41 protein-coding genes and 12 pseudogenes (1 of these 53 running past the window's edge) are annotated in these 57,671 nt (G+C 58.2%); 30 read left to right on the forward strand and 23 right to left on the reverse strand.

The genetic code is table 11. From position 1 onward, the window contains the following. From AC5V87_RS07530 to AC5V87_RS07555, 6 genes and pseudogenes are all read right to left on the reverse strand, one after another. A protein-coding gene (locus AC5V87_RS07530) for an ATP-dependent nuclease (RefSeq protein WP_495370499.1) crosses the window boundary here: on the reverse strand, positions 1-901 show its 5' portion. The gene continues 431 nt to the left of window position 1, outside the view; only the first 901 of its 1,332 coding nucleotides appear in the window; it begins with the start codon at positions 899-901; its stop codon lies off the left edge, out of view. Positions 902-939: 38 nt separating this feature from the next. Next, the gene (locus tag AC5V87_RS07535; protein WP_495370500.1) at positions 940-1,560 is read right to left on the reverse strand and encodes an ATP-dependent nuclease; all 621 of its coding nucleotides are present in this window, start codon (positions 1,558-1,560) and stop codon (positions 940-942) included. A 512-nt stretch (positions 1,561-2,072) separates the two neighbouring features. Then, a pseudogene (locus tag AC5V87_RS07540) lies at positions 2,073-2,950 on the reverse strand (AAA family ATPase); the annotation flags it as partial. Between the two features lie 943 nt (positions 2,951-3,893). Further along, positions 3,894-4,190, reverse strand: a complete 297-nt coding sequence (locus AC5V87_RS07545) for a hypothetical protein (protein ID WP_495372046.1) — start codon at positions 4,188-4,190, stop codon at positions 3,894-3,896. 124 nt (positions 4,191-4,314) lie between these two features. Next, positions 4,315-4,521 (reverse strand): annotated as a pseudogene (locus AC5V87_RS07550) (nucleotidyl transferase AbiEii/AbiGii toxin family protein); the annotation flags it as partial. After that, entirely contained in the window at positions 4,518-5,189 is a 672-nt protein-coding gene (locus tag AC5V87_RS07555) for a DUF6088 family protein (protein ID WP_495370501.1), read from the reverse strand. The gene AC5V87_RS07555 and the pseudogene AC5V87_RS07550, both read right to left, overlap by 4 nt. 342 nt (positions 5,190-5,531) lie before the next feature. Here AC5V87_RS07555 and AC5V87_RS07560 point away from each other — a divergent pair, with 342 nt between their 5' ends. Both AC5V87_RS07560 and AC5V87_RS07565 read left to right on the forward strand, forming a co-directional pair. Further along, positions 5,532-6,200: a hypothetical protein gene (locus AC5V87_RS07560; protein WP_495370502.1), complete on the forward strand. Its 669-nt coding sequence runs from the start codon at positions 5,532-5,534 to the stop codon at positions 6,198-6,200. 152 nt (positions 6,201-6,352) lie between these two features. Beyond that, a pseudogene (locus AC5V87_RS07565) lies at positions 6,353-6,508 on the forward strand (diguanylate phosphodiesterase); the annotation flags it as partial. 145 nt (positions 6,509-6,653) lie between these two features. Here the strand turns inward: AC5V87_RS07565 and AC5V87_RS07570 are convergent. Further along, complete coding sequence (locus AC5V87_RS07570) at positions 6,654-7,022, reverse strand: hypothetical protein (RefSeq protein WP_495370503.1); 369 nt, start codon at positions 7,020-7,022, stop codon at positions 6,654-6,656. On the opposite strand from AC5V87_RS07570, the gene AC5V87_RS07575 reads away from it, so the two are divergent. The 4 genes from AC5V87_RS07575 to AC5V87_RS07590 all read left to right on the forward strand — a co-directional run bounded on the left by AC5V87_RS07575 (position 7,021) and on the right by AC5V87_RS07590 (position 8,872). Then, positions 7,021-7,356, forward strand: a complete 336-nt coding sequence (locus tag AC5V87_RS07575) for a hypothetical protein (RefSeq protein ID WP_495370504.1) — start codon at positions 7,021-7,023, stop codon at positions 7,354-7,356. The genes AC5V87_RS07570 and AC5V87_RS07575 overlap by 2 nt on opposite strands. Positions 7,357-7,972: 616 nt before the next feature. Further along, positions 7,973-8,248: a type II toxin-antitoxin system RelE/ParE family toxin gene (locus AC5V87_RS07580; protein ID WP_495370505.1), complete on the forward strand. Its 276-nt coding sequence runs from the start codon at positions 7,973-7,975 to the stop codon at positions 8,246-8,248. Positions 8,249-8,329: 81 nt separating this feature from the next. Next, positions 8,330-8,638, forward strand: a complete 309-nt coding sequence (locus AC5V87_RS07585) for a HigA family addiction module antitoxin (protein ID WP_495370506.1) — start codon at positions 8,330-8,332, stop codon at positions 8,636-8,638. 78 nt (positions 8,639-8,716) lie between these two features. Continuing rightward, a complete protein-coding gene (locus AC5V87_RS07590) occupies positions 8,717-8,872 on the forward strand; it encodes a hypothetical protein (protein WP_495370507.1) in 156 nt (51 codons plus the stop codon). 281 nt (positions 8,873-9,153) lie between these two features. On the opposite strand, the pseudogene AC5V87_RS07595 reads toward AC5V87_RS07590, so the two are convergent. Then, positions 9,154-9,558: pseudogene (locus AC5V87_RS07595) on the reverse strand (integrase core domain-containing protein); the annotation flags it as partial. A 279-nt stretch (positions 9,559-9,837) separates the two neighbouring features. Then, a complete protein-coding gene (locus tag AC5V87_RS07600; protein ID WP_495370508.1) occupies positions 9,838-10,704 on the reverse strand; it encodes a protein-L-isoaspartate O-methyltransferase family protein in 867 nt (288 codons plus the stop codon). Positions 10,705-11,405: 701 nt separating this feature from the next. On the opposite strand from AC5V87_RS07600, the gene AC5V87_RS07605 reads away from it, so the two are divergent. The 4 genes and pseudogenes from AC5V87_RS07605 to AC5V87_RS07620 all read left to right on the forward strand — a co-directional run bounded on the left by AC5V87_RS07605 (position 11,406) and on the right by AC5V87_RS07620 (position 13,576). Next, positions 11,406-11,675: a hypothetical protein gene (locus AC5V87_RS07605; RefSeq protein ID WP_495370509.1), complete on the forward strand. Its 270-nt coding sequence runs from the start codon at positions 11,406-11,408 to the stop codon at positions 11,673-11,675. Positions 11,676-11,749: 74 nt separating this feature from the next. Further along, positions 11,750-12,457 carry a 2OG-Fe(II) oxygenase gene (locus AC5V87_RS07610; RefSeq protein WP_495370510.1) on the forward strand — a complete coding sequence of 236 codons (708 nt, stop codon included), beginning with the start codon at positions 11,750-11,752 and terminating at the stop codon, positions 12,455-12,457. 436 nt (positions 12,458-12,893) lie between these two features. Beyond that, a pseudogene (locus AC5V87_RS07615) lies at positions 12,894-13,322 on the forward strand (TraB/TrbI/VirB10 family type IV secretion system protein); the annotation flags it as partial. Next, entirely contained in the window at positions 13,319-13,576 is a 258-nt protein-coding gene (locus AC5V87_RS07620; RefSeq protein WP_495370511.1) for a DUF2274 domain-containing protein, read from the forward strand. The pseudogene AC5V87_RS07615 and the gene AC5V87_RS07620, both read left to right, overlap by 4 nt. Here AC5V87_RS07620 and AC5V87_RS07625 read toward each other — a convergent pair. After that, a complete protein-coding gene (locus AC5V87_RS07625; protein ID WP_495370512.1) occupies positions 13,540-14,457 on the reverse strand; it encodes a LysR family transcriptional regulator in 918 nt (305 codons plus the stop codon). The two genes, AC5V87_RS07620 and AC5V87_RS07625, sit on opposite strands and share 37 nt — an antisense overlap. Positions 14,458-14,761: 304 nt before the next feature. Here AC5V87_RS07625 and AC5V87_RS07630 point away from each other — a divergent pair. Together AC5V87_RS07630 and AC5V87_RS07635 are read left to right on the forward strand one after the other, a co-directional pair. After that, positions 14,762-15,052: pseudogene (locus AC5V87_RS07630) on the forward strand (transposase); the annotation flags it as partial. A gap of 780 nt (positions 15,053-15,832) precedes the next feature. Beyond that, complete coding sequence (locus tag AC5V87_RS07635; RefSeq protein ID WP_495370513.1) at positions 15,833-16,708, forward strand: TauD/TfdA dioxygenase family protein; 876 nt, start codon at positions 15,833-15,835, stop codon at positions 16,706-16,708. A gap of 893 nt (positions 16,709-17,601) precedes the next feature. Here AC5V87_RS07635 and AC5V87_RS07640 read toward each other — a convergent pair. Then, positions 17,602-17,883 (reverse strand): helix-turn-helix domain-containing protein, encoded by a 282-nt coding sequence (locus tag AC5V87_RS07640; protein WP_495370514.1) that lies wholly within the window; start codon positions 17,881-17,883, stop codon positions 17,602-17,604. 707 nt (positions 17,884-18,590) lie between these two features. Here AC5V87_RS07640 and AC5V87_RS07645 point away from each other — a divergent pair. The 3 genes from AC5V87_RS07645 (at position 18,591) to AC5V87_RS07655 (ending at position 19,717) form a co-directional block, all read left to right on the forward strand. After that, on the forward strand, positions 18,591-18,779 hold the full coding sequence (locus AC5V87_RS07645) for a DNA -binding domain-containing protein (protein ID WP_495371847.1): 189 nt from the start codon (positions 18,591-18,593) through the stop codon (positions 18,777-18,779). A gap of 163 nt (positions 18,780-18,942) precedes the next feature. After that, on the forward strand, positions 18,943-19,137 hold the full coding sequence (locus AC5V87_RS07650) for a transcriptional regulator domain-containing protein (RefSeq protein WP_092218206.1): 195 nt from the start codon (positions 18,943-18,945) through the stop codon (positions 19,135-19,137). 46 nt (positions 19,138-19,183) lie between these two features. Then, positions 19,184-19,717, forward strand: coding sequence for a DUF2285 domain-containing protein (locus tag AC5V87_RS07655; protein WP_495370515.1), 534 nt, complete (start codon positions 19,184-19,186; stop codon positions 19,715-19,717). 243 nt (positions 19,718-19,960) lie between these two features. Here AC5V87_RS07655 and AC5V87_RS07660 read toward each other — a convergent pair whose 3' ends face one another. Both AC5V87_RS07660 and AC5V87_RS07665 read right to left on the reverse strand, forming a co-directional pair. Continuing rightward, positions 19,961-20,869, reverse strand: a complete 909-nt coding sequence (locus AC5V87_RS07660; RefSeq protein WP_495370516.1) for a LysR family transcriptional regulator — start codon at positions 20,867-20,869, stop codon at positions 19,961-19,963. Positions 20,870-21,030: 161 nt separating this feature from the next. Continuing rightward, positions 21,031-21,312, reverse strand: a complete 282-nt coding sequence (locus tag AC5V87_RS07665; protein ID WP_035730210.1) for a helix-turn-helix domain-containing protein — start codon at positions 21,310-21,312, stop codon at positions 21,031-21,033. Between the two features lie 4,435 nt (positions 21,313-25,747). Here AC5V87_RS07665 and AC5V87_RS07670 point away from each other — a divergent pair. The 6 genes and pseudogenes from AC5V87_RS07670 to AC5V87_RS07695 form a co-directional block, all read left to right on the forward strand. Further along, a complete protein-coding gene (locus tag AC5V87_RS07670; protein ID WP_495370517.1) occupies positions 25,748-32,218 on the forward strand; it encodes an amino acid adenylation domain-containing protein in 6,471 nt (2,156 codons plus the stop codon). Beyond that, positions 32,215-33,648: an MATE family efflux transporter gene (locus AC5V87_RS07675; protein ID WP_495370518.1), complete on the forward strand. Its 1,434-nt coding sequence runs from the start codon at positions 32,215-32,217 to the stop codon at positions 33,646-33,648. Before AC5V87_RS07670 ends, AC5V87_RS07675 begins: the two co-directional genes overlap by 4 nt. Positions 33,649-35,335: 1,687 nt before the next feature. Beyond that, positions 35,336-35,650 carry a hypothetical protein gene (locus AC5V87_RS07680; RefSeq protein ID WP_495370519.1) on the forward strand — a complete coding sequence of 105 codons (315 nt, stop codon included), beginning with the start codon at positions 35,336-35,338 and terminating at the stop codon, positions 35,648-35,650. A gap of 18 nt (positions 35,651-35,668) precedes the next feature. Continuing rightward, a complete protein-coding gene (locus AC5V87_RS07685; RefSeq protein ID WP_495370520.1) occupies positions 35,669-36,124 on the forward strand; it encodes a hypothetical protein in 456 nt (151 codons plus the stop codon). Between the two features lie 1,596 nt (positions 36,125-37,720). After that, positions 37,721-38,734 carry a radical SAM protein gene (locus AC5V87_RS07690; RefSeq protein WP_495370521.1) on the forward strand — a complete coding sequence of 338 codons (1,014 nt, stop codon included), beginning with the start codon at positions 37,721-37,723 and terminating at the stop codon, positions 38,732-38,734. Between the two features lie 78 nt (positions 38,735-38,812). Continuing rightward, a pseudogene (locus tag AC5V87_RS07695) lies at positions 38,813-39,043 on the forward strand (IS3 family transposase); the annotation flags it as partial. A 305-nt stretch (positions 39,044-39,348) separates the two neighbouring features. Here the strand turns inward: AC5V87_RS07695 and AC5V87_RS07700 are convergent. After that, positions 39,349-39,609 carry a hypothetical protein gene (locus tag AC5V87_RS07700; protein ID WP_495370522.1) on the reverse strand — a complete coding sequence of 87 codons (261 nt, stop codon included), beginning with the start codon at positions 39,607-39,609 and terminating at the stop codon, positions 39,349-39,351. A 406-nt stretch (positions 39,610-40,015) separates the two neighbouring features. Continuing rightward, the gene (locus AC5V87_RS07705; protein WP_495370523.1) at positions 40,016-40,228 is read right to left on the reverse strand and encodes a hypothetical protein; all 213 of its coding nucleotides are present in this window, start codon (positions 40,226-40,228) and stop codon (positions 40,016-40,018) included. 897 nt (positions 40,229-41,125) lie between these two features. Between AC5V87_RS07705 and ectB the strand changes: the two genes are divergently transcribed. The 5 genes and pseudogenes from ectB to AC5V87_RS07730 form a co-directional block, all read left to right on the forward strand. Then, a complete protein-coding gene (gene ectB, locus AC5V87_RS07710; RefSeq protein ID WP_495370524.1) occupies positions 41,126-42,370 on the forward strand; it encodes a diaminobutyrate--2-oxoglutarate transaminase in 1,245 nt (414 codons plus the stop codon). 4 nt (positions 42,371-42,374) lie between these two features. After that, positions 42,375-43,211, forward strand: coding sequence for a 2OG-Fe(II)-dependent halogenase WelO5 family protein (locus tag AC5V87_RS07715; RefSeq protein WP_495370525.1), 837 nt, complete (start codon positions 42,375-42,377; stop codon positions 43,209-43,211). A 102-nt stretch (positions 43,212-43,313) separates the two neighbouring features. Next, positions 43,314-43,730 (forward strand): SET domain-containing protein-lysine N-methyltransferase, encoded by a 417-nt coding sequence (locus AC5V87_RS07720; protein ID WP_495370526.1) that lies wholly within the window; start codon positions 43,314-43,316, stop codon positions 43,728-43,730. 926 nt (positions 43,731-44,656) lie between these two features. Further along, positions 44,657-45,766: pseudogene (locus tag AC5V87_RS07725) on the forward strand (IS630 family transposase). A 142-nt stretch (positions 45,767-45,908) separates the two neighbouring features. Continuing rightward, positions 45,909-46,683 (forward strand): annotated as a pseudogene (locus tag AC5V87_RS07730) (transposase family protein); the annotation flags it as partial. 1,197 nt (positions 46,684-47,880) lie between these two features. Here AC5V87_RS07730 and AC5V87_RS07735 read toward each other — a convergent pair. The 3 genes and pseudogenes from AC5V87_RS07735 to AC5V87_RS07745 all read right to left on the reverse strand — a co-directional run. Then, positions 47,881-48,650, reverse strand: a pseudogene (locus AC5V87_RS07735) (IS66 family transposase); the annotation flags it as partial. A gap of 178 nt (positions 48,651-48,828) precedes the next feature. Next, positions 48,829-49,083, reverse strand: coding sequence for an IS66 family insertion sequence element accessory protein TnpB (gene tnpB / locus AC5V87_RS07740; RefSeq protein ID WP_495370527.1), 255 nt, complete (start codon positions 49,081-49,083; stop codon positions 48,829-48,831). Between the two features lie 94 nt (positions 49,084-49,177). Continuing rightward, entirely contained in the window at positions 49,178-49,444 is a 267-nt protein-coding gene (locus AC5V87_RS07745) for a hypothetical protein (protein WP_495370528.1), read from the reverse strand. A 458-nt stretch (positions 49,445-49,902) separates the two neighbouring features. Between AC5V87_RS07745 and AC5V87_RS07750 the strand changes: the two genes are divergently transcribed. Continuing rightward, positions 49,903-50,379 (forward strand): Lrp/AsnC family transcriptional regulator, encoded by a 477-nt coding sequence (locus AC5V87_RS07750; protein ID WP_071917732.1) that lies wholly within the window; start codon positions 49,903-49,905, stop codon positions 50,377-50,379. A gap of 369 nt (positions 50,380-50,748) precedes the next feature. On the opposite strand, the gene AC5V87_RS07755 is transcribed toward AC5V87_RS07750, so the two are convergent. Further along, positions 50,749-51,558, reverse strand: a complete 810-nt coding sequence (locus AC5V87_RS07755) for a polysaccharide deacetylase family protein (RefSeq protein ID WP_495370529.1) — start codon at positions 51,556-51,558, stop codon at positions 50,749-50,751. Between the two features lie 108 nt (positions 51,559-51,666). Further along, positions 51,667-52,059, reverse strand: a complete 393-nt coding sequence (locus AC5V87_RS07760) for a recombinase zinc ribbon domain-containing protein (protein WP_495371848.1) — start codon at positions 52,057-52,059, stop codon at positions 51,667-51,669. A gap of 256 nt (positions 52,060-52,315) precedes the next feature. Here AC5V87_RS07760 and AC5V87_RS07765 point away from each other — a divergent pair. Next, positions 52,316-53,075, forward strand: a pseudogene (locus tag AC5V87_RS07765) (IS5 family transposase). Here AC5V87_RS07765 and AC5V87_RS07770 read toward each other — a convergent pair. Next, a complete protein-coding gene (locus AC5V87_RS07770; protein WP_495370530.1) occupies positions 53,013-53,756 on the reverse strand; it encodes a recombinase family protein in 744 nt (247 codons plus the stop codon). The pseudogene AC5V87_RS07765 and the gene AC5V87_RS07770 sit on opposite strands and share 63 nt — an antisense overlap. An 860-nt stretch (positions 53,757-54,616) precedes the next feature. Between AC5V87_RS07770 and AC5V87_RS07775 the strand changes: the two genes are divergently transcribed. Further along, on the forward strand, positions 54,617-54,916 hold the full coding sequence (locus AC5V87_RS07775; RefSeq protein WP_495370531.1) for a hypothetical protein: 300 nt from the start codon (positions 54,617-54,619) through the stop codon (positions 54,914-54,916). Positions 54,917-54,999: 83 nt separating this feature from the next. Further along, the gene (locus AC5V87_RS07780) at positions 55,000-55,377 is read left to right on the forward strand and encodes a hypothetical protein (protein WP_495372047.1); all 378 of its coding nucleotides are present in this window, start codon (positions 55,000-55,002) and stop codon (positions 55,375-55,377) included. Here the strand turns inward: AC5V87_RS07780 and AC5V87_RS07785 are convergent. Further along, positions 55,363-55,763, reverse strand: a pseudogene (locus AC5V87_RS07785) (recombinase family protein); the annotation flags it as partial. The gene AC5V87_RS07780 and the pseudogene AC5V87_RS07785 sit on opposite strands and share 15 nt — an antisense overlap. Before the next feature lie 106 nt (positions 55,764-55,869). Then, positions 55,870-56,892 (reverse strand): reverse transcriptase domain-containing protein, encoded by a 1,023-nt coding sequence (locus AC5V87_RS07790; protein WP_495370532.1) that lies wholly within the window; start codon positions 56,890-56,892, stop codon positions 55,870-55,872. Positions 56,893-57,671: the final 779 nt, after the last annotated feature.

Here is a 57,671-nt window from a genome sequence, read left to right on the forward strand (position 1 = left end):
GATTGTCGAATGCCGCAAGGTTCGCGGCTGGACCTGCGGGATCGGGTTGGGCGAAGATTGCCTGTGGCGGGACCCCGATTTCTAAGAGCTGGGTACACGCAGTCTTGATGCGTCCCCAGCCGCCCCCGTCTCGTCCCCAGTCAAGGTCCAACAGGGTGGCGTAGGGAATGTTGAGATCGGTCAGAAGTCGCCAAAGGTGGTTCACGTGGCGCCCGCCTAGGGGAACGACCGCGACGAACGAGCGGTCGATATCCAGGCCCATCGTTTCAGCCAGTCGCGGTAGCACGACCTCCTCTGATGCGCCTTCGCCCAGCAACACAAAGCGAGCGAAATAGAGCTCCGGATACGTCCGGACAGCCTCGCGCACGAACTTCGACGCATCCTCCTGGTTGGGCGGTAGACTGATTGCGCGGACGTGCGCCGTTCGGTCGGCTGGATTAAGCCTGAAGTGCCGAACTTGGGATGGGTCTACCCGAGCAAGGATGCTTGCCGAATGGCTAGAAATGATGGCTTGCGCTCGGGGGCCGGCTGTCAGTTCCTCGATCTGGCGAACGATGCGCGACAAGTAGAAGGGCGCTAGGTTATTTTCGGGCTCCTCGACCGCAATGAGCGTAAGTGCCGGCAGTGGAACGCCTCCGGGCTGGAATCCTGGCCGCGCTGGGTTTGCGGCAATGTCGGCTTCGACGTCCAGGGTGGCGGCCGTCATCGCGAGATGGAAGAGCGATCGCTGCCCATCGCTTAGATCGTCGAGTGCGCGTTCACGGCGAGCTTCGTCGGGCCGGAACACCACCTCGACCTTGCGGATGAACTCTTGGAAGCGCAGATCGATCGGACGAAACAGCGGTGTTGTGTCGGTGCCTGCGGTATGCACTTGCTGCCATCGCCGCGCGACGGCGCCCACGACGATATCGACCGCAGGCTCAGCCGCGAAAGCACCGTTTAGGGTGGCGCCTGCATCAGCGAATGTCTGTCTAACGCTTGCGACCAGTTGATCGCACGCCACAGTCGACCGCGCAGGAAAGCCGATACCTGGGATGCACCATCCCGCGACGCCGGCACATAGATCATTTGGATGCGTGCGCGATCGAGCGGCTTCATCTCGATGCAGTCAGCTTCCGCAAATGCGCCGAATGCACGAACGGCCCAATATTTCTGTTCGATGCTCCCTTCAAGCGAGCCGTCGTCGGTCCAAGTCGCTTCGAGGCGCAGACGACATTTCAGTCGACCGGCCTCGTCGGCGGCCATCTGCTGGAAGAATTCTGGAATGGCGCCGACGTTGGGCCCGCCTGCCTCCAACTCGGGAAAAGCCAGGATCGCCTCTAGTGTCAGTGTACGCTGCGCCGGTGCCGCCAGCTCGGCGGCCGGAATGTGGAAGTCCTGCCGGCGAAGCCGGCGTTGTTCGCCGGTTATCCCAAACAGGCGCTGAAGTGCTTGCAGAACGGCCGTCTTGCCCGCACCGTTCACGCCCACGAAGGCGGTGAGTCCGGGGATGAGGTCGATCGTCGATGCCGCAGGTCCGAAGCATCGGAAATTGGTCAAGTAAAGTTTTTCGATGTGCATCTTGCGCCACCCCCAAAGTTGCGCTCGTTAGCTCGGTGCGCTTCCGAACCACAGTTTGGGATACGATCCGCCGGTTTATTTTGGCTTTCCACTCGATTTGCGCGGGAGAGAGATTTCTCTTTCGCATTGTCTGCTTAAGAAAGGCGTACTCCTTCTCGCCAAAAAGATAGCCCATTCGATAGGCGTGCTCGATGAGATCATTGTTCGCGTTCGCGGTGAGGTCCTTCGCGATGCGCTTCAGGCCATCGAACAGATTGCCAGTATCGATCTGGATGAAGCGGTTGATGCAGACATTACCTACGTAGGTCTCGTTACCGTTCACGCGGTTGCGGATGTAGCAATGTTCCTTGATGTTTTGTCCGCAGGGGCACTGATCGAACTCCTCGCTGATCTCAACCGCGACCAGCGACCACTCGGTGCGCGCGATGTCGAAGCGTCGAGACACCGAGAGGGGAAGGATGTGAGCCTTCAATCTCTCGAAATTGTGTCCGTCCATCGCGATGGCCTCCGCCTTACATCTGGACACGCAGGCGTCGCGCGCGTTCACGGAATGCGGTTTCGCCCCCTTCGAGAATCTCGCAGACCAGACGGCGGATATCTGGGTTTTCGAGACCACCGCTCTGATAGGTGATCTCCGGCAATTGGCCCGGTCGATGCGGACCGCAGGTTGCCACGATGACCTGATCGGCGTCGGTGTTGACGACCAGGTTGGCGTTATGGGTGACCATGATGATCTGCCTCCGCTGTTTGGCGCGTCGAAGCGCTCGACCAGCTCATCGAAGATCGACTTCGGATCGAGGTTCTCTTCGGGCTGATCGATTATTAGAGGCCGGTCATCGTCGCGGTCGATCGCAAGGTAAAGCAGCAGCAGAACGATGCCGCGGGTGCCCGGCGAGAGCTGCTCGATGTCGACGCCCTCATACTGGACGCCGTAACTCACGGTGATGTGGTCGGTCCCATAGAGCCAGCTCGAGATGCGGCCCGCCCATTCGCGGAAAGCCGCTGCGTTGCTGCGCTCGACAGGCGCGTGCTCGACCAAATCATGCTCATGGGCATCGCGGAAACGTGCCATCGCTTCGGCGACGGCGGCGCTCGATCCTTTTTCCCATGCCGCCTGAAGGCTGCCTTTTGCTGCTGCCAGGAGTGCGCCCCGGCCCTTGAACGGCCCCGTCTTGCGTAGGTCCAGAAGCTCTTCTCCGGATTGTGCCCATGCGCGGACATCGACGACCCGCCGGATGGAGAAGGAGAGCTTTCCGAGCGCTCCTTCCTCCGTCCCGAGGTGGGCCTTGAGCGGCGCGTAGAGATCGGAGAGCTCGCGTTCCTCGTCGATGATGCCGTCGAAGACGGACGCGTAACTCTCGCGCCGCGACTGCATGAGTTGCTTGATCCGGTCGTCGGCCTTCTCCGCGAGATCGATGTCGCGATCAAGCTTGGCCAGCGCTGCCTCGTCGCGAGAGATCTTTTCGGACAGGCGGGCAAATGCCTTCGCATTTTCCGCGTCGATCCCGATCAGGGCGCGGAGGCGGGCCACTTCCTTGTTCAGCAGGCTGAGAGTGAGCTCGGCATGAGGCCGTCCGTCCGGAAGCAGCGAGGCCTGCACCGGCGGGGCTTCGGAAACGATCCTTGGTTCTCCCGCCGCCGGCGCCGACAACGTCTTTATGCGTGCGTCGACGGCCTTGATCGCCGTCGACAGAATCCCATCAATGTCTCCGGCGAACTCCAGTAGAAACGCCTTCCACTGGTCGGCGGTCAGTCCCGCCTCCGGATGAGCTTGCTGCAGTTGGCGAAGGCGTGCCGGCGCCTTCGTCTTGCGGGTGTCGTCGGCCTCATCCTTGAGCGCCAGAAGTGCTTGGCGTCTGCGCTGTGCCTGTTCGACCTGAAACCGAACCGACTCAGCGGCCGTGGCGACTTCATCAAGCAGCTTGGCTCGTTCTGCTCCGCCCTTGCCGATCAGGCCGCTGCGATCGCGCTTGTCCTTGGCGATCAATGCGGCCTTCTCGGCCCGCTGCTTCTGCAGCGTGGGCAACCCGGCCTTGCGCTCACGTTCGAGGTTCAGTTCTGAGGCAGCTTCGGCGAGGGCTTCCTCATGGCTTTGGCGCAGGGCGCGTCCACGCGCTGCGCGGAGATCCTGCAACTCGCGGAATTCCGTCGTTCCCATCCGGTCCTCGTCCGGATGCGCCTGGTAGATCACACGCTCGACTTCGGCGAGAAGTTCATCGGGGACGCCCTCGGCCGAGCAAAGCCTGTCTACGAACTGCTGGGAGAGGTACTGAACACGGGGCGAGTCCCAAAAATCCTCCAACTCGACATGTCGTAGTTCGTTCGAGGTCGGATCACCATCCTCCCATGTCAAGTGTGCCGAGGATTCGTTCAGATGGTCTGGCCCGACGAATGAACGAACGTTCGCTCAGATGGGGCGAGAGAGCGTACCCGCCGGCGGCGATGATGTCGGCCAGTGCGGTCTTTCCGGAGCCACGCGCGCCGATGATACCGACAAGCCCGGCATTGAGCGGCACGTTGTTCGTGACGAGCCAGGCCGCATCCGTCACCTCGACGTTGGTGATGACTTGCGAGGGGAGTGCGCCGCGTGGCGGCATGGCGCCGATGAAGACGCGAGTCTCCGGCTCCAAGCATGTCTTGCGCCTGCGCTGGTTCGATCCCTCCGCGGAGCTCGTCGTCGGACGGGAAAGGTGCGCCCGGCAGGTCGTCGCGGAACACGGTGATGTCGATATCTTCCGAGAACCGTTGGATAAGATCGAAGGCCTTCGAGAGCGAAGTGCCTCCCTTAAAGAGCAGACGCTCCGCGATGCCCGCCCTGTTGTAGAGGGCATCGAGGGTCCAGCAGACCCAGAAGTCCTTTTCGACGTTCTCCGGCGCGCATGAAAGACGTTGTCCGGTCTGCTGGAATAGTCCTCGCCGGTCGTCAGCGCTCGCTCGGATGATCTGCGGCAGGTCGCTCATGATCGCCTCTCTCGTGTGAGAGCCGGCGACAGCGGATCCGGCGCCGTCGCGTCGGACTTCAGGATATCCTTTACCAGGGGAACGAGCCAGGCGGGCAGATCGCCTAGGTGGTCTTGCAGATCCTTGCGCATGCGGTGCCCGTCCTCGCCGTCGTTTAGGATCGACTTGAGACGCTTTGCGATCTTGTCGCCGTCCGAGGGCAGAACGTCGCGCAACCAGATCAGAGCCTGCACTAACTGCGCCGCCGGGCGGCCGGCCCACACAAGCCGGCTGGGCGCGACCTTCTTGAAGTCGATGACCATTTTGTCGAGATGTATCGGCTTCCCGCGCGCGTCGGTCCACACGACCACCTTCGCCGGCACGGCATTGGTGAGGCCCAGGTTATTGGCGGCGGTTATACCGTCGACCAGCACCTTTGCGCCGTCCCGTCTCGCCACCGCCTGAATCACCGACTTGTAGTCGGGCGGAGAAATCTTGTTTGTCAGCCGGTTGGTGCGCGGAAGGTCATAGAGACCCTGATCGATGCGCCTGATGCGGTTGTCGCTCCGGAGGCGATGGAGGGCGACGTCCACGGCCGACCGAGAGCCGGTGTCCGCAAAATCGCGTGCGGTCCACACCTTGCTCGGCTGGGGGTCGTGACTCATCCGGTCGGAACGGGGATGGTTCATGGGGCGGCAGGCTCACTGAAAAAGCGACAGGACGCTTCGTTACGGCGAGACGGCGATATGAATCCGAAGCGAAGGCCAAGCTGGCCGCGTTCGACGGCATGATCTTCCTGAAAGATAGATGTGGTTGGGGTGGATAGGGCGGCGCCTGTCGGTCCGTTACGTTTCGTCCGGTCGGTCGGTCGAATCGGTTTCCCCGCAACTCACCGATCTGGTTCAAGAGTCGCTCGTCCATCCCAACAAATATTTTTCTACCAGTATCTGCATGAACATAGCTGGTTCGTGGGAGCCGCCGGGGCGTAGGATTCCACACGATTCGAACCGTCCATCCACAGGCGAACGACGATGGCATCCAACTCGGAATGGCAGGCTGCGGCGCGCCACTTGCGCGAAATTTGGGAGCACAAGGCTTGGCCCGACCAGCCGCTCGGTCCGGGTTGGACCACTGCATTCTCCGTTTGGATCGAGAAGTTCGGTTTCGGGCGCGTCGCGGACGCTATGCAGATGGTATCGGCTCCTCGTTTCTCGGAGGACGGCGAGCGCTTGCCTCCAGACATTCGGGACATTCCGAGATACGCCGCAGTAGAGCACGCCGAGGATGGGGAGCCCGGGATGAAGGGTTGCTATCTCGTCCGCGGAAGGATGCGCGTGAAATTCTACTGCTCGGAAAGCGACGACGAAGTCCTAATGCTGCTAAGGCGCGCAATGCGCGCCGGGGTTTCAGAATCGGCAATGCACCATGCGGTCGATGACAACATCACGCTCGAGAACTGCTTTGCAGCGATGGGCATCGATCGGATTGAGTTCCGGATTACCATGGGGCACCCGATCGTCGACCTGCGCCCCAAAGGACAGCAGGTCTTCGTGCGAACAGAAGATCCGGAGTGGCCGATCTGGGACGCGTACCGCCGGCGTACGACGGGTAAGGGCGCGCCGATAAGCAACCGCGGGGGCTGGTATTTTCCCAGCCGTCTGCCACCGGCGGATCCCGCGCCTAAGAAGGCGAGGCGGTGAACCCCGCGCCAGAGGACGATCAGCTCGCGCCGCGCGCTGTTCAATCTTCGTGGTCAGCGTCCTTTCCCTTAGATTTCTCGGCCGCTTTGTTTGGCGGACATGCGCGCAAGGATTCGGATGATGGTCTGAGCCGGCGTAGGCTCTTGGCGGCGTGCCGCCGGATGCCGATGCATCCGGCCTTTGGCGGGTTGACGATTGAGATCGCCAGCGATGAGGCGATCCGCGACCTCGATTTTTTGGCCGAGATCGCTCGCGAAATGAGCTTCCACAATATCGGCCTGTCGATCGACAATCTGGGCGCCGATTGGCTGCTTGAAGCGGATTGACGAGACCGGCAGTGTTGAGCCTAGCCAGATCGGCGGCCACAAGCCAAAAAGCGATCTCGGCAAGTATGCTGAAATGGGCGGCTTTGATCCGTTGCGACAGCCAAGCCAATAAGGAAATAGCTTCGGCTTATGATCTGTAGTCCGGCGTGGCATTCAGTTCCGTGCGCTCATGGCGAGGCAAAAATAGCCGTCCGGAATTTGCGGCTTGCAGTCTGAAAGCAGTGATCGCTACGCAGGCGAACCATACGCGCCGATCACTATTCCGAAGGCTGCGAGTTTTGCTGACATGGTCCGGCTCAAAGGGCGGCCGGACATCGGCGATTAAATCAACAAGAAAATCCTGGCGCCGCTCGCTCAGGCGAACGGACCATCCGACATGCCGGACTTCAACGAGTCGGCCAAGCTCGGAACCGGAAAGGAGATGGTCGAACGCCCGACCAATCTCGTCGCGATCTTCGAAAATCCTGCCCTGGATTTTTCGAAGATCCGGGCCCATGGCGACGATCTTTTGGGGATGCGTACGAATAGCGTTAAAGAAACGGAATTACGTCGGCATGGAACATCTCAGTGTCTTCGTCTTCTTCAGTCGGATCGAGTGCGACGAGCACATTTCTGCGACGGAAATAGGAGAGCATGCGATCGGCCGCAGCCTCGTCGAGCTTTGCCTCGTCCGCCAAGTGACAATCGCGGAGTATCTCGACGATCTGCTCAGCTCGCGCCAGTTCGGCTCGACGAGCGAGGCGGATTTGTCGATGACGCAGCGTCGACCGGCTTCAGTCGCGATCACGGGCGGGACCGAGGGAACGGCGGCGCTACGGCGATGGTCGTGACGATCTTATTCATCAGGAATCTCGTGGCTACGCATACGCCCGGCTCATGCGCGGGTGCGCGATCTGTCACGCCGCGGTTGTTAATTTGATGTGTCATGATTTCGGGTCCAGTTGGATGGCTTCTCACAGCCCGCGCCGGTGGCAGACTGGCAGCCGAGGGGTGAGAACCAGCCTGGATGACTGGTCGGCAGCGCTTTTAAGCCTTGCGGTTCTGGAAATGACGCGCCGCCCCGGCCATGGTAGCCAGGTGAGGCGCGCCCGCCAAGGCGCTCCCTAGTCGCCCAGAAAGCCCGCCAAGGCCTCCTTCCTCGTGCATTCGGCGACCCCACCAAGAGCCGCTATAGTCCAAGTCAGGGTTCTCACACCCACCGCCAGATTCTCCGATTTGCGGCCGATTGCCAAGCCCCCTCCGGGTGCAGCATTGGCGCCGGTTTGTCAGTTCCGGCCGGGTCCCGTCCCGGCGGAGGGGACGCCCTCCGGATCATGCCCGCCCGGCACAAAGCAATCACCGCAAGACTGGCGTTGCGGCTGGTTTAGCTGGAAACGGCAGCCGGATCGCGGAACAAATGTGTAAGCTATCCGTTGACACGGGGTCAACAGAATGCTTACATCGCACATGATCAAGACCTTCCGGAACAAAGCTCTCGCCGACTTCTGGTCGTCCGGAAAGACGTCGAAAATCGACAAGAGGATGCACAAACGCATCAACATTCGGCTCGACACGCTCAACGAGGCTGTGGAGACGTCCGAACTGAACCTGCCGGGTTATAATTTCCACAAGCTGGAAGGCAAACCCGTGCGGTACTCGATCCATGTCAACGGGCCATGGTGCATCACATTCGAATTTGAAGGAGGGGATGCAACGAACGTTGACTTCGAGCAATACCACTGAATGCCGAATAGGCGAATATTGAAGCCATCACGGCTTCGCCATAGGGGCCAAGAAGGGTCCGACACCGCTGGAGAGCGACAAATGGCCGAGCACAAAGCCTTGCGAAACCCCGACCGCTGCCCGTCTCATCCGGGCGCGGTCCTTGATGATATCCTTCAGGACATCAAGAAGACCAAGGGCGAGATCGCCGAGACGCTCGGCATCTCGCGGCAGCACCTGCACGACATCTTGTCGGAAAAGAAGCCGGTCAGCCCGAACGTGGCAGCCCGGATCGGAAAGCTGGTCGGCAACGGCCCGGCGATCTGGCTTCGCCTCCAGGCGGCCCACGATGCATGGCACGCCGAGCGCGAGGTCGACGTCAGCAAGATCAAGACGCTGGAACTGGCTTAGGTGCCGACGAGAATCCCAGACGGGCGAGCGCCCCTTCCGCGCTCGCCCGCCCGAGACGACGGCGAGGAATTCGCAAACATGCGTTTCAAGCAATACGGCGATTGGCTGGTTGAAGGGGGCGACGAGACCGGCAGCGTTGAACCCAGCCAGATCGGTGGCCACAAGCCAAAGGCGATATCGGTCGAGTATGCTGAAATCGGCGGCTTTGATCCGTTGCGACAGTCAGACCCATAAGGAGAAAGATCCCGGCTTATGATCTGTAGTCCAGCGTGGCATTCAGTTTCGCGCACTCATGGCGAGGTAAAAATAGCCATCCGGAATTTACGGCTTGCAGTCTGATAGCGCAGAGACGCATAACTGTCTCCTCGGCGCTCTGTTTCCGTCGTGTGTGCTCAACTGCCACGAAGCCAAACAGTATGCAGTTCGTAAGGAGCATTGATGTCGCCAAGCAGACCAAACGCAGGTCATCGCCGCAATAGCCTGAATTGGTGCCGACTTGACCTGCCACTGAATTTTCATCCAGCGGCAGTTAGAGTCTCGGGGTTTTGTATGCCAAGTGGCGCGGTTGAAGCAACGGACGATTTGCGGAGCTGGTCGGGGTTGCGCAGCCGATCGTCCGTTGCGGTGAGGTGGGCGGCGTAGGCCGCGGGGGTCAGGTATTTCAGGCACGGGTGGGGACGCTGGAGATTGTAGTCGGCGACCCAATTGGTGATTTTGGCGCGGGCGTCGTCAAGATCGCAGAACAGAGTCTCGTTGAGTAGCTCATCGCGCTTGAAGCTCTCGATGAAGCCGTTCTGCATGGGCTTTCCCGGTGCGATGAAGTGCCAATCGATGGCTGCGTCCTTGCACCAAGCCAGCATGGCGTTGCAGGTGAATTCGGTGCCATGGTCGGATACGATCATTCCTGGCTTTCGGCGTCGCTCAAAGCGTGGGTGAAACCGAGGCTCACGCCTAAATATCCTTCCGCGATCAAGTCCGGCGCCTTTCACAGTTGAAGCGAAAGCACGAGACAACCTATGCCCAGCCAATTGCGCGTTGCCCCCAGAAAGATTCTAGCACATCGAGCAGCTCCATTTGGAGCGTTCGCAGCTACGCATCTGAATCCAGATACTAAACCAATTGGAAGTATCTAATTAGCCCTGGGCGCAGAGCGTCCGCGGCGCCAAAATCCGCGAGGTGTTCGGATAGTGCGGCGGGTTTCAGCTCTTGACGCCTAATGCCCAATCCTTAGCAACATACCAACATCGTCCCTTCGCCCGTTGCTTCCAATAGAGGGTTGAAACGTTCTGCCATCCCTTGGAGGCAAGTGCTTTCCTCAACCGTCTTTCCTCAGACGCTCCGACAGCAGCATCGCTTCCTTCAGCGAAAACAAATGACACCTCGCGCAATGCCTCCGCTGCAAACTCCTTTCTCCGACGTCTGACTAACAATGCGACAGCATGCATCGCATGTCGTCCTACAAACCGGGCTTCCGCTTCGGGAGTTCCAAGAGGAAATAGAAGACGTCCGCCCTCTTTCAGATTGTCGATCCAGGTGACAGCTGGTCGGCTTACCGCAAAGTTGACGTAAATGAGATCAGCCAATGGAAGTGCGCAGTTCTTGCCGTCGGCATTCAAAACTTCAACGTTTCCCCAAAGTCTCAGGTTCTTGCTTGCGAATTTCGCCAATGACTTGTCGTATTCGATGGCCAACACTCGCCCCTTTTTGCCGACTAGTTCGGCAAGAATGGCGCTGAAATACCCCGTTCCCGCGCCTGCGTGGACAACTGTCGCCCCTGTTAGTGGTCCGACCCTGTGCATCAGCCACGCGTGAAGCGACGGACTACCATTGTTAACTCCGCGTTTTGGATCAAGGGAGATGACAACATCTTGGTAAAGAAGTGTGGGGTCGTTCGTCTGCAAACGCAAATGAGGAGCCCATGGAGTCACCGCGTGCCACCGACGGCCTACAAGAAAGTGTTCTCGCGGAACAGCCGAAAATGCCTTTTCTAATTTCTTGTCCCGATCTGCTCCGACCATGGCCAGTATCTGCCGGGCATACAGTTGTCTTACTTCGCGAATATTCATGCCTCTACCCTTGTGTCGCAAAAGTGGCGCACGCAAACATGCACCCGAGCCTAGATCATAATTGTAGGATAAGATCTCCCAGTTAAGCGAAATCAATTGAATTTGAGTGTCTGCTTGAGGCGGCTTCATCGGTGCTTGCCACATGTTCGCTCGCATGACGAATTACTGCGAGAAGGCGATTGTAGCGGAGCCGCCGGCGGACCGCCGCCAGTTCGCGCAGGGGTATGTACGACTGCCTCATCAACTCGCCCGCCGCGATAGCGAACTGATGTGGGACTTTGCACTTCCGCCGTTCGCTCACCTCAATGTGGTCGGCAGCGGTGCACCAGCCTCTCGCCTTGCGGCTTCCGGCGCTATGTTTTTTCTTCAAGATCCTGGAGCATGGGCGCTTCTAGAGCGCCGTCCCGGCCACGCTTGGCGTCTGACACTTCCAAGCAACCGTATTGGCCTTTCCACCTTGTAGAACGTCGCGCGGAAAATCCCGTGCTTGGTGGCAGACACCGGCCGTCGCCGCTGCCGCTCCTTTTGTTGTGTAATCTCGATGACCTGCTAGTTCTTGAATCGCGCTGACTTCATTGCGCCAGCCCGTCGCAGGTCATCGACTCTACCAACTCTTGGAGGTTCTTGCGAGGCTCAGACCATCTACAATCCTGCCTGGCCGAGATGGCCAAAACGATCGCAGGAAAGATAGGAGCTAGCAAATGGGCTCATCAGTACCAAACCTGATCCTCAAGACAGACTACGCCACACCAGCAGATGAAACAGTTTTGGAATTCCACATGGACATTCCGCTCTCTCCTGAGGAGACTGCCAGAATCCGGCGGTTTCTCGCAGGGAATGATTGGAAGGCGTTGAAAGACTATGTCGGAAATTCAAGGCCCCAACTTCGTTCTCTCATATCGGAATGGATTGATAAGACAGAGGATCGCAAGCTTGGCAAGATCGTTTCGCTGAAGGCCAGGGCGTCCTAAATTTCCATGTCCCATTGTCTCCCGCTGTCGCCACATCTTGCGGCGATGGCGGCTGCTCCGTGAGGAGTAACTCAGTGCTGCGAATTTCTGAATGCGATTTGACCATAGAACGTCGAGCTAAAATTCGAGCGGAATTCCAGACATTCGGATCTGCGAGGATAGTGGATTTTCTCACGCCTGATGCAGCCGCGGCTGCGTCGAAAGTTCTCCAGTCGTTCGATGCATGGTCGGTTGTATCTATTGCCCCGGATGGAACGCCGATCTGTCTCGACTGGAAGGAATGGGAGCGCTCTCGTCCTGACGGGCGCCAGCCGTACAGTTCCAATGCATCGTTCCAGTATTTATTCAAGAGCTATCCGCTCGTGGAACGACTGCGTGATGGTTGCGCCACTGGAGTTCTTCGCACAATTGCTGAATACCTGACTGGCACAACATTCCGACGCATTGTTGCAGAGGCGACCGGGCATGGCGAGTTTATCCATGTCGACGGGTTTGCTTCGCGCTTTGAGGCCGGACATTTTCTAACAACGCATACCGATAAGCAACCGGCTGGAACACCGGGAATTCGAAAGGTTGCCTACTCTCTCAATCTCACAACACAATGGAACAATGACTGGGGTGGACAGACTGCCTTTTGGAGCGATCATGATCCACCCATATGCCTTCCACCGACTTACAATACTCTCTTATTGTTCGCGGTGCCGCGACCACATTCCGTACTGTATGTGCCGCCCTATGCGCGCGGCGCTCGACTCGCCCTTACCGGATGGCTACATGAATGAGGTTTGTATCCATCCGACGCGGACGGATCTGCAGCCAGCCCGCGCGATAGAGACGACGAGGAATTTCATGGAAAATCCTTAGCACATCGAAGCCTGCATACGAAGATGCCCGCACTAACGTCGGATTGCCGGCTGCATAGCGCAAGGTGTGACCTGAATAGCAGATCGCATTAAGCCGAACGAGCGAGGCCTCTTGAGCGCCGGTCAATCACGGAAACTCGGCATTGCGACGCGCCGGGGCTTCGTTGTCGATCAGTCACACTCAAGCAAGCCCGCCTGTAGCGATAGCTCCGTTGCAAAGACTGTTCGCAGGATCCGCGTCATTGGCCTTCTATGCAGCAAGTATCCTTTCTCTGCTCTACGCTGGCTCCCTACGACGACTGAATACTTGTTGAACTAAGCCGTTATCGGGTGGAATGAAATTGCGTGCGCGGCCGCCAAGCTGATCGGCCAGTACGATAGTTCTGTGGCATTCGGCCAGAGCCGAATCCTCCTGGTCTGGACCCGCATCATCATGTCAAATGGTAGCTCGATCGCGCTGGAGCGCCAGCCGGGAGCCGAGACCGGTGGTTGCGCTGGCCTCCAGGACGAGGTCGACAATTATTGGGGCATGCTGTTCAAGGCCGCCGTCCTTTCGACTATGCTTAGCGTCCGAGCGAAGGCGGGCACAAGCCAGAATGAGAACAACCTTGTTCAAGTGATCCGCAGCGGCGCGTCCAACAGCATCAGCCAGACCGGGCAGCAAATCGTACAGCGCCAGCTCAACATCCAGCCGACGCTGACCATCCGGCCAGGTTTCCCGGTGCGGGTCATTGTTACGCGCGGCTTAGTCCTGGCCCCCTACGGCAATGGAGGAAGACCGTGACGAAACTCAAGCTTGGACCGCTCGAAGACGACAAGCCGGTAAAGCTCACGATCGAGCTGCCGGCGGCAGTCTTCAGAAATCTCAAAAGCTACGCCGAGATTCTGACGCGTAGCGGAAGTGCGGCGACGCCGACCGAACCTGCCAAATTGATCGCGCCGATGATCGAGCGCTTTATGGCAACCGATCGGGCCTTTGCCAAGGCACGACGAAATGCTGCTCAATTCTCGCCCGGGGCGGCGGAAAGGTCCGGATAACGTTCGCGAAGCAGGTCGAGCAGCGGACCTACTAATGGATTGCCGTTTGACTGCGGCCAATAGACGCGGAAGCTCAGCCGCGTCGGCCCCTCGGCATCATGCACCTCCCGGAAGATGACACCGGGATAAGTCGCACCAGTCGCACTTTCCAGCGCAAGGAGAATACCGAAGTCCATGCCTACCAGGGAGAGAAGCCGGTCGAGCCCCACGTCATGGCGAAGCAGCTTGCAGGGGTCGGAAGACCCTAATTTGCTGATGAGAAGCTTGAGGAGTTCCGGTCCGGGGCCACGCTGTGACATCAAAAGCGGTTCGCGCCGCAGTTCGCCCCAGTGAACTACGTCATGACTTGCCAGAGGATGTTTCGCGGGAAGGGCCGCAACAACACGTTCGCTCCAGAGCACCAATGACTTGCCGCTCCAATTCGGATTAGGATCCGCCACGACAGCGACATCGATGGTTGAACTGGCGAGGTCCGAAATCAGATGCTCGCTCGCGCCCTCGACAAACTGTCTATCGACATCGGGAAAGCGGTGCCGGTGCTCGAGGAGGGTGGCTCGGAGATTGCCGGCTGATAGGGAGGTGTGGATCCCGATGCTCAACCGGCCACTCTCGCGACGCGAGCGGGACTTGAGGCGAGCAGCCATTGCTTCAGCTTCGACTATGATGCGCCGGGCATCCTCGAGAAATTCTCGACCATCCATCGTTGGTCGCGTACCTCCGTTGGTACGCTCGAATAGTTTGCTGCCCAACGTGTGTTCGAGACTTCTTAGGCAGCGACTGAGCGTCGACTGCTTGATTCTAAGCGTCTCTGCCGCTTGACGGATGCTTCGATGCTGAGACGCAGCGATCGCCCAGCGTAGGTCTCGAAATTCCACAGCCACGTTCGAAGCCCTATGGTGAGTTGTCGGACCAAGTGATTTCTTGCCTCTTCATCAATTGTCCGTCGGCACGTCCGATTGCGGCCGGAATACGTACTTCAAAAACAAGGATAATTCAAGTTGTGGATGTAGGACATAAAAAAACAACTATGAGGTCTTTGCCTATCTATGCGCTCCGATCTCGGTCTTCGGATTTTAGGGCCAGTGGCTCAGAAGACAAATCAAACAGCACAGTGCGCTTGGTGGCTCGGAGACCCGCGCCAGAATGGTTCGTATGTCGAGTTGCGCGGTCGATCTAATTCGCGGCTTTCTGAAGCCGCGCCGGGTGGCCGAGAAGGCGCTCGCCGCAATGGTACAGAAACCCTATGTGCAGCGCGTTTCGACCCTTCGGTAGACGACCTGACGACCTAGACCAGCATCTCGAAGAACCAAGTCAGCCAGTCATGCGCGGAGATCGACAACAAGGTGAATGCTTTTCTCGCTCAGCCGATCGAAGGTAATTGGCCCTATCTATGGATCGAAGGCCACCTAAGTGAAGGTGCGCCAGAATGGCCGCATAGTATCGATCTCGGTGATCGTAGCGGTCGGTGGCTCAACTGCCACAAAGCCAAATGCATGCACTCAGTAACGGAAATCTACTTCTCCGGGCAGCACCAAAGGCAGGTCACCGCGGGGCAGCTGCATTCGTACAGTGCAGATTTCGAGAAAATCGAGGGATTAAGTCCGTTGTTAAGCTGCATCGGAAGTTGCAGCCTCCTGGTTTTGCGCTTCTCCCGCTAGTGCATGACAGTGGGTGGTTAGAGCTGATGAAACAAGTTGCGCATGAACAACTCCAAGTCGCGAAAATATGATTGTGAGCCCGTTGAAGTAGTTATGGTGATTGTATACATCTTCAGGTAGATCTCGCTTTACGTCCTATGGGCTTCGCCAGTGCATGCCGCGAACCAGTTCCAATCTTTGTCGTGCGCATGAGGCCGTGCAGGATGGAGGCACGAGGCAGTCGTTGTTCGAGGATTTTCCAAGCATGAGTTCTGAGACGACGCGAACGTCGCGCGAGCTCAAAAAGAAAGCTGGTTTCGTTTCATCGACTGGACATGGATTGCGTCTATGATCTGCACTGTTGATCAGGCTGCAAATCGATCTGCTGGCCTCATATGCGAGTGCCCTTCGATGAGAACGGCACGAGGCGTGTCGATACGCAAAGGGAGTCGGATTCTTAGATGCTGGTGGTGTGTATCGGAATTGCGGCGCGGTGACCCACGCTCACATAATTCGAGTGTGCAGCATCAAGATGGTTTTGCCGGGTTTGTCGCCAGACGCGACCACCACTGAGCCTGTTTAGACATCCACAGAAAGAGGCGTCGTCATGAGTGGGACAATGGTTGTTGAAAATGTCATTCCGCGAGCAGACATCGTCAGGCACGCAGAGCGGCTTGGTGCCGAAATCAAGAACATTGCGCTGTCGGACGATTTGCCTGACGATGTCATCTTAGCGTTCAAGCGGCTTCTGTTAGAGCATAAGGTCATCTTCTTCCGTGACCAGGGACATCTCGACGATGCACAGCAGCAGCGTTTTGTGTTCAGGCTCGGCTCGCTGATACCGAATCCCATAATGGCGGACACAATGGGCGGTTTAACGATCCGACAGGAGCTGTCTGATCTCGCCTGCGGTCATCTCAGCCAGATCAACGATGAGCGGGTCCGCACAGCCATCTCGGTGCTGCGGCTCGCGGCGGTCCCGCCTTTTGGCGGCGACATTGCTTGGTCGAGCAGGGCGGCCGCTTATCTTGATCTTCCCCATCCCTTGCGGATGCTCGCCGATAACCTCTGGGCTGTGAGCTTCGTCGCATCTGATCTCACTGCGACAGAGAGGGCCGCCGAAGCCAACAAGCGGCCTTGGTGGGGCGTATCCACTGCAACGATCTACGAAACGACACATCCGATTGTTCGTGTTCATCCCGAGACCGGCGAACGCATGCTATCGCTCGGTCGTTCTGTGAACAACTTCGTCGGCCTGCAGCGCTATCCCAGCCAAAAACTGTTTGAACGGCTGCAATCCTATCTCATTGCGCCCCGGAACACCCTGTGCTGGAACTGGAAATCAGGCGACGTCGTAATCTGGGACAATCGTGCGACGGAGCCGTACCCTGTCAGCAAATACAGCAGCCCTCATTGGATGATGGACCAGCTTGCGATTGACGCCCGCGTACCGCACGTGAAGAGGCCAAAATCAAGGGCGGCAAAGGCTGCTTGATATTGTCGGCACCTCCCGGATCACGTCAACGCCTGGAGACCCAAGACTAAGTTGCGGCCCTGCAATGTCGAGCAGAGCGGCCGGTCTTATGCGCGAGGACCGGCTAACGGGGCAACTGCCACCTGCTGGGATTCTTCCAGGCCCAACAGCATCAATCTTCAGGCATCGTCTCTGCTCGCCGGTCAAACCGGTGACGCTGCATTTTTGATGATCTGATGCATCCGTTGGCTCTCGCTCGTCGAGCAGCATCCCCTTGATCGTATCGGGATAGTCAGGTCCGGCGTGGCTCACACCCCATTCAGAGCATATTCGCCGCCATCTCGCGACGCGTCGGATAGCCTTGATTCACAGCGCCCGGCGTCGGCTGAAACTATCCCGCTCGAGATGGTGCCTGCGTCTTAGTTGTCCCATAGACAAACCTCCAGTCGAGCCTTTCCAACACCCCTCAATTGCGCCACTGCATGGGCGCCACACCCTCCCGATCTTCGTCCAGCGCAAAGGTCCCATCCTCGAGGCGAACACAATCCTCCGACCGAAAGCTCTGGAGGGCGAATCTGCTCTCATGCTCTTTGCGCAGCAGGATAGCAAAGTCCCTGCATACCTTCGGCCTCCCCGTTGCGCGCAATCACCCGAACCGTACCGTCGACCCAAACAGGCTCTTCGAAAACGTCGGGTTCAAGCGGTCGTCGGTAGGTTTACGCGAGCGGCGCAACCTCATTTCGAAGATGCTCGGCCTTATAACAGGCCGCTCCGATGGAGCGCTAAGCGGAAGGCTGCGGGGGCCACATTGGCTGGAGCGAGATCGGAAGCGACCGCTGTAGATACATGAAGCAGGTGGGCCGCTCCGGCTCGATTCCGCCCAAGCGTTAGCCGAAACATGGCTCGCTCAATAATTACGTCTTGTTTCGGCCAAGCCGTGCCGGTTTACGCCCTCTGGACATCGGCTTGGGGGGCATTGCACCTTTAGCCGGCTGTGTGAATAATTCGGACAAGTGAATACCCAAAGCCGCGGCGATGCGTTCCAGGAGATCAATAGTCGGGTTCTCTTTCTTCTGCTCGATGCGCCCCATGTATGAGCGGTCGATCCCGGCATCATAGGCCAATTGGTCTTGCGGAATGCCGCGCTCTACGCGGATCCGGCGCACATTCCAGGCCACAAGCGCACGAGCATTCATGCGCAGAGGCAGCCATTCCGATGATTATGAAACCACTGGTTATAGCCAGACTATTACGATAAGCTCGCACCAGTAGTGGCTGTCTTCCCCAATTGCTTCGAGGAATCAGCCAACGGTGAGATGCAGACGCAGCTGGCGCGTGCCCGTCTTCTCGCTGACCATCACATGCGTTCTCGTAGGGCAATAGCTTCCATTAGCGGCAGAGAAGAAATAGCGCTCAGAGGTACAGGCGACGTTTCGCGAGTGCCGCGACTATATAGGAAGAATGTTCAACTGTGGGTCGAAATAGAAACGAATATTCTCCAGTTGACCGGTTCTGGTGATTGCCTTTCACGAGTGCGACCGGGCCGATCACCACGGAGCACCATGCCTCCCGCTAGGAACAGAACAGCAAGGGCGACCAGTGACAGGGCACATCTGCAATCGCTTGCGGTATGGACTGGGATGAAAAAGGGAAAGCGCGGGACGGAGCCACCAGGTCAGTGTGAGCCGATATGCGATTGCCATCTCAGCGCCAAAAGGAGGTCGGCGTGCGACCATTGGACGGGTACCAAAACGAGGTCAGATTAGTTATCGTTGCTCTGATTTCGGTAGATTTTTCAGCTGGGTAGGAGTTTCAGGCAGTGCCAGCCGAGCCGAAGGTCGCAGAATTGGCGCCCAGCGTCGACGAGCTCACGTCATATGACAGGGAGCACGCTGTCGCCTACATGCGACTACTTGATGCGGACGCTGACAAGGCAGATTGGCGCGAGATCGCGCGAATTGTGCTTGGGCTTGACCCCGCCGTTGAACCGGATCGTGCGCGACGCACGTTCGAAAGTCATCTCACTCGGGCCAAGTGGCTAGCAGGCCACGGCTATCGCGATCTGCTACGTAGCGGTTGGCCAAAACAATGATCAGCGCGGATGTCAGGGCGCCGAGATCCCTCGCGATCGCAAAAGTTGATCACTCCATCGATTAAGTGCGTGCGCGACGCGCACACGGTAAGCAGGCAGCTGGAAACTGCCACAATCATCGGCTGCATTCCGCCGCGCCGGAAGATTGAGCGGGAAAGGTGCGATGCCGAATACTGACTGGAGATCTGAGGAAGCGTACAGCGGCCTGAAGAAGGCGGATGCTGCCGACCTGGCCTGGGAGTGGCTGCGCCGGGATCGCGACTACCAAGAGGATTATAAGCGGCTATCTCGCCGCGAACGTTCAAGCGCAGCGGCGGGCGAGTTCCGGCGCAAGTGGGGACTCTCGTTTTCCTGCTGATCCGCAAAAGACCTTCGACAAGCAAGAAGTCTTCTGGGCACCCGAGGTGCTGCCGACCGTACTGGCTGTGCGGGCGGCCAACCTTGCGCCCAAAACCTATCAGCTCGATTTCGACAATCTGCCGGGCAGCGAACTTCGCCGTGCGGCGGATGGTTGGCATGCGATCGTGCCGCTCGGGGGCACGAAGCATCGTCTCTGGCTAAGAGAGCTTCCGGCGAGCGGATATGCTGTCGTCGTTGATCTGCCGCTCGATGGCGATTTCGAGCTTCGCCTGGGAGCCGCACGTCGATTTTGGCTCGCCCTTGAGCGTCGGGCGCTCGGAATGCCTCCTCTTGCTTTGCCTGCCTTGAAGCAGCGCCGGCTGATCCTTGCGCTGCGCGCACTCGATGGATGGCAGGAAGGAAATAGCTACCGCCAAATCGCGCAGGGCCTGTTTGGAAGCCGTCGCATTGCCGAGCGCGGCTGGAAAACAGACGATTTGCGCAGCCGAACCATTCGACTTGTTAAGCTGGGGCGGCGCCTCATGCGCCTTCGCTGGCGAGCATTACTCACCAAACGCAGGGGCAGGGATGACAAGTAAAGGGTTGCGGCGCGATAACGGCCTTCCTCCGTTTGCCTGCCAATTCTTCTGCCATGGCACGATGGCGGCCAGGATAAAGTCTTTGCGCTACGATCTCTCATTGTTGGCGTGTTGATTGCTGCACCAGAGCGGCGCCATCTGCGTAGGCTTTCACGACTGTGCTCGAATAGTCTTCTTAAGTTGAGCGCCCTAGACTTGAGCATTGATCTCCTGCTGTGCCGAATTGAGGGACACCGCTAGACCTCAGGCAGCCTGCGCAGGTGCGACCTTTTTGCAGAGACGAGCCAGCCATCGACAAAAAGAACGTGCGAGCTCGGGGTGCGCGCTGCGATCTACGGCATAGGCGCGATATTGCATGCCACTTGGAGCGCGGGTGCCGGGGATGATTTGCAAAGCGCCCCCTCGCACGAGGTCACTGACGATGATTTCCGGCGCGACAAGAAGGCATTTTCCTGTCATGACCGCCGGCAAAGCAAGATAGTTGTGATCATACCGCGCGCCCGCTCGTATGTCGCTTGAAGACAGGTTCATGGCCCTGAGCCATGTCGGCAGGATGTCGGGGCGGGATGTGATGTTCAGTATAGGGGTTGAGCGGACAATCGAGAGCTCTTTACCCCCGACGAGATTTGGCGGGCCGACGCACACCAGCTCCTCTTTGTAGATCTCCCAACTGTCGGCGGGTTCGATGACGGAAAGATCGCGTGTAATCAAAATATCGAAATCATCCGAAGATGTCGGCGGCGCCAGCGAGCTGACGATGTCCACGATAACGCCACCCGCTTCAGAAGTGAAAGCCTGCAGATTTGGAATAAGAAGAGAGAAAGCAAAGGTTGATAATGACGTGCGGACCACAATCCGATTCGTTCCTGCGCCTGCACGGCGTCGCATTCTCTTTGCGGTGAAGCTGACAGTTTCGAGCGGTTCAGACACTGCGTTTGCGAATAGCCTCCCGAACTCGGTCAAATTGCTGCGCCGTCCACGCCGCTCGATGAGATCAGCACCCAAATAATCCCGCAGCACAGCCAAATACCGGCTGACCGAACTTTGCGTTGTTCCCAAAGCGGTGGCCGCGCGCGTGACGCTGCCTTCACGGGCGACGGTCACAAATGCGCGGATGGCATTTAAAGGGACTTCATCGTCTTGAGCCGCCATTGTCCCCTCCGGCGCCAAAATGAACATCCATCACATTATTCGATGCCCATGGCCGCATCGCTGCGTATCATGGGCCGGCAACGCATGAAATCCTCGCGGAAGCGTGATCCTGCGCCGGTACCGCGACAAGATCTGCGTCTCAGCTGGTGTTTGTCTGGGGCTTAAGTCCTTTTGCCGCGTGCCGGCTTCGGCTTGCGACCTTTAGGTAGGGTTGCAGGTGGCGGCGCGCCCTTGGATGGCCGAACAAACAGCTCGGAGACAGCTACGCCGAGGGTCTCGGCAAGGCGATCGAGAAGATCGATTGTCGGGTTCGCTTGTTGGCGCTCAAGTCCGCTCATGTAGGAGCGATCAATTCCCGCATCGTAAGCCAATTGCTCTTGCGGAATACCGCGCTGGACGCGGATCCGGCGCACATTGTAAGCCACAAGCGCACGAGCTCTCATGCGCGCAAGCAGCCATTTCGATGGCCATCAAACCACTGGCTATAACCTAACTAAAAACATCACCAAATTGGAAGGTTTTTAGGATCGAATTATCCCTGCGTGCCAACGTATCGGCTTTCCCGGACGCTACTGGGTCGGCCCGCACAAGCGCCGGTATGTCGACGGTCTCTCTCGCGGCGGTGTTTTGGGGGGGATGACCGGCGCTCACCCGAACCGCTGCCTCGGGGTTCGATTCCGCTGCCCAACTCGCACGAATGGCCTCGAGGCGAGCAAAGATGCTGACTGAGGCGATGGTCCTCCATTCAACGAAATGGAGTTGCAGCTCCGATCGAATGAGCCAGCGCAAACCATTGCGATCGCATCGACAGCCGTTCGGCCAAGGTGATAGTGGTCTTTATCCCTGGATTGGCGCAGACAGCGCGTTTCAGCGACCTTGATCTCGTTCATTCCATGGAATCTGAGAATGTCGTCTACCGGTACAACATCTTTGTTGACTTTAAGCAGGCTGCCATCAGCCATGATACGGGGTTTAGGTTCTCTCGTCCGCTCAAGAGGCACGACCGTGAACTCTCTTAGCTGAGGCTCAAGGAACGCGCGCCGGTCAGGTTAAAGTATAACGGCCAGTTCAAATCAAACGCAGTACGGCAAGTCGTAACCTACTTTGGGAGCCGCCATTGACTGCACAAGCGTGGCGCCCAGAGAGCAAAGTCTCGCAGTGTCGACTTGGAACGCGCGGGCGATACCGCGAGGGAAAGCGGCGAGATGTCGCGAATTGGATCCGCGACGATCAAGTCGAACAGATGGCCACGCGTATCGTTACCCATGATGGATGCCCGAACGAATTGCGATTCGGCACGCGGTTGAGGCTAGCTGAGAGGTTTCGGCTTGGGCGTTGTCCGGATCATTCGAGCGCCGCGGGCCGGCATAGCCCAAGGTCACTCAGCTGAGAGACTTCGATGTCGGCGAGCGGTGCCAAGGCCGACGAGGGTGTCAGGAAAGAGTTGTTGCAGAACACGGAGAGCAGCGCAGACGCGACTGGCGCCATGGAAAGAATCCGATGCTGCTCCGGCTAGCCGGCATGCTAGCGAAACGAGCCGGTGGCTGGGCGATCGGGTAGTGAAACGGTGAAAGGGCTGTGCCTGGCAGATGCCGCAAGCCTCTGTGGTCAGCGAAAGCTGGCCACCTTTGCTCCTGTGAGCGGCAAGCCCGTCACGGCGCTGCCAAGTCGTATTTTTGAGAAGTACCGCAGAGCACTTAGCTGGACTGGTGGGCAAGCCTTCAAAGACGACGCGTCCCTAGTGTGCCAGGGGTGAAAAAGGTTAACGGCGACGTGACTCGGCGCTCAATCCCTGGAAAGCGCTGTCCCTGCCACGCGCCGCTAACTTTAGCGCCGGCCTTGCCCGATTTCGGTATCCAGCCTGACACTTTGCCCCCCTGTAGGGTGCTGCCAAGTTGTAGACTCAGAACGACTGCCAATCACCTACCTGAATTGGTCAGATCGTTTGGTATTTCTAAGCTGGTCCGGTGCTTACGAAAAAATGGGAGCGGCCCGGCATGCCAAAGTTGCGCAAAAAAGCTTCCACGCTGCCGCTCATGACGGTGCCCAAGAATGTTGGCGGAGTAAGACGGAAGGCATGGAAGCGATCGCTTGAAAGACCACGTGCGCCGCTAAATTTAACGTCGTCAATCTCCCTCGGCACAGGCGGAACGGCTGTCCGTGCCTGAAAAAAGCATGACAGTGCGGCTCGTTTCTCCGGCACCGGAAGCAGCGCAGGCGCGACTCGGCACCAGTCGGTTGGGACTGGATCGGGGGCTGTCCCTGCCGCGCCTGCGCTGCAGATTGAGGTTAGCAGGAACGTGACTCGGCGCTGTCCCATTCTGGTAATGGCGCTGTCTCTACCACGCCTCGCTAACCCTAGCGGCTCTGTACTCACGTTAGCTTTCCAAAAGCTGACGAAACCTGTGCGGAAATTCACAAGCGAACAGCAGCTGTCGTGGCCGATTACGGACCATGCTCACTGACCGCCGCTGACCGCCCGATCAGCGCGCGCACCCAAAAATGAAACCGATCGCTCCCAAGACTGGCACAAAGGATCTCCTCTGCGGTCTCTAGGCAGGGCAAGTACAGACTTCATCGAAGGCGGTCATCGCGACCAGGAAACTGGTCTTAGAGCATGCGTGTGCGCACAGCATGATAATGCATTGTTAGTCTGCTCAGTTGAAGGATCGTCCCCCCAGAGAGTGGGTGGTGCGCGCCAAATCGTATTCGCTTGGCCTCAATATTCGTGAAGGCCGCAACAGGCTGCGCAACGCGCTGTCGATCGTACCGGACCCGTGTTGTGGGCGGCCGCTTTGCTGCCCTGGGTATATCGCGTGTCCAATCGGTTAGGCGGTCGGCCGGCGAGTTGCTGAAATGACGAATACACATTCGTTGACCGCATGCCCACAGCGGCAGGAAGTCGCAGTGGATCACCTTTCCCAATTGACGGCCAGTCGCGAGGAGCGGGTTCATCAGGCGCGAATAAAGCTCAGGATGGTCCACCGGCTATCGACAAGACGAGGCGACATCACATGGCTGCGGACCCGCGCTGCGCCGTTTTTTCGAGGTGCAGCCAACGCCATCCACTCCGATCGGTTCGAGGCACCAGCATCGGGTGTGCGAACTAACGCGCGCCACCGCGTAACTATCGCATAAGAGTGCTGTCAATTGGCACTACCAGATCTGGGTGTTTGGGCATGCAGTACTTGCATCGTAAGGTTACGGACAGGTCGGACACATATGTGTTCCCATCAAGATTCGAAATGCGCAATTCCATGGCAAACATGAACCTCAGCTCCCAATCCTTTGCCGACGGAGGCGCGCGACAGCGGACCGTCACCGACCAAGAACTCACAAAATTTAGAGCACTGGTGCCGAGACGTTCAGGTCTCCAGATGAGACGTGTCATGGAGCCAATAGCGCGGGTCGCAGCCGCAATAAAGCGCGCTCGGGCACTCTTCGATGTCGACCGGTGCTGCGCAATCTGGTGGCTCTATCGCCTCCATTTCGGCATCAACCGCGACGTGATGTTGGGCGTTGACCCGGTCACGATCGCCCAGGAGAGATCCCGCTGCGGCATTTCGGCCTCGTGACATCGGCCACCTTTCATGCGAGCGCTGGCACTGCCCCACCAAACCAGCCACTGGGTTGCGCGTTGGCTGGTGGACAAAAAATCTCAGCCTAACTCCAAACGTCTCAAGTCTCCCCCAGCCCATTAAGGTCGCAATCACATCTAGTACCGGCGGACTTCCCGGGGCGCACACAACAGCGCCCGGAAATACGTGAGCAGACCGCATAAGCCGAACTAGTGCTCGTCGTTCGCAGCATCAGCAGGCTGAGATTTTTGGCGTGGATGATGCTGGTCATGCAGTCCAGCATCGTTGAATTGACGGGCCCGAATTGCTGAGCGGAGAGCGCCAAAATCGGACTGGTTGATTTTTGTAAAGTCTGCCGATCGGGAGCAAGGACAGGACGCTCGCATTTCACCAGATGATCTTAAACGGAAAGGAATATGCCGCGCCCGATACCGCAAAGGCCGTGAAAAGTAGTCGAGTAGCTCATCAAGCAAGTCTGGCAAGCGCATTGGGATGGATTAATCCTCACGCAGAGGCCGCCCGTGGGCAGGCTGCGTCTCTGTCGATAAAACCTCCATGAGCCATACGTCCCTGCGGACGGCCAGCCGTTCACCCGTGCGCCGCCCGGGGAATATGCCCTCAGCGCCTAACCATACGGTTTGTGCTCGCCCCCGGGGCGCTACGCGATGACACGACGTCTCCGTTTCCAGCTCGCGTTATCTATAGCCATAAATCAATCTCCGTTGACTGGCGGCCAAATAAGCGGAGCTATTCGATTTAGGTGACGAGGTGATCGGGCGCTTTGTTTGCCGGTGCCAGCACTTGGGTGACCTCAAGGCCCTGCGTGGAACTGCTGCTGCGAGCTTCGATAACTCGTTGTAATGTTGAGGCGCCGCCGCGTTCCCGTTGCGGCGATCACCGGCTTGAATACCATCGGTCCGGCGGTGGTTACGGTAAGAAGCCTTTCGTCCGTACAAGCTGCACCGACGGGGTGGCCAACACGCTCGATGGGTTGGTGGTGCCGGCTCCAATTGCCGGGAAATCGGATAATTACGCTCATCACAAGCCGTAACGAGCCTGTGGGCGCGTTGATTGCGGGTGCCATGCACACGCTGGCAGGTCCACCACAAGCGTAGGTAGGTGCCAAAGTGGGCGCGGGGTCCTAGCGTCCTCCTGTTTCTCTGCCGATCATCGAGCCAGAAGCGAACACCGAGAAGGTCATACGGACAAAACCGTGCGACGTGCGGAATCAGGTGGCTGCGCATGCACACCTCGATGACGAGCTCCGGCGTTCCGATTTGGGCGCCGAAGAAGGCGACGAATGGTGGGGCGCGTGCCTACGGAAAATCAATCAGGCAAGAAGCTGTCTGCGGAAGGTCAACCGGTTGACGTGATCACGGCGATCAATCGGCTTGCAGGTTCGGATCCGAAGAGAGTTGCGCTGAGGCACGGCGCAGACGAACTCACATATGAGGCCCTCCGATCAAGATCGGACGCCCTTGCAAGGACCTTACGAGAGCAGGGTGCTCGCGGCGCGGTTGTCGGCTATTGGGGAGGGCGGGACCTCGACTGGGCGACGGCGGTCATCGCAATTTTGAAAGCTGGATCAACGTACCTACCGCTCGATCCATCGCTACCGACTTCCCGTACATCATTCATGATCGAGCAGAGCCGCTGCGCTTTGTTGATGGGCCGAGACCGGCCGGAATGGCTCGGCCTATTCCAGGAGAGCGGCAAAGCAGCTCCTCAATTCGTAGCTATAGAGGCGGCCCTGCGCCAGGTGCAGACCTCGGCTGTCGTGCCATCGCCGAACGTGGATGGACTTGCCTATATTCTGTTTACGTCTGGTTCGACGGGCCGGCCTAAGGGCGCAATGATCGAGCGCGCCGGCCTAAACAATCATTTGGCGGCAAAGATCGATGCTCTAAGTCTCACTCGGACGGATTGCGTTGCACAAACGGCATCGCACTGCTTTGATATCTCGCTTTGGCAGCTTCTCTCTGGGCTTTGCGTCGGAGCCTCTACATCAATCATCGATGATGCGACACTTAGATCGCCGTCATCGCTCCTTCAAGCCATTCAACGATGCGGCGCTACGGTCGTCCAATTCGTTCCGTCGATGCTGGCAGTGTTTGTTGAATATCTGCAATCGCTCGCCGCGGCAGAGCGAGCCATGGATGGATTGCGGATTATTTCTACGGTCGGAGAACCTCTAACGCCCGGATTGGCGCGTGCGTGGCTTGCCTTGTATCCCCGCGTTTCCATTCTCAATCATTACGGGCCGACCGAGTGCGCCGACGGCGTGACGCATCATCTGGTTTTCGTGCCGCCTGCGCTGGCTGAGCCTTATGTGCCGATCGGCAGGCCAATTCAAAACGTTGAGGTCTATGTCGCGGACGGACCGCGGCTCTGCAATGTAGGAGAAGTCGGCGAAATCTGTGTTAGCGGTGTCGGTGTCGCTGCCGGTTACGTCAATGACCATGTCCGCACCAAGGATGCGTTTGGGCCAAACCCGTTCTCAAGCGACCTGTCCTTCCGGCGCTTATATCGGACAGGTGATCTTGGGCGCCTCCGTTCCGACGGCCTTTTGGAATGTCTCGGCCGACGGGATCGTCAGGTCAAAATTCGCGGGCACAGAATCGAGCTGGGAGAAATCGAAGCTCGTTTGTCCGCTCATCCGTTGGTGCATGGCGCCGTCGCAGTCGCCTCTGTCTGCGCAGGTGTAAAGCTTACGGCGCGAGATATAGCTGGGGCGGAGGCGCAAGCCGAATCGCGGCGGCTGGTTGCGTATGTGTCGGCTCCAGCTGAACTGGCGGAAAGCGACCTTCAGAATTTTCTTGCTGAGGCACTCCCCAGCTACATGCTTCCGGAAAGAATCATCCGCGTCAGCAGTATTCCGCTGACCAGGAATGGAAAGGTCGACTTTGCAGCATTGCCTGAACCGGGGAGTGTTCGGCCGTTATTGTCAACGCCCTTCGAGGAGCCGCAATCAGACCTCGAAGTCCGGCTACGTCAAATCTGGTCCGGCGTTTTGCGTATCGAGAACATAGGTGTGAATGACCATTTCATAAGCCTCGGCGGAGACTCCCTCCGCGCAATGCTTATATTGGGACAGTTGCAGACTTTGCTCGGAGTGAAAGCGGATTTCAGACTGGTCCTGAATGGCACAATTCGATCTCTTGCCGCTTCGATCGAGGCTCGCACTGAGTCCAATCCATGCACAGCCTTGACATACCGAAAACTAAACCGATCGCCTCTGACGCACCTCCAGGAGCACCTTTGGTTTCTGGCGCAGCTCGATCCAACTGCCCGGAACTACATCATTCAAGGCGGGATACGGATTAAGGGAAACATCGATTTAGCTCGGTTCAATCGCGCCTGGACGGAGGTCATTCATTCCCACCAGGCACTTTCGGCGCGCTTTATCGATGAAGACGGTCCGGTTCAGTGCTTTGATGCTCCGCCATGCACAAATCTTGAATTGATCGATGTATCTCATCTCACCTCCTCCGAGGCTGAGGAGCTCATCGCACAGTTTCGACGAACGGAGCTGAAAGACAATTTCGATCTTGGACAGGGCCACCTGTTTCGCGCGCGCATGGTCAGGTTTGGTCCTGACAATCATCTCATATTGATCACCGCTCACGAAATCATCCTCGATGCCTGGTCGATTTCTGTTCTGCTCAGAGATCTTCAGCAGAGATATTTAGATGCTGCGGCGCCTTGGCCAGAGAAGCGGGCGTCACTCTCGGGCTACGCGGCGTGGGAAAAACAACACGTTTCTCAGGAGGCGCTGGAAAACCAACGTCACTACTGGCGTCGTCAGATTGGTGATGATCCACCGGTGCTTTCGCTTGGAAGAGCGCGCCCGCAAACGAATTCATACCGCGGCGGCTCGCATCCGGTGCTGCTTGGCGGCGATCTATCCAGCCGGGTAAGAGAATTCGCGCGCCAAAATAGCTGCACCACGTCGACAACACTGCTGGCTTGCTTCCAGCTGCTGCTACGAATGTATAGCGGCCAGGACGATATTGTCGTCGGCATGCCACACGCTGTACGGGATCAACCTGGCAGTGCTGACATCATTGGCTTTTTCCTGAATATGCTGCCGATCCGTGCCGCGATCGATGCCGGTCAGTCCTTTGCTGCTCATGCCCGGCGCATCCAGAACCTGGTCAGCGATGCCATCGCAAATTCGGCCTATCCATTCGGATGGATGGTCAGGGACACCAGGTTATGTCGCGAACCAGGGCGATCACCGATCTTCCAGGTCATGTTCAACATGTACTCCGAAGCCGCCGAGCCACTTGGTCAAGACGAGGTGGCTCTGACATTCCGCGAGTATGACACAGGCTATATCAAATTCGACTTAACACTGTACGCGCAAGATCACGGCGATGAGATTGCGCTCCAGCTGGCGTATGCGGAAGACATAATATCGAGTGATCTGGCTGTCCGCATGGCAAACAATCTGCGCTTTCTGATTGCCGCCTGCGTTGATAAGCCGCTTGTGCCCATTGAGGAACTAAGCTGCCTCAGCGCCTCAGATCTCACTATCCTGAATTCGCTGGATGGGTCGATCCAGCGATATGAATCTGAATGTCCGCTCGTTGAAGCCTTCGAGCAGATCAGCGTCTCTAATGGCGGCAAAGTAGCATATTTTGGCGAGTTCGGGGAGGTCACGTTTGGCCAGCTGCGTGAGCGCGTAGCAGCTATCCGCTCGTTACTGCAGGATATGAAGGTGGGGGCCGGCGATCTGGTCGGCACGCTTGTTGACCGGTCGCCGGACGTTGCCGCTGTCATGCTTGCGGCGCGAGGCTTGGATGCTGTTGTTGTGCCGATACCTCCGGATTATCCGCGGGATCGGATCCAACATATCCTGCGAGATAGTCAGGCAAAGCTCTTGGTCCACGCGAATACCACGGAGCCTGGCTTTGAGATACCGTCGATTTGTCTATCCACCTTAGAAAGGTGCAACAGGACTGCGGATGATTTCGCACCTAGCGAGAAACCGTTAGATCGCCGAATTGCGAACCTCATATATACGTCCTCCTCCACGGGCCGGGCGAAGGGGGTTCTTATACCGGAAGCGGCCATTCTCAACCGGCTGAACTGGATGTGGCGGCGCTTTCCCTTCGATGGCACCGACGTCATGGTTGTCCAGAAGTCCGCCTGCCTTGTTGCGTCCGCTTGGGAGTATTTTGGTGGGCTTCTGAGAGGTGTGCCCACGCTGATCCTCACCCAAGAGCAGGTGCTAGATCCGGATCTGTTGTTGTGCAGTTTGGCAAAGCATCGCGTGACACGCTTTTTTGCCTCTCCGCCAGTCCTGTCCGGTCTCATTGGGTCTCAGGAACGGCAACCGCAAAGGACCGCCTTAAGATTGGTCACAAGCAGCGCCGAGCCGATGCCTTCCTCGCTGCCCGCTCGCTGGCGTGCGTCTTTTCCGGGCGTGTCGTTGTGGAATTTCTATGGTGCGACGGAATGTGCGTCCAATGCGGCCGTCCACGAAACATCGGATACCGAGGACAACTCGGCGCTCGTCCCGGTGGGGAGGCCGATCGACAACGTCAAACTCTACGTGCTCGATTCACGATTGAAAAGAGTGCCTGTTGGAGCCCCCGGCGAACTGTGCATCGCGGGCCGCTGCCTAAGCGCTGGGTACTGGCGCGATCAAGATCGGACTGACCGCTGTTTCGTGCCGAATCCGTATGATGGCGGACAATACAACGTGCTTTATCGAACTGGGGACATCGCACGCATCTCAACCAGCGGCCTTCTCGAGATTTGCGGCCGATCGGACAACCAGATCAAGGTGAGGGGCTTTCGGATCGAGCCGGAGGAGGTCGAAGTTGCCCTCGAGTCTCATCCGGCAATCGCAAAGGCCGCGGTCTTCGCAGAAGACATCGATGACGATCGCCGCTTGACGGCGAGCGTGGTACCCGCTCGCGAGAATCTAAGCTCCGGAGAGCTTCTCGCCCACCTGCGCGATAGATTGCCATCTTCTATGATTCCGGCAGCCTTCAGGTTGGTTGACAGTATTCCACTGACGACGAGCGGAAAGATAGATCGTGCTCGCCTATCATGCGTTCCTTACCGCGACATAGAAACTAGTTCATCAGCTGAGCCCCGCACCAGGAACGAGCGGATTCTCGCTCGGATCTGGGAGGATCTATTAGGCGCCAAGCGGGTAGGTATCGACAGCAGTTTCTTTGATATCGGAGGCGATTCTCTTCTGAGCGTACGTTGCATCACGCTGGCGCGCAAAGCCGGGCTGAATCTCACTGTCAACCAACTTTATCGAACACCGACCATCAGGGACTTGGCGGCCGGGGAAGCGGAGGCGGCGGCCCACAACATCGCTTTCGCGGACGGCTTACTGCCTGTGCCCCCTTTAATATCGTTTTGGAATTCTCTTCTCGGCTTTGACGAGCATTTCAACATCGGCGATCTGTTCTTCTTGCGCGGCGGCTTCCTGAAAATCAAGATCCTGGACCGCGCTCTTGCCCATGTCATCGAGAGGCACGAAGGCCTCAGGCTCCGCGTTGCCCGAACCCAAGATGGACTACGGCTGGGGATTGGGCCTTGTCCGGCCGAGCGCATTGTGGAGGAGATCGATCTCGTCCGGATGACCGGCCCAGACCAGCGCAGGACAATCGAGAGCGTCTCGGCAAGACGTCAGCACATGTTTCGATTTGACGGCCACACGCCTCTTGTTCACGTCGCGGCCTTCCGCACTTCAGAAAGCGGCGATTACTACCTGCTGGTGCTGATGCATCATTTCGTAGCAGATGGGATGGGCTATCGGCTATTCCTGGAAGCATTGGAGGACGCATACAACGCTCTTGCTGCAGGCCATAATGTGAAGGGTCCCGAGACCGTACAAAGGCTCTCTCCCTGGTTAAAGCGCCTCGAGCACTACGCGAACAGCGAAGCACCAGGCGAACTCAAGCACTGGGAGGGCATTGACTACGATCAATTCAATTTCTGCGTCAGCGACGCGTCATCGGGCGGTACGAGTGTTGCCGAAGAAAGCGCGAGAGAGCTTCACAATGCAAGTCTCGGAAATCGTCCGGAGGACGCGAACGGCCGTTCGCTTGGGATAGATCAAGCCAAGTACCATCTTGAAATCGATGGGGAAGCGACAGCGGGTCTCCTCAGTATTGGAGCCAGATCAGCGCATTGTCAGGACTTTGATGTGTTTCTTGCTGCCCTGTCCGGTGCGTGTGGCGCCCTGTTCGGCAACTATTCGCTCTGGATTGATAGCCTGATCTCGACACGAGGTCGGCTGTTTGATGATTTCGATTCATCTCAGATCATTGGCCTTATCAGCGAGCTCGTTCCGCTTCCATTGAAAGTCACCGCAAGGGAGTCGCGTTCCGACCGCGCTCGTTCAATATACCGGCAGCGCACTGCGCTGCCGCGTGGGGGAATTGGCTTTCGGGCCCTGAAATTCCTAAACCGAGATTCAGCCGTGCGGGGTCGGCTCGATCGCCTGCCACTACCCAGAATTGGGGTGAATTATCGCGCCGGGTTGCAGCGCCATTTCCCACGCCGTTTTCTAGACACAGACCCTTGTCCGCTTTCGATCGGCGAACACATGCATCAAGCAGCGGCGATCCACCTCTTCTGGTTCGAGGTCGGATATCAATCCGGTCGTCTACAGATCGACACCACTTATGATCCGAGCATGGTCGATTATGAGGCGACCCGCCATCTTTGCACGATCTTGCAACAGGAGCTGATGCAGACGATCAGCGAAATGCGGAAGATCTCGGGACACCTTCATTCATGAATGTGCCCGATACGGAATTCGCCGCCGAGGCCGATCACGATGTGATGCCGAACAAGAACGCGCGCGTCGATCTATCAGACCCCAGTCTGTTCAGACTTATCCTACGGCTCGCCATTCCGTCTGTTGTTGGCTTGTCGATCAACGCGTTTCAGCAGGTCGTCAACGCAATCTTTGTTGGCACACTCGGCGCGCCTGCGATCGCAGCTGTCAGCATGACCTTGCCGATCGTGGTCCTGCTCGCGGCGGCCGGACAGGGGATAGGAGTCGGAGCAGCGTCGTTCATGTCTCGTCATCTTGGTGCTGGTGAGTACCTAGAGGCGAGTCGAGCCGCCAGTACCGCTCTCGCGCTCGCCGCGCCAATCGGCATCACGGTCACAGTCGCTCTGTTTCTAAACATGCGAGAGATCTTCCTAGCGCTCGGAGCAACTCCAACCATCATGCCCCTGGCGCTCGACTATGCAACGACGCTTTTGTTCGGATGCACCCTGATGCTTCTGAACATCGTCAACGGCTTCATCGTCCGAGCCGAAGGCAACACACGATTCAGCATGTGGACGATGATGACCGCCTTCATCCTGAACGCTGGCCTTGATCCAGTGCTCATAACCGTGCTGGAGCTCGGTGTGCGAGGCGCCGCTCTCGCAACGCTTGTGTCTCAGGCTGCGGCTATTAGCCTCTATATCGCGTATTTTATCAAGCGACGCGGAATGGTCGTCGTCAGGATGTCTCACATCTCGTTGCGAGCAGATCGCATCAGACAGATCGCGCTCGTGGGGGCGCCAGCGACCGTGACCAGCATCTTATCTGCTATTACTGTTGTGCTCTTGTACGGAGCAGCTGCGCCCTTCGGCGAAGAGTCCATCGCGGCCGTGGGAATAGCCGTGCGACTCCTAACAATTGGCGCACTGCTTATCAGCGGTTTCTGTATGGGTTCTCAAGCTATCCTGGGTTTTGGCTGGGGCGCACGCGATTTTTTTCGCGTACTGAGGGCTGCAAAGGTCATGCTCTCTATCACGGTTGCGCTTTCCTTTGCGTATTCCGCGGCCATTATGGTTTTTGCCCGTCCTTTGGTCAGGCTGTTTAGCGATAGCGATAGCGTCAGGGAAATTGCCGTTTCTGCCTGCACCGTCTTCCACCTTTTTTTTGGATTGTATGGTATTGAGACTGTCGTCACGGCGATGCTTCAATCGCTCGGGAGAGCGCGTCTCAGCGCGGTTGTGTGTTTCGCGAGGCATTATCTCTTCATTCCGGCTGTACTGTTATTCCCTGCCATCTCTGGCTTCAGCGGAGTGTTGGCCAGTCAAGCCATCGCGGAGCTAGGCGCCGGAATGATTGCACTGTTTATCATGCGTCGTCAGTTCGTTGAGCTCAGGCGATGCGGCCGACACATTCCGCCAGCAGGGATGGAGCATGCTTCTTGGCCTGATTAGACATGTTCAGAGCCAACATTAGGCCGCTGAGTATTGGCTCCAGGGTGATGTGCGAGATTGAGGCGCCATATGACATTCATTGTCGCCGGCAATCGTGATGAAAGAAAAAGGCGAGTGTCGCGCGGGCCGGAAGCGAACGCTCGCCGAGAGTTTCGGACCCGTCAAGACCGAGGCGCGCTTGACTGGGCGAGACCAACGTCAAGACTACCGAGTGGTGCAAGTAGCCACAGCAGGCTTCCGCATCGCTGCGCGATGGAGCTACTTGGTGCTCTCGTTAAGATGGCTGATGAGCGGGGTGGGAGGGCTGAGCGTGCCCGATAGCTTGACCAGAATGAGGCACAAGAGTTCTCTGACTCAGATGAGGATGCGAGGAGCCGAACCGCGCCGGCCGGATCAATCTGGTCCAGCCTAGCCCGGAACAGACCGCCGGCTTCCGTCGTCCTGTGCTTGCTCCGTCGCATCTACGCGACGATCGAATCACGGTTGCCGATTGGTTCGGAATCATGTGCGTTTCGTGAGGTCGCCGGGCCAAGGCCAGCTGCGTGCTGCGCCTGGCGACCTCACAGAAGCCCATTGGAATGCGACAGTTGTATTTGCGAGCGGCCCAGATCCGCTCGTCCTCACATGAACCACAGCGTGGACCTTTGGAGATGGGTTGCGAACCCGACAATGTGGGTACGACGTATTGCTGTTGAAAATGAGGGTGGCAGGGGAGGCTGTGCGCGATCACCGCTTGGACCCCTCCTCGAAAAGATCGTCCTGGCCTCGGCGAAACATGTCGGACCGCTAGGCTTGGCATTCGTGCCGACAAGGTACGGTGCGGCTCACCATTGCGGTCTCGGACCTTGTCAACAGGGAGAGCTCGATGCTTGTGCGGCTGAACACAGCAGCCTTCTCGAACCCACCGAAACCGCAGCATTGATGCGCACATACTCGAAGCCTTTATCCGCCCTGATCATCGAACGCGGTTGGAACGGGTGCGAACTGGCCAACGTCAAGCGGATCTGACCGGCGACAACACTTGCAACGTTCCGAAAGTGCAAATCGAAGATTTCCGACTTGTGGCTCCTGTTCGCGGACGAGTAGGCCATCCTCTGAGACCCTGCGCGGAGTTATCTCGACCAATCTTGAGACAGCCGAGATTAGGCGCGGTTTCGCGATGCGGGGTCTCGTTAGACTCTCCTTCGCTATTGAGCATTACAGCAGCGACGACGCTTACGTGCCGCGGTTCGCTCATTAGTATAGTGAGCGGATGTGTCCGCCGACGTTCTCATCCGAAGCCACCATCGGCCGCACTATTGCCTAAAAGAATGCGAAGCTGATCGTTACTGGAACAACCGAGAGCGTTGGTGATTGGCGTCAGGTCAACTCGTCGGACGAGACTGGTGACTCGCCGAAAAGCGTGCGGAAGTGATCCCGCCACAGCTCAGAAACGCACCGCTGCTGTCGATAGCAGCTACGTGCCGACCTCGCTTCATCGGCATATAATTCCAAGTGTCTTCACCAAGCTAGGTAGGTTTCGATCCATTGTTCCCCGTGTACCATCGGTGAGCAAATGGCCTGCGGGTCAGGATGCAGTTCATCACATAGGACAAGATGTAGCAATGACGAGCGCAGCTAATTCCATGCCCGTTAGAGGGCATGTCATGAAATTCATCGAAGGGGCGGGGTCGTCACTGAGAGTGAATTGCAAGCCAACAACATCACCCGTCATCAGGTCACGAAATACTACCGCAATCAGATTACAAACGGTGGCTACTACGAGCAGCTCAAAAACATTGTGGAGCCCTCAGTTCAGGAGTTCGAGAGTCGTGGCAGTTTAGATACGAGCGGCGAGCACGATAACACGGTCGTGCTCGGCCTCCAGCATAAGTATCCCCAGACCGGTTTGTTGCTTGTAACGGACCGATGCGCTTCATATTGCCGCTATTGCTTTCGCAAGCGCCTAGTCGGCAAGGAGTCCGATGAAATTGCACCCGATTTCGCAAGGGTCGCCGAATAAATTCGGGACCACCCTGAAATGACGAACGTGCTGCTATCTGGAGGCGACCCATTCGTGCTCAGCACCGCCAACCTCAATGAGATTCTTGATCATTTGCTCCCCATCAGACATTTGGAATCAATTCGATTCGGCACGAAAATGCTGGCCTATGAGCCCAAGCGTTTTGACGATTCCGCTCTACCAGCCTTGTTCCAACGACTCCAAAAAACGGGTAAAACTGCAGTAATTGTCACACATTTCGATCACATCGGCGAAATTTGGGACTATGCGGTGCGCCAAATTCAGTCCTTGCGCGCACGGCGCGTACAATTCCTCAATCAGGCCGTTCTTCTCGCGAAAGTCAATGATGATCCCGAGGTGTTGGCGGCGACCTTTGCCAAATGTCATCAAATCGGAGTGCGTCCCTACTATCTTTTTCAGGGAGGCCGGTCAAGGGCGCTTCGCACTTTCAGGTTTCATTGCGTCGTGGACTAGAGATTACGCGCGGCATCAACCAACGTCTCAGCGGCATCCAGAAGACATTCAAATACATCATGTCCCACTACACGGGAAAGATCGAGATCCTCGATCTGGGAGATGATGGCCGCGTGTATATGCGATATCATCAAAATAAGATGCCCGAAAAGATCGGAAGGATCTTTTGCCGGCCGCACGTGGAGGATGCCTGCTGGTTGGACGACTTGCCCAAGGGATGAGATCGGTGGGCGCGCAATGATGATTACTGCTGCAGAGCGCGGGGACTACCAAAGTCCGGCCGGTATACGGTCAGCGCGAGTGGTCTGCTGGCCGCGCTCTCCAGAGGAATGGCCACGTCGCAGTGACGTGGGTAGGATATTTGCATCATGTGCGAGCCGAGCGTCAGCTCGACTGGAGGGCAAATGGTGTTGCTGCTTTCATTTCGTGAATGATCGAATGCAGTCATCAGTTGGGGGCGCGGGCAGTCCAGCATCACCGGCAAGCGTAGTGGCTCCCGTGAGCAGGCGCGCAGAAATTACCATGCCGCTCGGCGTAGCGCTGGCCAGGCGACCCTTGCTGCCGCCCTACATCTTGCCGACAGGGGTGCGCAGGTCGCTGTGCCAGAAGCACCCAAAATAGGTGTTGGAGGTTCGGGGGCGGGCTGGTTAACGCAGGCATGTGGAGCATGCGCAATATCCTAGTAGAAGTGCTGGGCTCACCATTGGGTGAACGGCTGATCAAACTGGAATACGGAGATGAGCGCACCAGTACTCTGCATTGTGCCGTTGGACGCAAGGGTTTGCAGAAAATCGAGAGCCAATGGACAAGCGCGTTGCTGCAGTAGTGCGGACGAGACGCGCAAGACGATCGGCGACGAAAATAACACTGGAGCGCTGCTCGACAAGCCCCCGGGCACCATAGAGCCGTTGGCTTACGTGCGCGGCCTGTGTCGACTCGCTCTCGCGGCGGTGAGGAAGGAGCTTCACTGAGAGAACGCATCGTCGCCAGCGGTACCGGTTCGCGCTGGAGGAATGGCGCGGCAACGGATCTGAGAATGCCGAGTGGGTGATCATCGCGACCGATGCTTACGGCAAGCGACCCTGGTCATAGATTCGGTAGGAGCAGATCAACTGCCTTATTTCAATCTTGCCACGCGGCGCCTAACAGACAATTTGAAGACCTGAATCTTGCCCGAGCGTGAAATGGCGTGGAACAAGATTCTCTCCTCCTTTCGTTTCGACCGCTCTGGTCGTGTTAGGCGGCGTCGCGCCTCTCAAGCATTGGTGCGTGCGTTCACCGGGCCTAGGCTATAACGGGCGGGGCATTGAACCCGGCACCGTCTTTGCCTTTTGGCCCCTTGTGGCGCGTGATCCGCGGACCGTCCGGAATCAGCATGTTGACTTACTATCAAGAAGTGCAGAGCTCGTGACCTCGGCGGCTTCAAGCGATTTCTCGGATGGCCATGGCGTGAGCGTGCTTCTGCTCGAAGGGACGACGTATCGAACTCAACAGGCTGTTTCGGCCGCGACATTGTGCCCAAAGGCCGCCAACAATTCCGTTCGCCTCGTGCTGGCATAAATCCTGCTCCGCCCTCAGAAAAGTTGAAAGGACTTCATGCCGTTTCGCAACTTGCCTCCGCCCGTTTTTGGTCAAGTCAAAATAAGTGTATCCTCCTACTGCAATCTTCATTGCAAACACTGCTACGTTCCCGAACAGTATAGAAATCAATCCAGGAAACGCCGGGATCCATCACAGTTGACTATCAAAGAAATTACGAATTTCGTGGACCTCCTCGTTGAACGACATAGGTTGGAAAAAGTCATCGTAACCGGCGGTGAGCCGCTTCTCAAAATCGTGTTTCCGCGCTCCGCAGCCCTGATGGCACACGCTGCGAACAGACGAGGCATTCATGTCCAGCTGAACACTGGTGGACTTGGTCAGGTTCCAGTTCGGGATGTCGCATCAATCTTCGACGATCGCGACAAGCTTGCCTTTCAATTCAGTCTTGATGCTGCAAACGCGCAGGCGCTTGACCGCGTTCAGACAAAGCGGGGAGTTCACAAAACGGCACTCCGGCAGATGGCAGAGGCAGTTAATTGCGGGGCCTCGGTGCAGGCTAGGATGATTGTGAATCGGCACAACATCCATGGGGCGTTGGACGCCTATCGCGCATTGTCATCGATCGGCGTCGACACTTTCAGAATCATGCCGATGTTCGCTGTAGGTGCCGCTCTCGACTACGAAGACGAATGTTTGGTCTCGGCTGAGGAAGTTAAAGAACTTCAGACGGCACTAATCGCAATGGCTGCACAGGGCTCGACGCGCCTTGAGCTGCTAACGCCGATTCTCGTCGAAGTGACAACGCAGCCGCCGAACGTTCGGTTCACCGAATGCAACTGTCATTTCGCTTCCGGCTATCTCTCTACAAACGGCGACCTCTATCCCTGTTCTTGCGCGATCGGTGATCCCGACAGGCATAAACTTGTTGTCGGAAACGTCCGGTACCCGGGGTTTGACTTAGAAACTGCTTGGGGAGCCGCCCTTAGGAAATACCAGACGAACAGCTGCGCCAAGTGTCCCACAGTCCTTCTCAATCATATTGAGAGCCGTGCGCGTGCTTGCGCTTAACCAACAGAACGGCCTACGCCACATGCCTTGACTTCGGCGGTTGTCGACGGTGCCTCGGGGCCTTTCGATTTTCAGCTAAAAGCGGGTTTTCCGGCAACGATCCGCGTCGATCAAGGCAGCGAGTTCGTTTCCCGCGATCTTACCCTGTGGGCCATCAGCGCGGGCCGCGGCACGCTGGTCTTCTCGCCTCTCGCGGCTCGGAAAGCCGACCGACAACGTCTTTATCCAGCCTTCAACTGCCGCTTCCTGGCCGAATGCCTCAACGCCCACTGGTTCATGCCCATTCTGGAGGCCCAGGAAATGTGGAGACTTGGCGCAATTGTCAAACCTGCATCGGAGTACCCGTCTGGCTATGCGATTGATGAGAAGAGGTTTCGCTGGTTGGGAGGCGATCCTGCGGGGCTTTGGGTTTGCCGCGCCCTTTGGTGATCGATTGAACGGCGGACGCTCTGAGGCGGCGCGGGCAAAGACCCAATGACCATCCAACAGCGGATGAAGAGATTGGATCTCTCCCGCGTTAGGCGAGCCGGAGCGTCTTGGACGCAATCTTCAGGATGAGCCAAGGCTTGATCCCGTCCTCCGCGGGCTTGAACACCGGGACGCAGTACCTCGAGCTAATTGATGTGACGCGCACGCGGCTCCGGCGCTTGTTGCCCGCAAGAGGCCGTTGCGGTTGAGGAAGCCGCAATCAGTTCGTCGCTACCGATCAGCACCAGCCGACGCGCGCCTTGGATGATTGTCGGTAGAGGTGCTGCCGCGCTGTCCCCGCCGGCGCGTCGGCGAGCGCAGCTCGCTGTGGCGTCACCCTCGTCGTGGACGATGAGAACGATCTCCGAGGCTACATCGGCCACGACTTCGTCGATCGGGATGCCCACGACGCACTTCTTCAGCCGTGCATCGGTTGTAGGCGCCGTTCAGACAGTCTTTAGAGCAGTGGCCAGCGGCGCAAGGCGTCGCTGGATCAGCGGCAGCCCTCGGTCGTACAGTGTCGTAGGTGGCTCTTGCGTTCTTCCTCTGCGCCATGGGAAGTGCCTTGTTCCAGCGCGCTTCACGCTCGCTCGCCACCAACCGGCTAGCAGGGGCAGCCGCATTCAATTACTGCAAGGCCCGGTCGGCGCCATAGCACGCTGCTTCGACCTCGCGGCTGAGAGCATCGCGCATCTGATGCCGGCTTCCTTGGCGGCCGCGGTTGCGGCGGCGTAGCGCCCGGACGGAAAAGCAAGCAGTATCGACTGCATCATCGACGCGCAATCCGCGGAAGGCGATGCCATGAGGCCGTCGTTATCCATCCAGGCGCAGTTGAAGTGCGGGATATGGCGCCGCCACAACCAACTCGCCCCAGCGCGCCTTCTCGTAGCGGGCCGAGAGCGAGCGCTGGCGCAACAGATCCAGCTCGTACTCATTGAGGCTGCCTTTGAGCCCGAGCAGCAGGGAGGCGGTGCCGTGCCTCGGCGCATAAATCGTCTCCTGATCGACCAGAACGGTATCGCCCACGCGTCTGCTGCCAATCCCGGCTGTTGTTGGCGAAGCGCGATATTGCGGGAGCAAACCGCACCAGCCTTGCCAAGGCAAACTCCACTACCATTCGCTCAAATCCGGCAGGTCGCCGCTGGTGGCTGAACGGCCCAGATCATCATCGGTCACTTCAACCTCCGACCACCCGAGCGCCATCAGCCGATCCAGAAAGCAGGGCGACTGATGAGATTCGATCTTTCAACGCCCCAGAGAAGCGGCCGAGGACGCTCAGGTGCGACCCTGGCTGAGGCGCTATTCGTCAGACGGTCGTTCGAGGTTGCCACGGTTGCGCAAGCCAACAAAACTGCGCGGATCATTTGCGCCTTCTGAAGAAAGGCGGAACCTACCGGCACCCCAACCCGCTGTCGACTACTGCGGGCCGCCGTCCGATGGACGCAGTCGCCAAGGCGATCTGACCGGCGCTGGCCGGCAGAGGGCAAGGTGCAACAACAGCCGATGAACCATGGGACGAAATCCCGAAGCGAGTGAAGCTACTGCCTCCCATGCGCTAAAACGCGTGAACTTGATTTAGCTTCTCGTTGCGCGAATCTCATCGAGCCCAGCGGCCACGTGCCGGGCGCAAAGGCCAGGGATATGACGGCGTGGTCCCAATGTGTGAAATCGGCTGAAGAAGCTCTTGCACGCCGGCCGTTCCACATATTGCGGGGCAAGGTCAGTGCCTCTGCAACAAAGACTACCGGCCTTAGTAGGTTCGTTGTTCGCAGAGTCTTAGATAAAAGACTCGCCAGGAGCTGAATCGAAACAACGGTCTGGAATGCACCGTGATGAACCAGTCGCTGCAGTCTGGACATTTGTCGCAAACTGAACGTGTTCGGTCCATTTCGCTCAAGAGATGCATGCACACGGATCCGCAAGATGAATGTTGACGTTTTCTCTGCTCATGAATCTAATGTTCGTCGCTATAGCCGGTCGTTTCCCACTGTCTTTACGAGGGCGCTTGGGGCGACGATTTGGGACGAGGGCGGCAAGAGCTATATTGATTTCCTTGTGGGGTCCGGCGCACTCAACTACGGGCACAACAATCCCAATATCCTTGCACCGGCAATTGATTATCTCGCGGGCGGGAACATTCTTTTGTCGCTTGATATGCACACCACGGCGAAACGTGAATTTATCGAAGTATTTGTTGATACGATCCTGAAGCCGAGGGGTCTTTCGTACAAATTGCAATTTCCTGGACCGACTGGAACAGGCGCTAACGAAGCGGCGCTTGCGCTGGCCCGAAAATATACCGGCCGTTCCAGCGTCATGGCCTTTACAAATGCGTTCCACGGGATGTCACTTGGCTCCCTGGCTGTATCAGGTTCAGCCTCTACCAGGGAGCTCGGCGGCGTGGCTCGCCACGATGTGATCCGCGTCCCCTATGACGGCTATGCAAACGGAGCTTTCGATTCAGCGAGTTACATCGACTACGTCCTGGGCGACCTCGGGAGTGGCATAGAAAAACCCGCCGCAATCATTCTGGAAACGATCCAGGCAGAAGGCGGCATGAACACTGCATCGGCACGTTGGCTCACGGATATTCAGCGCATCTGCCGTGACCACGGCATCGTTTTCATCGTCGACGACATTCAAGCAGGAGCAGGCCGAACAGGTGATTTCTTCTCCTTCGAATTCGCAAAGATCGAGCCAGACATCGTCTGTCTTTCAAAGTCGCTAAGCGGCTCGGGAAATCCGCTCTCGATGGTTTTGATTCGCCCCGACCTAGACGTATGGAAACCCGGAGAACATAGCGGCACCTTCAGAGGCAACAATCTTGCTTTCGTGACTGCAGGCGCCATGTGCAAAATGTGGTCAGGCACCAAATTTACTCATGGCGTCGAGCGGACAGCTGCCAAACTGCAACGACACCTTGATGATCTCGTCGCGAAATTCCCAAATTGCATTGAAGAAAAGCGAGGTCGCGGCCTGATGGCGGGACTCAAGTGTCGCTCACACGCGATTTTCGACCGCGCACACGATATCGCGTTCGCAAACGGACTGCTGATTGAATCTTCGGGACCAAACCGAGACGTCATCAAAGTCCTCCCGCCGATAACAATCTCGGATGACGAGCTCGACCGTGGCATCGCGATCCTCGAGCAGGCAATACAGGAGTAAGGCAATGGGAACTGCCCAGCTGTCTCAAGTACCAGCGATCTCGCGTCTCACGACCAAGGAACGAACCGGCTCCATCAAACTTGGGGAGATCATCTCAGTCCTAAAGGGTGAGATCACCGGCCTGCACATCAAACAGGCATTCAGTCCCGAGCTGGCCGAGGACATCACGACGAACTTTAATCGAAACCCCGGTCTCGAGGAGCGCAAAGATGGCGTTCCCGGCCGATACGTCGGCGCATCGCACTACCGGAGGAATGCAGCCACCTATTTTGCCGAGGCGGAAAGTGCGCGTCCTTTCGTGGAAGCCCTTTTTGCGGATCTGGTAGATCCGGTCCGCGCGTTATTCGATGCGCTGAAAGGCGAGCTTCACAAACAGGGAGTTGAGTTGCGGCTGGCTCGTTCGGAGCACGGTCAAGCTAATCTTTGTCGTGCCATCTGCTGGTCTGGCGCAGGGATGTATTGCTTAGAGCCCCACGATGACGTCGCCCAAGTTCTATGTGCCGATAGCGAGATCCGGCCGGTGGCGAACAAAACGGTTGTAGCGCTGAACTTCTACCCCAGCATGCCCGATGAAGGTGGCAATCTGCGCATCTGGAGCCACAAACCGACAGAGAGTGACCGAAAATCGCAAGGCCTGGAGACTACAGGCTATCCCTTTTCGACAGCTTATCTTGAGGACCTTCCTTATCACGATTTTCAGCTCAAAGCAGGAGATATCGCGCTCATCGACGGCGGCTACGTTCATGGGGTGACCCGACAATCAGGCAATGGGAAGCCTCGCCTTCTCCTGAACTGTTTTTTTGGGTTTGCGAGCCCAGATGTGGTTCTCTGGTGGACCTGAAGTCGGGCTTGCACAGTCAGGGGTCCGTCGCACGGAATACGATCTGCCACGAGGAATGAAACGAAGGGAAGATCAATGTTCAAAACTAGTAAGACACACTCAATGGAAGAAAAGGTCTTTGATCGCAGTAACGCGCTGTACGTCAAAACTGTGCCACGAAAGGGTCGCGGCGTATTTGCAAACATTGCATTCAAAACCGGAGATGTGATCGATCGCGCCCCTACTTGGGGATTTGATCATGCTGCGGCCAAGCTGTTAGATCGTACGGGAGTCTTGGAGTACTACTTCGTGCGGCACGAAAGCAGTAAGACCGAGCCTCTGACGGGGTACATTGTGTTTGGTTTGAGTTCGCTAATGAACCATTCCGCGAACCCAAATGCACAAAGAGTTTGGGCTGATAGAGAGTCCGGCACATGGGTGAGCATTGTGGCGATACAGGACATTGCCGTTGATGATGAAATAACGCATCGCTATATCAATGTGTCCGCTTACCCTCATAGCGTCAAATTCATCGACTAAACGGGAACGTTAAAGCGATTTGGGGCCGCAACGCTATGTTGCCGCAGCCTGATCGAGAGAGACTCAGCGGGCTTTGGCCTGCACGACGGCTGGCCGGTCAAATCCGCTTCCTGTTTGCCCGATGCCTCCTTCGAGAGCCAATGATGCCTGGTATAAGAGGCGTGTTGCCCATGTGTCGATATATGGTCGCGCGCAACAAGGCCGAGCCTCCAGTCGGAGGCGGGTGTTTACGGTGACCGGAAAGCGCGATTGTACAAGAGTACTTGTGTGCCGGGGTGATCGCGAGGAAGAGAGAGGCGAATCGAGGCGGCGCGCGACAAAGGAGAGCGATACACACACGGTGCCTGGCCTGTGAAGCTGGACGGGTTTAGCGAGCGCGCAACATTGTCAGGGAATCAGCGCAACGCACTCCCCGGCCCAGGCTGAGCAGCGCGCGAGCACTCTTGCCGCTGTCCACTTTATTTCGCCATTCTGCCGCTGTGCGCGGTGAACCATCGGCATGATCTTTTCACTGATGTGGACCCGAATCGGACCGGTTGACTAATTGGCTTTTGGGCCGTTCCGTCGCAAACGACACAGTGGAGAATGACGCAGAGGACGAGGCGGAAGATTGACGCGGCGCCGAAGGCGAAGATCGCGCTGGAGGCGCTGCGAAAGCATGCGACGGTGGCCGATCTGGCGCAACGCTAACAGGGGTACCCGAACCAGATTTCCGTTTGGAAGATGCGGCTTCTGAATCAGGCGGCACGCCCGTTCGGGAGCTGCATCGGCGACGGCGCAGCGCGAGCGCGACATTGAGAAGCTGCACGCCAAGATCGGCCAGTTGATCGTCGAGCGGTATTTTTTACCGAAAGAGGTCCTAGTCATCTGGAACGCAAGTTCGTCGCATTAGTTGATAGCTCGAATCTCTGTAGAGGAGAGCGCTTGTGGCGAATGCAGGTATGAGAGGCCGGCCGATTGCGCCGTTAGTGCTGAGCGAGCAGGAGCGGACGTACCTGGAGAGGCAAGTTCGTCGTCATCGCGTTGCCCGGTCGCTATCTGAGCGATGCCGCGCGATCCTGCGATGTGCGGATGGCTTGCCAAGCAAGTCTGTGGCTGCCGAACTCGGCCTCCACGAACACACCGTTGGGAAGTGGCGTCGCCGATTTTTGAAGGATCGCTGTGACGGCCTGCTTGACGAGGCCCGCCCTGGTCGCCCTCGAACCATCAACGACGATCAGGTTGCCGCGGTGATCGAGCGGACGTTGCGGACGACGCCAGCCGATGCGACGCACTGGTCGATCCGCTCGATGGCTGCGGAAACCGGCTTTTCCCACACCACGATCCGCCGAATGTGGGCGGCGTTCGGCTTGCAGCCGCACCGTAGCCAGACATTCAAGTTATCGAGCGATCCGCTGTTCGTCGACAAGGTACGCGACATCGTCGGCCTTTATCTGTCCCCGCCGAACCGAGCCCTTGTCCTCAGCATCGATGAGAAAAGTCAGATTCAGGCACTCGATCGCGAGCAGCCGGTCTTGCCGATGATGCCTGGCGTACCGGAACGTCGCACGCACAGCTATGTGCGGCATGGCACGACCACGCTGTTTGCTGCACTTGATGTCGCCTCGGGGTTTGTCATCGGCAAATGCTACAAGCGTCACCGGGCGGTCGAGTTCTTGAAGTTCCTCAAAGAGATCGACGCTCAAGTCCCTGAAGGGCTCGAGGTCCATATCGTCATGGACAATTACGCCACCCACAAGACACCCAAGATCAAAGCGTGGCTCGCCCGCCGGCCGCATTATCATATCCACTTCACGCCGACTTCCGCGTCATGGATCAATCAGGTCGAGCGCTAGTTCGCTGAGCTCACCAGAAAGCAGATCCAGCGAGGTGTTCACACCTCCGTCAGGCAGCTCGAGGCCGACATCCGTACCTTCATCGACCTGCACAACAAAAATCCCAAGCCCTTCAAATGGACCAAGTCCGCAGACCAGATTTTGGCTTCCGTCAAACGCTTCTGTCACAAAGCTCAGCAGACTTTATGTGGCGAACTTTAGATTCACGTGACTAGAGATGAGCGCCCGGATCGCCGCGTGCTCGGCGACCGCAGCCATGGAGAGATGTCGGCGCAGCGGCAGTGCCAGCTGCTCGGCCCGGCCGAGAATCTAAGTAACAAACTGCGCCAGCATTCACAAATGAAAGGCAAAATATGGCGCCATGGAGGTGTCGGAGACCAAGCGCTGAAGTGGCTGAGGCGGTTCTTGGCCGATGCCGTGCTGGACAACGTTGCCTTGAAGGCCGTTCTTGGAAAGAAATGGTGACGCCCGCAGCGGCGGAAAGCTGTCGCCCATCTCCGTGGAGCCTTGATGTGCGAACGGCGGGCGTGTAAAGGCATCGGCTGCTGCTTAATGACGATGAGCTACAAGGTGACCCGGGCGGATGATGCCGGCCAACGCCAAGCGCGTGAGGGTGATCGCCGAGGTAGGTCGCCGTTTCGGATATCGACGCCCGCGCGTGCTGCTCAAGCGGGAGGGCTATCTGGTCAACCACAAGGCTACGGCGCCGTGGCGGCCGTAAGCGGGCAATCGGGACTATGCCGCCGATGATCTCCAACGATCGTTGGAGGCTCCACTTTCTATCGGACCAGCTGACCGACGTCCGTCCCTTCCGTATTCTGACCGTGGTCGACGATTGCACCGGCGAGTGTCTGGCACTGGTGGCCGGTCCCTTGCTCCCGGCACCCGGGTGGCGCGGGAGCTAGACCGCAGGCTGGTCACCGAACGCGGGAAGCCCAAGACGCTGGTCAGGGACAACGACACCGAACTCACAGCAACGCAATTCTGACGTAAGCCGATACAGAGCCGCGCTACCTAGCACTACATCGCGGGGCAAGCCCATGCAGAACGCGTTCATCGGGAGCTTTAACACGGCGACATTCGCCGAATTAAGGAGGCTCCCAACTGTGACAGGCCTATGAGTACTGTGGGCAGACCACTGGCAACGGTGCCGCGCCGGGCTTTCGGTGAGGATAACCGGTGCAGAAATTCTTGATGCAGTACGGATTCTTGCCGCTTCCGCACTTTTGGCAGCGGGTGACGCAATCCTCGTAGGTCACTCCGGGCCGTATCTGCTCAATCAGCATAGGTTCTCGCTGAGTTTTCTGAGCCAGCGCTGGATCGAGGAGTAACACGGAGAGGAGTAGTCCAATCGGGTATTTCATGTGCTCGTCCTCCTGTCGTAAAGGGAGATTCGAGGCGGGCGGTGATGTCTGCCGAACTCCTGGTCAAGGCAAGCTCACAGCAAAAGTCCCAGCGAGACCGCTCCCTGGGCGGATTCAAGCAGCTCAGAATGACACGTCAATATTCTCCCCCGCTCGCGGAGAATTTTTGGCGCGTCCCGTCCATCCGGTCGGAGATTAATGCGATCGCAGCTATGCGCAGCCGCCGCCAGATGAGTCGAATTTCGTTGACTGATCCGAGTTAGACGCAGGATTACAGCGACAAAGCGCATCAACTAGGATTGCAACATCGGTATATTTTAACCTCAAGATTTGGCTGGCGAGGCACGGGATACAGCGTGCCGCTTCGCCAAGCAGTCGCACATGTCAACTGTCGCGCCGGTGTCAGTTCATGCAGTGGCACTTGAAATGCCGACGCCGCACGTGACGTGCGGCCGAGGTGCGGCGCCACGAGGATGCGCGGCGACTATCCGCATGGCATCAGCAGGAGGCGAGAATGCACAACAGCTCTCATAATACCCTCCGTGGTACAGTAAAGCGCTGCGGCGTCTGCGGCGGACAGTTCGGGCTGATCCGCCACTACTCTTGGCGAACTGTTCTTTGCTCCAGGAAATGCGTGGACCGTTTCACGGCCCGCCGGGAGGCCGACCAGAAATGGTTCGCGGGTCGCACTGGCTTAATGCGTCCCACGGAGTACAAAGCAGACTTTGACGGAGAGCTTAGGAAGCTCCGCACGCAGTTGTTTCATTGACCGCTGTGCCTGAAGCAACGCGAGCCTAGTGATTGAAGCTAAAGAACGACGCGCTATGCGCCGCCGCAAGTGGAGCGCGCGGGGAACTTCGGCCAGTCGCCGTCTGCACCATGGTGGCGCTCGGGACCATTGGCTAAGCTCACTCCGGTCGACCCCGCCACTTAGGTGGCAGGCGGTCGGAGGGCATAGACATGGGCGACGCCCGGCGGATCGTCGCCTGCCCCATGGCCGGTCGTCCGCCGCATAGGCCCAGAGCTGACCCGTCTTGGTGCGCGATCGAGCACTGGCATCGTCGTGTCGTCGGCGAACAGCTTGGCCGTCGCTTGAGCTTGCCAAGGAGGCGCTCATGTAACGGACGCAGATGGAAGGCTGCCTGCCGCACCCAGTCCGCCAGGGCCGAACGATCGAGCTCAATCCCCTGGCGGGCGTAGATCTGCACCTGCCGGTAGAGCGGCAGGTGATCGGCATATTTGGACACCAGAACCCGGGCGACGGTCGCTTCGGTCGGCAGTCCGCCCTCGATCAACCGTATCGGAGCCGGTGCCTGTATGACACCGTCTTGTACGGCAGGCGTATTTGGGACGCGTCACGAGGATCCGGGACTGCGCCCGGACCAGGTCCAGCCGCTCGCTTCTATCCTCGCCAATCCAATGTAACTCGCCCTGGCAGCAGGGACAGGTCTTGTTCTCGATGTCGACGACGACCTCGATCCGCGCCAGGTGCGTCGGCAACGTGTCACGGTTGCCGCGGCGCCTACGGCTCGCACCTCACGGCCTTCAGCTGCGCTGACGTCCTGCGCCATCTCGCTGTACGCTGTCACCCGCTCGACGTCCTCCAGGCCTAGCAGCATCTGATCTTCACGCAGCGTCTCTGCTGGCCGGCCAAACCGATGCCGCTGCAATTCCTTGATGATCTGACGCAGTCGTTCGCTCTCGCACCGTTCGGCAAGCAGTGTCGCGCGGCGATCAGGATAGAAGACTTCCTACCCAGATTGCCGCGCTACAAAGCAGCTTTGCATGTCTCGGATCGTCAGGCAGGGCCTCGCTAACAGCCAATTCAAAGCATATTCGCCGCCATCACGGCGACGCGTCTGGCGCTCCCGATTCACTTCGCCGCAGCGCCGCCAACAACTATCCAGCTGCGTCAGCGCCGGCGTCTCTCGTCGCGCGTGGACACGCCGCCAGTCGAAGCCTTCGAGCAATGCCGACAATTGCGCCGCCGACAAGCACTACGCCATACTCGAACTTCGGCCGGCGGAAGATCCCATCCTCGAGCCGCTTAACGAACAAACACGGGCCCGTTGCGGCCCAGAACACCAGCTTGATCCGATCCGCCCGCTTGGCCCGGAACACATAGACAGTTCTCGAGAACGGATTTGCCCCCATGCTTCGCACACCGGGGTAACAAGCCCCTCCATTCCCTTGCGGAAGTCTACCGGTTTGATCGCCACCATCGCCCGGACCGCACCCGACGGCCCGCTCACCACCTCACCTTCAGCGCCTGGATGATCGACGCAATCATCGTCCGGTCCGCACCACGGCGGGCCCGGATCGTGATGCCGTCAACGTCGATCTCGATGACTCCGCCCTTGGCCTTGCGGCGCACCGCTTTGCGCTCGCGCCCAAGAGCGGCCGCCGGCACTACGGCATCCACCACCGCCAGCGCAAACTGTACTTTTTCTGTTTCGAAATGACCGTGCGCTGCCTCTCGCAACTGACGGCGCCAGCAAAACAACTGCCGCGGCACTGTCGCGTTACCCGGCCGAGTCGCCACTCGTAACGATCTCCGCAAGAACCCGGGCCTTGTCCTCGTCGTTCCACTTTCGCCCACGGCCGGCTCGGTTGAAGAACTCGAGCCGCCGCACCGACTCCGTGATAGTAGTATGCACTGTGTCCATTCTAAACCTAACGGTCCAAACCGAACCGCAGCCTCGCAGATCACCCCGTCACCCCACCCGAACAGCGCTTACCGTTAAAACCGGCTCGCGGCGGAAGTCCTCTCTTGGCGTGCTCAATCCCGAGATGATTCTGACGATCACAACTTCAACGGGACCAGATGGGCTTCCTTGGGATGGCCCGCAATGACTTCTCATGGGTCCGGGAAGCAGGCGACGTGTCGAAAACCGTTGCATTTCTTGTTTATTCGGTCGATTTTCTGCATACCGGTGGCATTTATCAATGAAGTTCATCTCCGTGGCAGCAAGTATGCGATACGATCGAATAGACGCCCGCATCCTCGAGATCGTGCAAAAGAACAACCGACTGACCTCCGATGTCATCGGCGAAATGGTCGGGCTTTCCGCTACCGCGTGTCAGCGACGACTGAAGCGACTCCGCTCGGAAGGCATCATCGAGGCCGACATCTCGATCGTTTCGCCGAAGGCGGTTGGCAGACCCATTCAAATGCTACTGCTGGTAAGCCTGGAGCGGGAAAGTTCGGAAATAGTCGATAAGTTCAAAAAGGCCATCAAATCGTCCGCTGAAGTCGTGAATGGATTCTACGTTACTGGCGACGCGGACTTCCTTTTATACATTACTGCGCCCACCATGGAGGACTATGAGCAGTTCACCAGGCGGTTCTTCTATACGAACCCAAACATCAAGGCGGTCAAGACGATGGTCGTAGTAGACCGCGTAAAGGTAGGTTTCGCTGTGCCAGTTGAAGCCTCGTCGGAGGATTGACGAAACTTCGATGTCCGCGCCTGCATCCAGGGGAAGTGTTGCAAACAGGAATGTAAGAGCTCGCTGAAGTGCGCGACACTGCGGCGAATGACTGACCATAGTGGGGGTCGATGCGGATCGCCAGAGTCGTGGTCGAGGCAGCGACCATAGGCATCGCCTCAATGTCCAAGGCGCCGATCGAATTCGTCGCGAAGTCGATGTAGCTCTTTTCAACGTTCTGCCCCGCCGTTCGCAAGTAGAAAATGGTGAGCAGAAGCTGGCGCCTAGCCCCCCGACTGACCTAAGTCGGCGTGATCTTTCACCCCGACTATCTAGCCTGCTAGGTTCACGACCCCCCGTCGTCCGCGCGACAGGGGCGAGTCGTTCAGGTTAAGGGGGTATCTCAGCGTTCGTCACGGTCGGGGCAGCCGGCACCAGATGTACTATCCGATATTCGTTTTCATGCAGGTAGCGCAAGAACGCTGGCATCATGGCGGCCGTTCGGGCCTGGGTGTCGTGCAGCAGAATGACACCCTTTCTCGCGGTCGTTAGCCGCTCGATCAGATTCCGTAGTTCTTGATCCGGGGTTATATTCTCCCAATCGCTCGCCCAAAGGTCAGCACCGAACACTGCAATCCCGCGTGACTTCAAATGGTCGAGCACCGCAGGGGGCGAGTCGAAATAGGGAAACCGAAAGAAATGTGTTGACGGAGTTGTGATCGAGACGCCGTTGAGCGCCAGTTCATCAGCCGCAATGCCTCGATCGATATCTTCCGTAGCCTGTTCGAGCGGAATCTTCGACATCATAGGATGCGACCAGCTATGGTGCCCAACGGTGTGCCCCTCGGTGGCAATGCGGCGGACGAGCTCGGGAAATGCTGCGGAGGACCTGCCGACCAGGAAGAACGTGGCCCGCACGCATTCCTGCGCGAGCGCCGTCAGCACCTTTTCTGTATTCGGGGGCCGTGGCCCATCATCGAAGGTGAGGACGACCTCATGGTCCGCCAGAGGAAGGGTTTCTGGAAAGCTTCCCAGCCCCACGCGCGGATAGGTCTCCGCATCGACAGCGAGCACGCGCGATGTGCCGAGCGCATACTGCCGCGGGCAGTTGGCGGAATTTGTCACCGCGCTGCCGGCAAGCAACGCTGTCACAGCGCCGGCGAACCGTGAAGCCAATCTGTGCAGGCACATCCTTCTCATTGCGCTCGGCGCGACCTTGAAGCCCAGTGTCGTGCCCGCAGGCTATTCGATGCACGTCGCCGGATTGCTGCGCATTGAGGTATACGGCGCGTAAAAACGTCGTCAGGCCTAAGCTGATGCGACGAAAGCGACGTCCATAACAATTGAACTCACTTTGGCTGCGTTCCTCTTAGGTGGATCCTCAGCACTCCGTATCAACTGCAATGGTACCAAAGGATCTTGATCAGCTTGCCGCTTTTGCCACGGAACGCGTTCATCGTTGTAGACCTTCAGATAGTGCTTCCAGTACCCGGGGTCCTTCAGGACTTCGCGCTGCCCTTCGAGCACGGCCGTTTCAATCTTATTGCGGTTGACCATGCGGCTGTTGGTGCACGATCCGCTCTCGCGGTACGTCGAGCACTGCACGCGCGGTTCGCCACGGTGCAGGCCTACTGAGCCCATGCCCCCGCCGCACGCGGGACAGCGAAGCAAGCCACTCAGTAAACGCGGCACACGGTGCATCGTCGGCTTGACGATGCTCCGACGCTTCGCGCGCACGGCTGCCCACGTCTCATCGCTGATAATGCGGAGGTGCGGCGCGTCAGCTCGCTTGTGCTTCGCAGGGGGGGGGAGGGCGCGACAGCCGTTTGCCAGTGGTCGGGTCTTTGACCATGCTGACTTTGTTCCAGACGATTTGCCCAACGTAGATTTCGGGTCTGTACCTAATTAGCGAACTCTGATTCCCTCGCAGCGGGTTGATTCCACGCGGGGGACTTCGATGCGCAAAGGACTGTTCTGGCTCAACGACAAGCAATGGGCTGTGATAGAGCCGCATCTGCCAACGAACCAGACCGGACCGGTGCGCGACGACGATCGACGCGTCATCAGCGGTATCATTCACATGCTTCAGTGCGGCGCACGCTGGCGCGATTGCCCGCCCGACTATGGTCCGTACACGACGATCTACAATCGTTTCAATCGCTGGGCCAAGCGCGGACATTGGCGGGCGATCTTTGAAGCGCTCGCCCGCTGCGGCAAAGACGGCCTGACTTTGTCCATCGACTCCACCACGATCAAAGCGCATCGCTCGGCGAGCGGCGGAAAGGGGGGAGCATGAACAAGCGATCGGCCGCTCGCGCGGCGGGCGGACCACGAAAATCCACGCGCTGAGCGACCCTGACTGCAGACCTTGCGCATTTCATCTCATTCCAGGCCAGGACGCTGATATTGCCGCAGCGCCAGCCCTTTTGGGCCTCGCGCCACCCATGTCTGCCCTCATTGGCGACAAAGGGTACGACGGCGACGGCTTTCGAGCCGAAATCGTCGATCGTGGTGCCAAGCCCGTCATTCCAAACAAATCCAACAGGGTCACTCTCCACAGCTTCAGCAAACGCGCCTACAAGGGGCGCAACGTCATCGAGCGCTGTTTCTGCCGCCTCAAGGATTTCAGGCGTGTCGCAACTCGCTACGACAAACTAGCCAGGAACTTCTTGGCTGCCGTCCATCTCGCCGCCATCGTTGCCTATTGGATCAATTGAGTCCGAGCCCTCGTTTTGCAGAATGCCGCTGCCACGTTGCGCGCTGCCTTGGATCGTTGACGCGTTCCAGCGCAAGCCGCTCGGAGGCGCAACGCCATTCTTGTTTAGCCGTCCCGCGATGTCGCGCACGGTGCGACCTTCAATGTACTCTTTGAAGATGCGACGGATGACGGTCGCTTGCTCTTCGACAATCTGAAGTTCGCCCCGCTTGCCGGGCACGGGCTGATAGCCGTACGCCTTGCCTCCTGCATACCTGCCGTCGCGCACGACGCCTTCCATTGCGCGCACAACGTGGACCTTCAGATTGTCGATAAAATATTCGCCCATCAACGCGCGGAGCGAGCCGTCAAGCTTGCCGATCTTGCCCGATGCGCTGTGAATCGCAACGCCGTGATACTCAAAGCGCTTGCGGGCGGCGTGGTAGTCCGCCTGATCGCGAAAGATGCGGTCCATGTCTTCGATGACGAGAACGTCAAACCCGCGCCGCTCTAGGGCGCGCATCATTTCCTTAAAGCCCGGCCGGTTGGCGGTTGACGCGCCTGAGATAGCGCGGTCCTCAAACGCCGCCGTAACGGACCAGCCTTCGCGCTGGCAGATGTCCCGACAGAGCGCAATTTGGTCGTCTACTGATCGGCCGTTCTGATTATCGGAAGAATACCGTGCATAGATCGCGGCACGCATCACTTCCTCGTTTGGGCCTCATGGTCCTTACGCGCCGCGTACCGGGCCAAAGCCTCGACGAACGCGAGCACGTCAGGATCAAGCTTACGCTGCCCCTGGGGGGCGGGTAAACCTGCCGTGGTCCGTCCACAGTTTTGTCGGGCCTCAAGTGCCATCGCCTACCCGGGGTGAAATCTCACCCTCACTAAGCGGCGCTTTTCGGGAAAAGTGCAACTTAATGGACAAAACCAAGGCCGCTTGGGGGGCTTCCCGGGAGGAGAAAATTGGCTCGGCTGTCCAAAAAGCCCGTGTCCATTAAGTTGATAATTTCGGGCAATCGCCGATATACAGAAAGCAAGCTCCGTAGGAATGGACATATTCTGCGGTCAGGACCAGGGGGCGGATGGCACGCCTACCAGCCGAAGTCCTAACATGGGAAAGAGCCTATGGTTCGCGCAAGCGAATTGCCGAAGCGTCCCTCGCAAGAGACGCGAACCGGACAGTGCGAGAGTGCCATTAGATTGTCAGCCGTCTCTGCGGGGGCGGTGTCCTGAGCCCAAAAGTTCCTCTAGCTCAGGTCATCCAAATGAGCCATCCGACCCGCGTGAGCGCGCCTCGCGTCGAAATTCCTGCTGACTTCCCTCATCCCCACCGCCTCGGTGGGCGCGATCTTTACCTAGCCGTACTCGGGCGCCGTCAACGTTCGCGCGTTGGCTGGCCGAAGGAAAAATTCCGAAACCCACGAAGGTCGGCGCGCTGAACCGCTGGCCCGAAATGGTCATTGCTGCAACGCGCGACGCTGGCTTCGCGCGTTTGCATTGCTCCAGCCTGCACGCTTTCTGACCCAACTACAAACGGAGGGAAGCAGATACCATCGCGCTATGATCGAAGAACTTGGAAAGCATCCCACAGCGTCGCCGCCGAGCTTTAACATCCAGTTCAATCGACCATGGACCGTCTTGAGACCGCGCCTGTACCGCTTCTTGGAGGCTCAGTATGTTGAGGCGTTTTTCAAGGATGGATCGCTACGGCTTTCCTCGTTCAGCCAGTTCGCGAAGCATCCTGATGAGCAGCGGCAAGATGCTCAGGAAGGGACTGGAATACGCTTTGGACTTGGCAAGAACCTTACGATGGTAACGGTTCAGGAGGCAGCGATTGTTATGTCTTGTGTGGCACGCTAAACAACACGGCAGAAATGCGAAAGCTCTTTCCGCAGTACGATGCTTGCTTAGTCATTGACGACATCACTGCGTTCGCGAACACCGTGTCCACCAAGATACCCTTTGTTCGCGGCCTTGAAGGTATCGCCATCTATCAAGATGAAACGACGATCACCAGGTCTGTAGGCGGCCACCTTACGGCAGAGGAACTATTGGACAAGTACAGAGTGCCAGATGGCAACATTAGCATGGACATGCTCCGCGACACGATGAACACGGTTGGAGGACCGGAGGAGTACTTCATCAAGCACAGTCGATACTCCGCACAATGTGAGTATAGACTGCTGTGGGCGACCGGACAGCCTGTGTCACCGTTCATAGATATCAAGGTACCCGAAGCAATTCAGTTCTGTCGGCGCCTCTCGCTGAATGTAACGACTAAGACCGAGGCAAGGCCGTCAGGTGGGTGCCTTGGCATCTGAGATGCCCTCTAGCTGCCGCTCTCTGCGTAGATTGGTCTCGAATTCGGCGAGCACACCGAGCATGTCTAGGAAGCACTTTCCGCCGCCGTGCTGGTGTCGATGGGTTGCTCCGTGGCCCTCAGGGATGCACCGCGCGCCTTCACGGCCCTCACAATGTCCTGCAGGTCACCGATGCTGCGTGCAAGACGGTCGATGCGTGTCACCATCAGCACGTCACCGGAGCGCAGAAAGTCGAGCACAGTGCGCAACTCCTCGCGGCCGGTGGTGGTGGTGCCGGTGCGCTTCTCAGAGCGGATCAGATCGCAGCCTGCCGCTTTCAGCGCAGTCTCTTGGATAGTCAGGTCTTGGTCGATGGTGGAGACGCGTGCGTAACCAATGACGGTCATGTTTGTCCCTTTGATCGTGGTCGAGTAGCTCGGCCATTTGGCTTTGCCCTCACAGATCCGGGCAGGCGGCTTTCCCGCACCCGGCTCTTCCCGAGGGTAACCCGCGTCATATCCGCGCCTGCGCCCATGTGCGAGTGATGCGTGGAGTTGGCAGGCGGAAGCGTGCCGTCAGGGTCTCGAACTCCGGCCAGCTCATGCGCCGACTTTTCTGGCTGCGCCGTCTCAGACAACGCAGCCAGGTTCGACGCACTTCGCGGTAGAAGCCGTTGAGCGCTGGATAGTTGTGCGGCCTGCCATAGTAGCCGTAGTGCCCGCGCAGAACGGCGGCGAACCACTCGTACTGCGTGGCCAGTGGCGCGTGCATGAACCGCCAGGCCTCCTGGCGCAACGCCGTCAGCTTGCGCGTCAGGCGTTTCCCTTCCGTCTTGTGCTTCACGATGAACCGGCCATCTCGGGTCCGCCCGCAGTAGTGGGTAAAGCCGAGGAAGGCGAAGGTCTCTGGCCGCCGCTCGCCCCGCCGCTGACGCGAGGGGGCCGCGAACCGGCCAAACTCGATCAGCCGCGTCTTGTCCTCATGAAGCATCAGGCCGAAGCCGGCCAGCCGCGCCTTGAGGGCCAAGAGCATTTCCTGCGCATCGGCCTTGCTCTCGAAGCCCATGACGAAGTCGTCCGCGTAGCGCACGATCACGATACGACCGCGTGCGTGGCGATGACGCCATTTCTGGGTCCAGAGATCGAGGATGTAGTGCAGGAAGATGTTGGCAAGGAGCGGGCTGATGCCCGCCCCTTGCGGCGTGCCCCTGTCCGTCTCTTGCTTCTCGCCGCTCTCAAGAACGCCGGCTCGCAGCCACAGTCCGATGAGCTGCAAGATGCGAGGATCGGCGATCCTGTGCGCCACCATCCGCAACAGCCACTCGTGGTCGACCGAGTCGAAGAAGCTACGTATGTCGGCATCGAGCACCCAGTTCACGTGCTGGCTCATGATCGCCGTATGCAGAGCATCAAGCGCCATGTGAGGATTCCGCCCCGGCCGGAAGCCATAGGAGAACCCGAGGAAGTCGGCCTCGTAGACGGCGCTCAGCACCTCGGCCACCGCGCTTTGGACAATCTTGTCCTCGAGCGCCGGCACGCGAGAGGCCGCTTGCCGCCATCGGCTTTGGGGATGTAGACGCGCCGCACCGGCTGTGGCCGGTAACGACCGGTGTGGACTCGTCCGCAGAGGTCGCGGAGGTTATCCGTCAGCCCCTCTTCGTACTTCGCCACCGTCACCCCATCGACCCCCGCGCTGGCCTGCCGCTTCTGTCGTCGAAACGCCCGAAGCAGAGCGGCTTCATCGACATGGTGCAGCAGAGCCGTGAACCGGGTTTGGGCAGCCTGCTTGGCTGCCGCGTTCACCCGCTTGAGGTTCGGCGGCAAGGTAACCCGGCTCTGTGTCCGGACCCTGGCCTCCTCGCGCAGGCTCCCCTCGGGCTGGTCCCTTCCCTCCATGCGTCTCGTTACCTTCGACGACTTCACAGGTAGTATGGACCAGTCCGACTCCCGACCTCAGCTCGAACAACGGCTCTGGCAGTGCCTTGCCGCTGTCCCCCGCTGGAGACCAATCCAGCGGATCCGGTCGGGCCTCTCATGTTCCGATGATTACCTTCCGTGCGTGATGCGGCCATCGACCCCGACGGAGCGGCATCGTCTCGCGTATCGACGATGCTCATGCAGCCTTCGTGCTTAGGGAACACACTCGGCCTCCGCGAACATCCACCTTTCGAGGCTCATTCCCGCACCCCGCACGACTCCTGTCTACACTTCGGACCCCAGCGTTGCCGCGACGCCCGCAAGACTCGGTCCCGGCTTGCCTGCTACGGCTTTGGCCGGATGGGACTTGCACCCACAAGCAATCATCAGCTTGGCATG

The sequence above is a fragment of the Bradyrhizobium sp. SOJA106 genome, assembly GCF_059448745.1.

What these genes read in the sequence shown, in the direction of transcription:
- AC5V87_RS07690 (WP_495370521.1), top strand. Translation starts at nt 37,721, where the DNA reads ATGCCGTTTCGCAACTTGCCTCCGCCCGTTTTTGGTCAAGTCAAAATA.
- AC5V87_RS07720 (WP_495370526.1), top strand. Translation starts at nt 43,314, where the DNA reads ATGGAAGAAAAGGTCTTTGATCGCAGTAACGCGCTGTACGTCAAAACT.
- AC5V87_RS07580 (WP_495370505.1), top strand. Translation starts at nt 7,973, where the DNA reads ATGATCAAGACCTTCCGGAACAAAGCTCTCGCCGACTTCTGGTCGTCC.
- AC5V87_RS07670 (WP_495370517.1), top strand. Translation starts at nt 25,748, where the DNA reads ATGGTGGGGCGCGTGCCTACGGAAAATCAATCAGGCAAGAAGCTGTCT.
- AC5V87_RS07665 (WP_035730210.1), bottom strand. Translation starts at nt 21,312, where the DNA reads ATGAGAGCTCGTGCGCTTGTGGCTTACAATGTGCGCCGGATCCGCGTC.
- AC5V87_RS07560 (WP_495370502.1), top strand. Translation starts at nt 5,532, where the DNA reads ATGGCATCCAACTCGGAATGGCAGGCTGCGGCGCGCCACTTGCGCGAA.
- AC5V87_RS07685 (WP_495370520.1), top strand. Translation starts at nt 35,669, where the DNA reads ATGACGAACGTGCTGCTATCTGGAGGCGACCCATTCGTGCTCAGCACC.
- AC5V87_RS07715 (WP_495370525.1), top strand. Translation starts at nt 42,375, where the DNA reads ATGGGAACTGCCCAGCTGTCTCAAGTACCAGCGATCTCGCGTCTCACG.
- AC5V87_RS07755 (WP_495370529.1), bottom strand. Translation starts at nt 51,558, where the DNA reads ATGAGAAGGATGTGCCTGCACAGATTGGCTTCACGGTTCGCCGGCGCT.
- AC5V87_RS07575 (WP_495370504.1), top strand. Translation starts at nt 7,021, where the DNA reads ATGGCGACGATCTTTTGGGGATGCGTACGAATAGCGTTAAAGAAACGG.
- AC5V87_RS07770 (WP_495370530.1), bottom strand. Translation starts at nt 53,756, where the DNA reads ATGCGTGCCGCGATCTATGCACGGTATTCTTCCGATAATCAGAACGGC.
- AC5V87_RS07750 (WP_071917732.1), top strand. Translation starts at nt 49,903, where the DNA reads ATGCGATACGATCGAATAGACGCCCGCATCCTCGAGATCGTGCAAAAG.
- AC5V87_RS07535 (WP_495370500.1), bottom strand. Translation starts at nt 1,560, where the DNA reads ATGCACATCGAAAAACTTTACTTGACCAATTTCCGATGCTTCGGACCT.
- AC5V87_RS07640 (WP_495370514.1), bottom strand. Translation starts at nt 17,883, where the DNA reads ATGAATGCTCGTGCGCTTGTGGCCTGGAATGTGCGCCGGATCCGCGTA.
- AC5V87_RS07760 (WP_495371848.1), bottom strand. Translation starts at nt 52,059, where the DNA reads ATGCACCGTGTGCCGCGTTTACTGAGTGGCTTGCTTCGCTGTCCCGCG.
- AC5V87_RS07650 (WP_092218206.1), top strand. Translation starts at nt 18,943, where the DNA reads ATGCCGAATACTGACTGGAGATCTGAGGAAGCGTACAGCGGCCTGAAG.
- AC5V87_RS07585 (WP_495370506.1), top strand. Translation starts at nt 8,330, where the DNA reads ATGGCCGAGCACAAAGCCTTGCGAAACCCCGACCGCTGCCCGTCTCAT.
- AC5V87_RS07600 (WP_495370508.1), bottom strand. Translation starts at nt 10,704, where the DNA reads ATGAATATTCGCGAAGTAAGACAACTGTATGCCCGGCAGATACTGGCC.
- AC5V87_RS07570 (WP_495370503.1), bottom strand. Translation starts at nt 7,022, where the DNA reads ATGGGCCCGGATCTTCGAAAAATCCAGGGCAGGATTTTCGAAGATCGC.
- AC5V87_RS07675 (WP_495370518.1), top strand. Translation starts at nt 32,215, where the DNA reads ATGAATGTGCCCGATACGGAATTCGCCGCCGAGGCCGATCACGATGTG.
- AC5V87_RS07775 (WP_495370531.1), top strand. Translation starts at nt 54,617, where the DNA reads ATGATCGAAGAACTTGGAAAGCATCCCACAGCGTCGCCGCCGAGCTTT.
- AC5V87_RS07605 (WP_495370509.1), top strand. Translation starts at nt 11,406, where the DNA reads ATGGGCTCATCAGTACCAAACCTGATCCTCAAGACAGACTACGCCACA.
- AC5V87_RS07555 (WP_495370501.1), bottom strand. Translation starts at nt 5,189, where the DNA reads ATGAACCATCCCCGTTCCGACCGGATGAGTCACGACCCCCAGCCGAGC.
- AC5V87_RS07645 (WP_495371847.1), top strand. Translation starts at nt 18,591, where the DNA reads ATGCGACTACTTGATGCGGACGCTGACAAGGCAGATTGGCGCGAGATC.
- tnpB (WP_495370527.1), bottom strand. Translation starts at nt 49,083, where the DNA reads ATGGGGGCAAATCCGTTCTCGAGAACTGTCTATGTGTTCCGGGCCAAG.
- AC5V87_RS07590 (WP_495370507.1), top strand. Translation starts at nt 8,717, where the DNA reads ATGCGTTTCAAGCAATACGGCGATTGGCTGGTTGAAGGGGGCGACGAG.
- ectB (WP_495370524.1), top strand. Translation starts at nt 41,126, where the DNA reads ATGAATGTTGACGTTTTCTCTGCTCATGAATCTAATGTTCGTCGCTAT.
- AC5V87_RS07635 (WP_495370513.1), top strand. Translation starts at nt 15,833, where the DNA reads ATGGTTGTTGAAAATGTCATTCCGCGAGCAGACATCGTCAGGCACGCA.
- AC5V87_RS07660 (WP_495370516.1), bottom strand. Translation starts at nt 20,869, where the DNA reads ATGGCGGCTCAAGACGATGAAGTCCCTTTAAATGCCATCCGCGCATTT.